51 protein-coding genes (2 of these 51 cut by a window edge) are annotated in these 57,671 nt (G+C 45.5%); 12 read left to right on the top strand and 39 right to left on the bottom strand.

What is annotated here, in order from left to right:
- From dusB to AC3CH4_RS14385, 8 genes are all read right to left on the bottom strand, one after another.
- Positions 1-495, bottom strand: the 5' portion of a protein-coding gene (gene dusB, locus AC3CH4_RS14420) for a tRNA dihydrouridine synthase DusB (RefSeq protein WP_488543638.1). The gene continues 474 nt to the left of window position 1, outside the view; only the first 495 of its 969 coding nucleotides appear in the window; its start codon is at positions 493-495; its stop codon lies off the left edge, out of view.
- Positions 496-635: 140 nt separating this feature from the next.
- On the bottom strand, positions 636-1,523 hold the full coding sequence (gene prmA / locus AC3CH4_RS14415; protein ID WP_488543075.1) for a 50S ribosomal protein L11 methyltransferase: 888 nt from the start codon (positions 1,521-1,523) through the stop codon (positions 636-638).
- 187 nt (positions 1,524-1,710) lie between these two features.
- Positions 1,711-3,054 (bottom strand): acetyl-CoA carboxylase biotin carboxylase subunit, encoded by a 1,344-nt coding sequence (gene accC, locus AC3CH4_RS14410; RefSeq protein ID WP_065207430.1) that lies wholly within the window; start codon positions 3,052-3,054, stop codon positions 1,711-1,713.
- Positions 3,055-3,069: 15 nt separating this feature from the next.
- Positions 3,070-3,519 (bottom strand): acetyl-CoA carboxylase biotin carboxyl carrier protein, encoded by a 450-nt coding sequence (accB, locus tag AC3CH4_RS14405; protein WP_017083823.1) that lies wholly within the window; start codon positions 3,517-3,519, stop codon positions 3,070-3,072.
- 74 nt (positions 3,520-3,593) lie between these two features.
- The gene (aroQ, locus tag AC3CH4_RS14400) at positions 3,594-4,043 is read right to left on the bottom strand and encodes a type II 3-dehydroquinate dehydratase (protein ID WP_004729735.1); all 450 of its coding nucleotides are present in this window, start codon (positions 4,041-4,043) and stop codon (positions 3,594-3,596) included.
- A 323-nt stretch (positions 4,044-4,366) separates the two neighbouring features.
- Positions 4,367-6,316, bottom strand: coding sequence for an acetate--CoA ligase (gene acs / locus AC3CH4_RS14395; protein ID WP_004729734.1), 1,950 nt, complete (start codon positions 6,314-6,316; stop codon positions 4,367-4,369).
- 218 nt (positions 6,317-6,534) lie between these two features.
- Positions 6,535-7,167, bottom strand: coding sequence for a 3'-5' exonuclease (locus AC3CH4_RS14390; RefSeq protein WP_004729733.1), 633 nt, complete (start codon positions 7,165-7,167; stop codon positions 6,535-6,537).
- Positions 7,168-7,178: 11 nt separating this feature from the next.
- On the bottom strand, positions 7,179-9,011 hold the full coding sequence (locus AC3CH4_RS14385) for a DUF294 nucleotidyltransferase-like domain-containing protein (protein WP_171316702.1): 1,833 nt from the start codon (positions 9,009-9,011) through the stop codon (positions 7,179-7,181).
- Between the two features lie 232 nt (positions 9,012-9,243).
- Between AC3CH4_RS14385 and AC3CH4_RS14380 the strand changes: the two genes are divergently transcribed.
- Both AC3CH4_RS14380 and AC3CH4_RS14375 read left to right on the top strand, forming a co-directional pair.
- Entirely contained in the window at positions 9,244-10,434 is a 1,191-nt protein-coding gene (locus AC3CH4_RS14380) for a 3-phenylpropionate MFS transporter (protein WP_488543074.1), read from the top strand.
- Between the two features lie 110 nt (positions 10,435-10,544).
- Complete coding sequence (locus tag AC3CH4_RS14375; RefSeq protein WP_162838729.1) at positions 10,545-13,976, top strand: hybrid sensor histidine kinase/response regulator; 3,432 nt, start codon at positions 10,545-10,547, stop codon at positions 13,974-13,976.
- Between the two features lie 101 nt (positions 13,977-14,077).
- Here AC3CH4_RS14375 and AC3CH4_RS14370 read toward each other — a convergent pair whose 3' ends face one another.
- From AC3CH4_RS14370 to AC3CH4_RS14355, 4 genes are all read right to left on the bottom strand, one after another.
- The gene (locus AC3CH4_RS14370) at positions 14,078-15,463 is read right to left on the bottom strand and encodes a class II fumarate hydratase (RefSeq protein WP_171316688.1); all 1,386 of its coding nucleotides are present in this window, start codon (positions 15,461-15,463) and stop codon (positions 14,078-14,080) included.
- A 12-nt stretch (positions 15,464-15,475) separates the two neighbouring features.
- Complete coding sequence (locus tag AC3CH4_RS14365; protein ID WP_171316664.1) at positions 15,476-15,859, bottom strand: hypothetical protein; 384 nt, start codon at positions 15,857-15,859, stop codon at positions 15,476-15,478.
- A 214-nt stretch (positions 15,860-16,073) separates the two neighbouring features.
- Positions 16,074-17,777: a sodium:solute symporter family protein gene (locus AC3CH4_RS14360; protein ID WP_054548240.1), complete on the bottom strand. Its 1,704-nt coding sequence runs from the start codon at positions 17,775-17,777 to the stop codon at positions 16,074-16,076.
- A 10-nt stretch (positions 17,778-17,787) separates the two neighbouring features.
- The gene (locus AC3CH4_RS14355) at positions 17,788-18,054 is read right to left on the bottom strand and encodes a DUF4212 domain-containing protein (RefSeq protein WP_004729726.1); all 267 of its coding nucleotides are present in this window, start codon (positions 18,052-18,054) and stop codon (positions 17,788-17,790) included.
- A gap of 426 nt (positions 18,055-18,480) precedes the next feature.
- On the opposite strand from AC3CH4_RS14355, the gene AC3CH4_RS14350 reads away from it, so the two are divergent.
- Positions 18,481-20,232, top strand: coding sequence for a potassium/proton antiporter (locus AC3CH4_RS14350; RefSeq protein ID WP_488543073.1), 1,752 nt, complete (start codon positions 18,481-18,483; stop codon positions 20,230-20,232).
- On the opposite strand, the gene AC3CH4_RS14345 is transcribed toward AC3CH4_RS14350, so the two are convergent.
- From AC3CH4_RS14345 to aspA, 11 genes are all read right to left on the bottom strand, one after another.
- On the bottom strand, positions 20,229-20,858 hold the full coding sequence (locus tag AC3CH4_RS14345) for a response regulator transcription factor (protein ID WP_004729724.1): 630 nt from the start codon (positions 20,856-20,858) through the stop codon (positions 20,229-20,231). The two genes, AC3CH4_RS14350 and AC3CH4_RS14345, sit on opposite strands and share 4 nt — an antisense overlap.
- Positions 20,859-21,070: 212 nt before the next feature.
- Positions 21,071-22,936 carry a protein-disulfide reductase DsbD gene (locus AC3CH4_RS14340; RefSeq protein ID WP_488543072.1) on the bottom strand — a complete coding sequence of 622 codons (1,866 nt, stop codon included), beginning with the start codon at positions 22,934-22,936 and terminating at the stop codon, positions 21,071-21,073.
- Positions 22,937-23,111: 175 nt separating this feature from the next.
- Positions 23,112-23,600, bottom strand: coding sequence for an arginine repressor (locus AC3CH4_RS14335; protein WP_004729722.1), 489 nt, complete (start codon positions 23,598-23,600; stop codon positions 23,112-23,114).
- A gap of 326 nt (positions 23,601-23,926) precedes the next feature.
- Entirely contained in the window at positions 23,927-24,391 is a 465-nt protein-coding gene (pyrI, locus tag AC3CH4_RS14330) for an aspartate carbamoyltransferase regulatory subunit (RefSeq protein WP_004729721.1), read from the bottom strand.
- Positions 24,392-24,406: 15 nt separating this feature from the next.
- Positions 24,407-25,336, bottom strand: coding sequence for an aspartate carbamoyltransferase (gene pyrB / locus AC3CH4_RS14325; protein WP_004729720.1), 930 nt, complete (start codon positions 25,334-25,336; stop codon positions 24,407-24,409).
- Between the two features lie 499 nt (positions 25,337-25,835).
- Complete coding sequence (locus AC3CH4_RS14320; RefSeq protein ID WP_004729719.1) at positions 25,836-26,846, bottom strand: ornithine carbamoyltransferase; 1,011 nt, start codon at positions 26,844-26,846, stop codon at positions 25,836-25,838.
- A 178-nt stretch (positions 26,847-27,024) separates the two neighbouring features.
- Positions 27,025-27,936: a carbamate kinase gene (gene arcC / locus AC3CH4_RS14315; RefSeq protein ID WP_017108588.1), complete on the bottom strand. Its 912-nt coding sequence runs from the start codon at positions 27,934-27,936 to the stop codon at positions 27,025-27,027.
- 72 nt (positions 27,937-28,008) lie between these two features.
- Positions 28,009-29,232, bottom strand: coding sequence for an arginine deiminase (gene arcA, locus AC3CH4_RS14310; protein WP_017077581.1), 1,224 nt, complete (start codon positions 29,230-29,232; stop codon positions 28,009-28,011).
- 812 nt (positions 29,233-30,044) lie between these two features.
- Positions 30,045-31,493 carry a YfcC family protein gene (locus tag AC3CH4_RS14305; RefSeq protein WP_488543071.1) on the bottom strand — a complete coding sequence of 483 codons (1,449 nt, stop codon included), beginning with the start codon at positions 31,491-31,493 and terminating at the stop codon, positions 30,045-30,047.
- A 542-nt stretch (positions 31,494-32,035) separates the two neighbouring features.
- Positions 32,036-33,343, bottom strand: a complete 1,308-nt coding sequence (locus AC3CH4_RS14300; RefSeq protein ID WP_004729714.1) for an anaerobic C4-dicarboxylate transporter — start codon at positions 33,341-33,343, stop codon at positions 32,036-32,038.
- Between the two features lie 181 nt (positions 33,344-33,524).
- A complete protein-coding gene (gene aspA, locus AC3CH4_RS14295) occupies positions 33,525-34,976 on the bottom strand; it encodes an aspartate ammonia-lyase (protein ID WP_004729713.1) in 1,452 nt (483 codons plus the stop codon).
- A 284-nt stretch (positions 34,977-35,260) separates the two neighbouring features.
- Here aspA and AC3CH4_RS14290 point away from each other — a divergent pair, with 284 nt between their 5' ends.
- Positions 35,261-35,785 carry an FxsA family protein gene (locus AC3CH4_RS14290; RefSeq protein ID WP_004729712.1) on the top strand — a complete coding sequence of 175 codons (525 nt, stop codon included), beginning with the start codon at positions 35,261-35,263 and terminating at the stop codon, positions 35,783-35,785.
- 181 nt (positions 35,786-35,966) lie between these two features.
- On the opposite strand, the gene AC3CH4_RS14285 is transcribed toward AC3CH4_RS14290, so the two are convergent.
- The 4 genes from AC3CH4_RS14285 to AC3CH4_RS14270 all read right to left on the bottom strand — a co-directional run bounded on the left by AC3CH4_RS14285 (position 35,967) and on the right by AC3CH4_RS14270 (position 39,286).
- On the bottom strand, positions 35,967-36,446 hold the full coding sequence (locus AC3CH4_RS14285; RefSeq protein ID WP_065207422.1) for a tRNA (cytidine(34)-2'-O)-methyltransferase: 480 nt from the start codon (positions 36,444-36,446) through the stop codon (positions 35,967-35,969).
- Positions 36,447-36,523: 77 nt separating this feature from the next.
- The gene (locus AC3CH4_RS14280; RefSeq protein ID WP_054548233.1) at positions 36,524-37,141 is read right to left on the bottom strand and encodes a superoxide dismutase; all 618 of its coding nucleotides are present in this window, start codon (positions 37,139-37,141) and stop codon (positions 36,524-36,526) included.
- Positions 37,142-37,217: 76 nt separating this feature from the next.
- Positions 37,218-38,597: an envelope stress sensor histidine kinase CpxA gene (cpxA, locus tag AC3CH4_RS14275; protein ID WP_237291028.1), complete on the bottom strand. Its 1,380-nt coding sequence runs from the start codon at positions 38,595-38,597 to the stop codon at positions 37,218-37,220.
- Positions 38,597-39,286 carry a response regulator gene (locus tag AC3CH4_RS14270; protein WP_171308887.1) on the bottom strand — a complete coding sequence of 230 codons (690 nt, stop codon included), beginning with the start codon at positions 39,284-39,286 and terminating at the stop codon, positions 38,597-38,599. The genes cpxA and AC3CH4_RS14270 overlap by 1 nt, the downstream gene beginning before the upstream one ends.
- 187 nt (positions 39,287-39,473) lie before the next feature.
- Between AC3CH4_RS14270 and AC3CH4_RS14265 the strand changes: the two genes are divergently transcribed.
- The 3 genes from AC3CH4_RS14265 to pfkA all read left to right on the top strand — a co-directional run bounded on the left by AC3CH4_RS14265 (position 39,474) and on the right by pfkA (position 42,334).
- Complete coding sequence (locus AC3CH4_RS14265) at positions 39,474-39,983, top strand: CpxP family protein (protein ID WP_474356083.1); 510 nt, start codon at positions 39,474-39,476, stop codon at positions 39,981-39,983.
- 163 nt (positions 39,984-40,146) lie between these two features.
- Complete coding sequence (gene fieF / locus AC3CH4_RS14260; RefSeq protein WP_026012358.1) at positions 40,147-41,055, top strand: CDF family cation-efflux transporter FieF; 909 nt, start codon at positions 40,147-40,149, stop codon at positions 41,053-41,055.
- Positions 41,056-41,371: 316 nt separating this feature from the next.
- The gene (gene pfkA / locus AC3CH4_RS14255) at positions 41,372-42,334 is read left to right on the top strand and encodes a 6-phosphofructokinase (RefSeq protein ID WP_004729705.1); all 963 of its coding nucleotides are present in this window, start codon (positions 41,372-41,374) and stop codon (positions 42,332-42,334) included.
- Positions 42,335-42,703: 369 nt separating this feature from the next.
- Here pfkA and AC3CH4_RS14250 read toward each other — a convergent pair whose 3' ends face one another.
- Complete coding sequence (locus tag AC3CH4_RS14250; RefSeq protein WP_017077591.1) at positions 42,704-43,057, bottom strand: endonuclease domain-containing protein; 354 nt, start codon at positions 43,055-43,057, stop codon at positions 42,704-42,706.
- A 142-nt stretch (positions 43,058-43,199) separates the two neighbouring features.
- On the bottom strand, positions 43,200-43,970 hold the full coding sequence (gene tpiA, locus AC3CH4_RS14245) for a triose-phosphate isomerase (RefSeq protein ID WP_004729704.1): 771 nt from the start codon (positions 43,968-43,970) through the stop codon (positions 43,200-43,202).
- A 249-nt stretch (positions 43,971-44,219) separates the two neighbouring features.
- On the opposite strand from tpiA, the gene AC3CH4_RS14240 reads away from it, so the two are divergent.
- Both AC3CH4_RS14240 and AC3CH4_RS14235 read left to right on the top strand, forming a co-directional pair.
- Complete coding sequence (locus AC3CH4_RS14240) at positions 44,220-44,567, top strand: 5-carboxymethyl-2-hydroxymuconate Delta-isomerase (protein ID WP_017077592.1); 348 nt, start codon at positions 44,220-44,222, stop codon at positions 44,565-44,567.
- Between the two features lie 86 nt (positions 44,568-44,653).
- Positions 44,654-45,076 carry a DUF805 domain-containing protein gene (locus tag AC3CH4_RS14235; RefSeq protein WP_010435371.1) on the top strand — a complete coding sequence of 141 codons (423 nt, stop codon included), beginning with the start codon at positions 44,654-44,656 and terminating at the stop codon, positions 45,074-45,076.
- Positions 45,077-45,190: 114 nt separating this feature from the next.
- Here AC3CH4_RS14235 and AC3CH4_RS14230 read toward each other — a convergent pair whose 3' ends face one another.
- The 3 genes from AC3CH4_RS14230 to glpX all read right to left on the bottom strand — a co-directional run bounded on the left by AC3CH4_RS14230 (position 45,191) and on the right by glpX (position 47,431).
- Positions 45,191-45,538 carry a DUF3135 domain-containing protein gene (locus AC3CH4_RS14230; protein WP_017077594.1) on the bottom strand — a complete coding sequence of 116 codons (348 nt, stop codon included), beginning with the start codon at positions 45,536-45,538 and terminating at the stop codon, positions 45,191-45,193.
- A 102-nt stretch (positions 45,539-45,640) separates the two neighbouring features.
- Positions 45,641-46,261 (bottom strand): helix-turn-helix transcriptional regulator, encoded by a 621-nt coding sequence (locus AC3CH4_RS14225; protein ID WP_054548230.1) that lies wholly within the window; start codon positions 46,259-46,261, stop codon positions 45,641-45,643.
- Positions 46,262-46,423: 162 nt separating this feature from the next.
- Positions 46,424-47,431: a class II fructose-bisphosphatase gene (gene glpX / locus AC3CH4_RS14220; protein WP_488543070.1), complete on the bottom strand. Its 1,008-nt coding sequence runs from the start codon at positions 47,429-47,431 to the stop codon at positions 46,424-46,426.
- A gap of 324 nt (positions 47,432-47,755) precedes the next feature.
- On the opposite strand from glpX, the gene zapB reads away from it, so the two are divergent.
- Entirely contained in the window at positions 47,756-47,998 is a 243-nt protein-coding gene (gene zapB / locus AC3CH4_RS14215; protein ID WP_004729696.1) for a cell division protein ZapB, read from the top strand.
- A gap of 112 nt (positions 47,999-48,110) precedes the next feature.
- Here zapB and rraA read toward each other — a convergent pair whose 3' ends face one another.
- The 7 genes from rraA to priA form a co-directional block, all read right to left on the bottom strand.
- Positions 48,111-48,629 carry a ribonuclease E activity regulator RraA gene (rraA, locus tag AC3CH4_RS14210; RefSeq protein WP_004729695.1) on the bottom strand — a complete coding sequence of 173 codons (519 nt, stop codon included), beginning with the start codon at positions 48,627-48,629 and terminating at the stop codon, positions 48,111-48,113.
- A 73-nt stretch (positions 48,630-48,702) separates the two neighbouring features.
- The gene (locus AC3CH4_RS14205; RefSeq protein ID WP_017080187.1) at positions 48,703-49,620 is read right to left on the bottom strand and encodes a 1,4-dihydroxy-2-naphthoate polyprenyltransferase; all 918 of its coding nucleotides are present in this window, start codon (positions 49,618-49,620) and stop codon (positions 48,703-48,705) included.
- Between the two features lie 155 nt (positions 49,621-49,775).
- Positions 49,776-51,116 (bottom strand): ATP-dependent protease ATPase subunit HslU, encoded by a 1,341-nt coding sequence (gene hslU, locus AC3CH4_RS14200; protein WP_017077598.1) that lies wholly within the window; start codon positions 51,114-51,116, stop codon positions 49,776-49,778.
- A 58-nt stretch (positions 51,117-51,174) separates the two neighbouring features.
- Positions 51,175-51,723, bottom strand: coding sequence for an ATP-dependent protease subunit HslV (gene hslV / locus AC3CH4_RS14195; protein WP_004729692.1), 549 nt, complete (start codon positions 51,721-51,723; stop codon positions 51,175-51,177).
- Between the two features lie 222 nt (positions 51,724-51,945).
- Positions 51,946-52,479 (bottom strand): cell division protein FtsN, encoded by a 534-nt coding sequence (ftsN, locus tag AC3CH4_RS14190; protein WP_065207417.1) that lies wholly within the window; start codon positions 52,477-52,479, stop codon positions 51,946-51,948.
- 122 nt (positions 52,480-52,601) lie between these two features.
- Positions 52,602-53,606 carry a DNA-binding transcriptional regulator CytR gene (cytR, locus tag AC3CH4_RS14185; protein ID WP_004729690.1) on the bottom strand — a complete coding sequence of 335 codons (1,005 nt, stop codon included), beginning with the start codon at positions 53,604-53,606 and terminating at the stop codon, positions 52,602-52,604.
- 240 nt (positions 53,607-53,846) lie between these two features.
- On the bottom strand, positions 53,847-56,048 hold the full coding sequence (gene priA / locus AC3CH4_RS14180) for a primosomal protein N' (protein WP_017083806.1): 2,202 nt from the start codon (positions 56,046-56,048) through the stop codon (positions 53,847-53,849).
- Positions 56,049-56,380: 332 nt separating this feature from the next.
- Here priA and rpmE point away from each other — a divergent pair, with 332 nt between their 5' ends.
- Both rpmE and AC3CH4_RS14170 read left to right on the top strand, forming a co-directional pair.
- Positions 56,381-56,599 carry a 50S ribosomal protein L31 gene (rpmE, locus tag AC3CH4_RS14175; RefSeq protein WP_004729688.1) on the top strand — a complete coding sequence of 73 codons (219 nt, stop codon included), beginning with the start codon at positions 56,381-56,383 and terminating at the stop codon, positions 56,597-56,599.
- Positions 56,600-56,930: 331 nt separating this feature from the next.
- On the top strand, positions 56,931-57,671 hold the 5' portion of the coding sequence (locus AC3CH4_RS14170) for a malic enzyme-like NAD(P)-binding protein (RefSeq protein ID WP_488543069.1). 549 nt of this gene lie beyond the right edge of the window; 741 of the gene's 1,290 nt are visible here — the first part of the coding sequence; it begins with the start codon at positions 56,931-56,933; its stop codon lies off the right edge, out of view.

Below are 57,671 nucleotides of genomic sequence, written 5' to 3'. Positions count from 1 at the left end.
TGCTTGTATGCCGCAATCTTCGGCTATTTTAGCGATTTGGACACAGTTTCTGTTATCTGTATCCCAGCCTGTACGAGTCTTTAACGTTACTGGAACGTCGACAGCGTTTACTACGGCCTTCAAGATCTCTTCTATGAGTTCTGGATGCTGCAGTAGGGCAGAGCCCGCAAGCTTCTTATTCACTTTTTTTGCTGGACAACCCATATTAATATCGATGATTTGCGCACCGTTGTTAACATTAAATTGAGCAGCTTCGGCCATAAGCTGTGGATCTGCACCAGCGATTTGTACTGAACGAATGCCCGATTCGCCTTCATGTACCATACGCTGCTGAGACTTTGACGTTTTCCAAACTTTAGGATTGGAGGACATCATTTCACTGACTGCCATCCCCGCACCGTAACGAAGACACAACTCACGGAATGGTCTATCCGTTACGCCAGCCATAGGAGCGACGATTAGATTGTTCTTAAGTTGATAATTTCCGATTTTCAAAAATGTCATCACAGTTCTGTACCAGCAAGGGCGCGCATTTTACGCATTTTTTCGCTGCGTGAAAAGACTAATATTTGAGCATTTACAATTTGTTTTTGTAATTTGTTTAAATTTCAGTCAATTAGCGCTCAAAGTCTTACCTAGCCTTGCTTCTGACCTGAGATTCGACACCATTCTTGTTGTTCAATGATCGGATCAATGTGAAGCTCATCACGATAATAAGTCGCAACATCTTCCGCTTGTGTATCTAAAACACCCGACATCGCAAGTACACCATTTGGCTTAATTAGGCCTTTGATGATGCCTGAAAGGTCGCGTAATGGACCTGCAAGGATGTTGGCAACAACAACGTCAGCAAGCAAACCTTCCGGTTGATCTTGTGGTAGGAACACCTCTAGCTGCTCAGCAACACCATTGCGTTGTGCGTTGTCTTTTGAAGCAAGCAGAGCTTGAGGATCAATGTCGATCCCGATAACTTTTGCAGCGCCCAGTTTGATCGCTGCGATCGCTAGGATGCCTGAACCACAACCGAAATCGATCACGGTTTTTCCTGTCAGGTCTAGGCCTTCAAGCCACTCAAGACACAATGCCGTTGTCGGGTGCGTACCTGTACCAAATGCAAGACCGGGATCCAGCATTACGTTTACAGCGTCAGGTTCAGGGATATCGCGCCAGCTAGGGCAGATCCATAAACGCTCACCAAACTTCATTGGGTGGAAGTTGTCCATCCATTCACGTTCCCAATCCTTGTCTTCAATTTGCTCTACTTTATGAGCAAAGTCTGCAGGGAACATGTTGCTTGCTTTAATCTGCGCTAGAACGACATCAGTATCAGTCTCAGCGTCGTAAAGCGCGAGAATGTCAGTATCACCCCAAAGGCGAGTTTCACCCGGCAGAGGCTCAAATACAGGGGTATCTTGTGCATCCAGGAAAGTTACGGAAAGAGCACCAGTCTCTTCCATTAACATGTCGCCGATTTGTTCGGCATTTTCATTGGTCGCATTAAGCTTGATTTGAATCCAAGGCATGGCTGCATCTTCTATATGAGAAAAATTGGATGGGGAGTCTAGCAGAAAATATGAGCAAATTCATCAAAACCCCACGCATTATCATGGGGATTTTAGCTTGCCTTTTCCGGAGCACTAAAAACAAAAATGCTCACCGAAGTGAGCATTTTTTAGGTTCTATAGAGAACTCATTACGGAAGGATAGCTTCTATTGTAGACCAAGCTTCTTCTCAAGATAGTGGATGTTTGCACCACCGTGTTGGAAGTTCTCGTCGTTCATAATAGCCAATTGAAGTTCAGTATTAACGTTAATACCTTCAACAATCATCTCACCCAATGCGTTCTTCATACGAGCGATAGCGACATCACGGTTCTCACCGTAAGTGATCAGCTTACCAATCATTGAATCGTAGTGTGGTGGTACTGTGTAGCCAGTATAGATGTGAGATTCCCAACGAACACCCATGCCACCTGGAGCATGGAAGCGCGTGATCTTACCTGGAGATGGTAGGAAACGAACTGGGTCTTCCGCGTTGATACGACATTCGATTGAGTGGCCGCGCAGCTTAATATCATCCTGTGTGAATGATAGAGGCTGACCAGCAGCAATGCGAAGTTGCTCTTTCACTAGGTCGATACCCGTTACCATTTCAGTAATCGTGTGCTCAACCTGGATACGAGTGTTCATTTCGATGAAGTAGAACTCACCGTTCTCGTATAGGAACTCAAATGTACCTGCGCCGCGGTAACCAATCTCAAGACATGCGCGAGTACAACGGTCACCGATGTACTTACGCATCTCTTCAGTGATACCTGGTGCTGGTGCTTCTTCCACAACTTTCTGGTGACGACGCTGCATTGAACAGTCACGCTCACCTAGGTGGATAGCATTGCCTTGGCCATCTGCAAGCACTTGTACTTCAATGTGACGTGGGTTTTCTAGGAATTTTTCCATGTAAACCATGTCGTTATTGAAACATGCTTTTGCTTCAGCACGAGTCATTGCGATAGCTTCTGTTAGTTCTTTTTCAGTACGAACAACACGCATACCACGACCGCCGCCGCCGCCAGATGCCTTGATGATTACAGGGAAACCAATGCGCTTAGCGTGCGCTTTGTTTTTCACTTCATCATCATCAAGAGGGCCGTCAGAACCCGGTACACAAGGTACGCCAGCTTTCTTCATTGACGTGATAGCTGACACTTTGTCACCCATCATGCGAATGGTTTCAGCTTTAGGGCCAACGAAGATAAAACCACTGCGCTCTACCTGTTCTGCAAAATCTGCATTTTCAGATAGGAAGCCGTAGCCAGGGTGGATAGCGACCGCACCCGTTACTTCAGCAGCGCTGATGATACGAGGGATGTTTAGGTAGCTATCGATACCACGAGCTGGACCGATACAAATGGTTTCGTCTGCAAGCAGTACGTGCTTAAGATCGCGATCAGCTGTTGAGTGAACAGCTACTGTTTTGATGCCAAGCTCTTTACATGCTCGCAGAATACGCAGTGCAATTTCACCACGGTTCGCGATTACTAATTTATCTAACATAATGAGTGCTCTCTATTATTCGATAATTACTAGAGCTTGGTCGAATTCTACTGGTTGACCGTCTTCAACTAGGATAGCCGTTACAACACCAGATTTATCAGCTTCGATTTGGTTCATCATTTTCATTGCTTCAACGATACATAGCGTTTCGCCAGCAGTTACAGATTGACCAACCTTAACGAATGGTTTTGCATCTGGGCTTGGAGCGCCGTAGAAAGTACCAACCATTGGAGAAAGAACTTGGTGACCAGCTGGAACTGCAGGAGCTGCTGCTTCTGCTGCTACAGGTGCCGCCGCAGGTGCTGCCGCTACAGGAGCTGGAGCCGCTGCATATTGAATAGGTGCTGCAGATACAGGGCTGTTACGACTGATTCGTACTGACTCTTCACCTTCAGAGATTTCTAGCTCAGAAATACCAGACTCTTCAACCAATTCGATTAGCTTTTTGATTTTGCGAATATCCATTGTTTCTTTCTCTTTATCTGTTGATTGAACTTACTCTTTGACTGAGTAGGTTAGTAATAGTTCGTTGTTTTTATTTACTTTGCGTTGAGCTTGTTGAGCGCAGCTGTCAAAGCAAATTGATAACCTTGGGCACCTAAGCCACAAATCACACCTTCTGCTTTATCAGATAGGTAAGAGTGGTGACGGAATGGTTCACGTGCGTGAACATTCGATAGGTGAACCTCAATAAATGGGATAGCAACGCCAAGTAGTGCATCACGCAACGCCACACTGGTGTGTGTAAAGGCCGCTGGGTTGATAATAATGAAATCAACATTTTGATAAGCACTATGGATAGCTTCAATCAGTTCATACTCACGATTTGACTGTAAGTGAGACAGCTCAACATCTTGTGTTTTCGCTTGCTCGGTCAATGAGCTAATAATCTGGTCAAGTGTTTGAGAACCGTAGTGTGCAGGCTCTCTAAGGCCTAACAGGTTAAGGTTTGGGCCATTTAAAACTAGAATGCGAAACTTTGTAGACATTGTGGGGCTATCTTCCTTTATCGTGTTTACGAATGTGAATGTTGCCATTTTATTGAAAATTTGGGGTTAATTTCCAGTAAGAAAAACCCAAATTTAAAAATTAGAACCAGATTATAGCTAATTCAGCGCAAATCGCAGCAATTTACTGGTCTAATCTCCTATAAGTACAGCATGGAATTGTTATCAACTTAACAAAAAACCACGATTGCTTTAATTTTATCGAAGATATTTGAGATCAAGATCGGCCATAAAAAAACCGCCACATAGGTGACGGTTTCATTATGGTCTGTTTTAAACAGTGATTAGCTAATGTGATGGGTTGCTTATGCCAGTTCAGCTTTCTCTGCAATCAGTTTATCAACCACACTTGGGTCGGCCAGCGTCGAGGTATCACCTAGGTTTCCAGTATCGCCGGTGGCAATTTTACGCAGGATACGACGCATGATCTTACCCGAACGAGTTTTTGGCAGAGAGTCTGTCCAATGCAGGACATCTGGCGTTGCGATAGGACCAATCTCTTTACGTACCCAGTCTTTCACTTCTTTATGAAGCTCTGCTGTTGGGAACTCACCATCATTCAACGTGATGTAAGCGTAAATGGCTTGGCCTTTAATATCATGAGGAATACCGACAATAGCGGCCTCAGCAATCTTATCAAACGCCACTAGAGCGGATTCAATCTCAGCGGTACCCATACGGTGACCTGATACGTTAAGCACGTCATCCACACGGCCCGTAATCCAGTAATAACCGTCTTCATCACGACGAGCACCATCACTCGTAAAGTACATGCCTTTAAAGGTTGAGAAGTAAGTCTGTTCAAAACGGTCATGATCGCCATGTACGGTACGCATTTGGCCTGGCCAAGAGTCAAGAATCACAAGGTTGCCGTCTGTTGCACCCTCAATGATGTTACCCATGTTATCAACCAGCGCGGGCTGTACACCGAAGAATGGGCGAGTCGCTGACCCCGGTTTTAGGTCTGTTGCGCCCGGCAGTGGTGAGATTAAGATACCGCCCGTTTCTGTTTGCCACCATGTATCGACAATCGGAGACTGCTCATTACCAATTGTTTTGTAATACCACTCCCACGCTTCAGGGTTGATAGGTTCACCTACCGAACCCATGACTCTTAGGCTGTCACGAGAAGTACCTTCAACCGCTTCATTGCCTTTCGCCATCAAAGCACGAATCGCTGTTGGTGCAGTATAAAGAATATTAACTTGATGCTTATCGACCACTTCACTCATACGGCTGGTGTTCGGGTAATTAGGCACGCCTTCGAATAGGATTGTTTTTGCGCCATTGGCAAGCGGTCCGTAAACAAGGTAAGTGTGACCAGTAATCCAGCCCACATCTGCTGTACACCAGAAGGTTTCGCCTTCTTGGTAGTCGAATACGTATTTGAAGGTCATGGCTGCATAAACAAGGTAGCCACCGGTGGTGTGCATAACACCTTTCGGTTTACCTGTAGAGCCTGACGTATAAAGGATGAATAGTGGGTCTTCTGCGTTCATCTCTTCTGGTGGGCAATCTGCAGATACATTTGCGATAGCATCATGCCACCACACATCGCGGTGTTCGTGCCAAGCAACATCACCGCCGGTGCGTTTGAATACGACAACTTTCTCGATGTTTTTCACTTCAGGGTTCGTTAGCGCTTCATCCACATTCTTCTTCAGTGGAACTGCACGGCCGCCACGCACGCCTTCATCGGCAGTGATCACGACTTTAGAATTTGAATCGATAATACGACCAGACAGTGCTTCTGGCGAGAAACCACCAAATACGACTGTGTGAACCGCACCGATACGGGTACATGCCAGCATCGCAACTGCAGCTTCTGGAACCATTGGCATGTATAAACAAACCACATCACCTTTGCGTACGCCTTGCTCTTTTAGAGCATTTGAAAACAGGCACACTTCTTTGTGTAGTTCATTAAAAGTTAGTGTTTTGTCATCAGCCGGGTCATCGCCTTCCCAGATGATAGCGACTTCGTCACCGCGCTCAGCAAGGTGGCGGTCGATACAGTTAGCCGAAACGTTAAGCGTGCCATCTTCAAACCAGCGAATATCAATGTGGCCAGGGTCGAAAGAGGTGTTTTTTACCTGTGTGAAAGGCTTAATCCAATCAACGATTTTTCCGTGTTCACCCCAAAAGCCTTCAGGGTCAGAAACAGATTGCTGGTACATGGCTAGGTAAGTGTCATTATCCGCGTGTGTGGTTGATTTAATATTTTCTTTTACCGGATAAACGTGGGCTTCACTCATTGCATCTCTCCTTGTGCCTACATTCCTAATGAACTGGCAACTTCCTTTGTGTTCAGTTTCTAGGTCTATTACAGAACCGTCGTTGTGCTATCACTCTCGGCTAGGACGGCGATTTCCACAATTAGACTTTAGGATGAGACGCCGCTTTTCACTTAAAAAATAGCGAGTTAAGTTCATTTTTGAGAGATTGCTCTCTATGTGGAAAGGCAGTAGTTGAATTAGGTATACGAAGAGTTGAAGCGCGGTAAGTCGCCGTGTTTTAGGCGAACAAAAATCAGCGCAGCGGAGATAGCATCTTGTAATGCATCATGTTTATTGACCGGGATAGGTAAATCGAGCTGACGACAGATGGCATCGATACTGAGGTCAAAATAGGCATTCGGCAGCTGCCTTTCGAGTTTATCTTGGTAGAGCTGGCTCACTTCGACTAATCGGTTAGGCAGTGGAAATCCAAGCTGTTTTAAACAGGCACGGTCGAGAATCTTTTTATCATAGCGGATGTGATAGCCGACTAAAGGACGATTTCCGATGAAGTTCAGTAGCTCAATTAAGGCTTGTTTCTCTTCTATACCGTGCTTTAGATCTTGATGGCGAATGCGGTGGATTTTGATGGAATTGCAATCGAGTGACTGAGGTGCTCTGAGTCGAACTTCAAAAGGTTGGCTGGTAATGATTCGGTTACCGATGATCTTTGTCGCGGCAATAGTGACTAATTCCGCCTGATTAGGGTCGAGGCTGGTGGTTTCACAATCGAGCGATACATATTCATTATGTGTAGGCGTAGCAAACAGAGGCTGATAAGGAGAGCCTTTGAGCTTGTGATGCCAGTAATAACGAACCAATCTATTCATCGTTCAGCCGCCTAATCTCTTATCTGATAGTGGTAACCTAGCCATTGCTTGAATTTCTTCACCACATGTAAGCTATGACGAAGCAGATCTCTGTCTGCTCGCTCCATCAGTTTGACGTTGATCTTGTTGCTGCTGTGCTGCTGAGAAAGCCTTTGGGCTAAGCGCCACTTAAAGAATTGTTTGAGAGCTTCACTGAGATTGTCTGCGGTGCTTTGCTCTAATACCTTCTTGCTGACCAGTTGCTCAATGCGTTCGAAGGTGTTGTTGACCGTGACGCCATGCTCAAGACAAAGTGCTCTCACACCATGCACGATAGGGAAAATGCCGCCTTGTTTGATATCGAGCCCTGATTTGGATTTTTTTACATTACCAAACAGGGTGAGGGGAACCGAGAAGTTCAGAGCAGGGCGGCAGAATTCAGTCAGAATCAATTCTTGTCCTAGCATCAAATCACTGAGGTGTTGTTTTACTGGTTTTAATAACTCTCTGTTACCCGCAACGGCGTGTGCATCCGCCATGATAGCAATATCCATCACGGTGTCTGGCGTGGCTTTTCTTACCCAACGGGTGAGCGTTTGTTTCCACTCTTTTTCTGAATGTACCCATTTCGGGTTGTTGACCATCACATTGCCCGGGCACAGTGGATAGCCCAATTGCTGCAGTGTGTGGGTGAGATCGTTCATGGCACTTTGGCATTGATGCCACTCCAAGCCATCTTGAATTATTAGCGCGTTGTCTTGATCGGTTTTGAGAATTTGTTCTCCACGGCCTTCGGAACCCAACACGATTAGGCAGCAATGATTATGCAGTGCAGGTGGGATCACCAACTCAAAAGCCTTCTCTATGATCTGTTCATTAACAGCAGAAATCAGCTCCATGATAAAGCGTGTGCGAATCCCGTTACTGAGCAAGCTCTCGACCAGTTGACGCTGTTTGTTAGAGGCCATTGACAACTCTTCAATGCTGGTGGCTCGCGCAATACGCAAAGTAAGAACGTGAGAGTGAGTGGAGAATGCACTGAGGATCTGTGTCATGTCCACCATGCCAACCGCATTTAGACCATCACAAACCATCAACCTTTTTACCCGATTTCTGGTCATGGTAATCATGGCGTTAAACAAGAAGTCGCCTTGATTTACGTGCATCACCGGAAACGTCGCGATCTTGCCGACGGGCGCATCCAGTGGGAAATTATCGAGCATCACAGCATGCAATAAATTGGTTCGAGTGACGATTCCATACGGTAAGGAACATGATGATCCAAAAGCTTTTGGATCATCATGTTCCAAATGAACGAGAGCTGAGTCCAACCCTCGTTCTTTAAGGGTTTGAGTAACTTGGTTGATAGGTTGGTTCGGTTCAAGTATCAGTGGTGGGTGATAGATAGAGTCATCCACTTTGGTCAATATGAACTCGGCTAGATTCTGCTGTTGTTGGGCGGCTTCGATCAGCGCTTTACGTGTTGATAGGTTACTATCAAAGTAGGCAGCGAATTGGCCATTGGCGTGGTAAAGCTCGAGAAAAATATCAGTGGGTAGCAGATAACTTAATGTATCTTCGAGCGCGATATATTGGTGTTTGGTGTGAGGTTCAAATTGGCTGCGCACATCAAAAATATCGTCATTGGCATAGTGTGCGTAAATCTCGCCATCACTGCTCGCACGCTCTTCAACCGCTCCTTTGATCAAAATGTGCAGGTGTCGGCTCGGCCTATCGGCTTCCAGTATTACTTCTTGAGAGCGGTAATACACCACGTCTAATGAAGAGCGCAGCTTCAACTGTTCGGTGTCGGACAGGCTATCGAAGGGTGGGTGCTGCATATTAAATTTGTCAGGCATAAGCATCACAAGAAGAAATGGGAGTCTTTAATCAGTCTGACAAAATACCAGCGAAGCTCCAGACGACTTTAGTCTAAATGAGAGTATGGGTATCGATGAGCCTGAGATATCTCGTTGAAATGCGATATCCAAGTAAATTGAATATAGGAATAGCATCCCAGTAATAATTCCCTTTTTCATCGTATGCGAGATAGGCATAATTGGTGCTGCCTTTTTCCGCACACTTTATAGGTTATTTATGTTTAGCCCTTCACCCTATGGCTGGATCTCTCAGTATTTTCTTGGTTTCTTTTTTGCGTATGGCGTGTACTTGCCATTTTGGGCGCTGTGGTTTGAAGACCAAGGCGTGTCTGCTGGTGATATTGGTGTATTAATTGGTATCGGTTTTGCGACGCGTTGTGTGGCCAACCTAGTGATTACGCCACGTATCCATAAAGTTGAACACTTGATGCCAGCTTTACGCTGTTTGAGTTTCGCCGCGCTGTTGTTTGTAGGCTTCCACTTTTTCACCGGTGGCAGTTTTATACTGATGTTGCTGGCAACGGTACTGTTTAACCTGTGTTGTGGGCCGATCATTCCTCTTTCTGACGCAATGGCTAACCATTACAGTCGTCTTAAGATGCTCGACTACGGCCGAACTCGCCTTTGGGGTTCGGTTGCTTTTATCGCGGGTTCAACCGTGGTTGGTTATCTAGTGGCTGAATTCGGCACTGACATGATTTTGTATACTGCGCTTGCTGGTGTGTTGTTGTCGTTGATTCTTGCGATGAGAAACCCCAATGTGATGCCAGTAACACAATCTGAGCAACAAGCGGTGCGACCAAAACTAGGTGAGTTACTGCGCGAGTCGTCAGTGGTGAAATTTCTTGCATTGATGGCACTATTGCAAGGTAGCCATGCGGCTTACTACAGCTTTAGTGCAATTTATTGGAAAGAAGCCGGTCACTCAGAAGCGATCATCGGTTATTTGTGGAGCCTTGGTGTTGTCGCTGAGGTGGCCGTATTTGCGTTAAGTAAGCGCTTATTCTCTGGTTGGTCACTGCGTACTCTGTTCGTGGTAGCGGCAATTGGGGTGATGGCTCGTTGGGGTATTACCGCTTCTACCACAGCGATTTTCGCACTGGTTATGGTGCAACTGCTGCATGGTGTGACGTTTGCTATGGCACACATCGCAGCGATTCAATACATCCAATCTGAAGAACAGAACAAGATGGTTGCGCTACAAGCTCTCTATAATGCGATTCCATTGGGTGCATTTATTGCACTGATGACCACCTTAAGTGGTTGGGGATATGAGCTTTGGGGTGCCAATATCTTCTGGGGTATGGCCGCAATGGGAGCACTTGCCTTGTTTATTAAGGTCGATGAAAGAAGCTCAGTGGTTGAGGTTAATCAAGCAGCCTCAGCTCAATCTGATGCTCAGAATTAAAGCCTAAAGCACAGAATTTAAGCGATGCGATTGAGTTAAACGCACTTCCCTAGTTAAATGAAACCTCTCCCTTATGGAGAGGTTTTTTTATGGATGAAAAAGGGTTTTTAATGCAAGGATGGATAGTAATTCCAGTCTCTTTAGCCTATTTGGGCGTGTTGTTTTTGATCGCTTGGTATGGAGACAGGCAAGTTCGTTGGCTATCACGCTGGCGTCCATGGATATATAGCCTTTCTATTGCGGTGTATTGTACTTCTTGGACCTTCTATGGCACGGTCGGGCAGGCCAGTAACAATCCTTGGTCATTCTTACCCATCTACCTCGCCCCTATTTTAGTTTTCACGTTGGGGTGGCGGATCTTAGCTCGGCTGATCCTCATCGCCAAGCGTGAACACATCACCTCTATTGCCGACTTTATCGCGGCTCGTTATGGAAAATCTCAAGGCTTAGCGGTGGCGGTGACCATTATCGCTGTGGTTGGCATTCTTCCTTATATCGCCCTGCAATTGCGCGGTATTACCATGGGCTTAGATATTGTTGCGCCAAACCTAGCCACTGATTTTGGTTATCAGGACTATCACGTCTCTTGGTTTGTGGTAGGTGCATTGGCCATTTTTACCATGTTGTTTGGCACGCGACACATCGATAACACTGAACACCACCGTGGCATGATGATGGCTGTAGCGTTTGAATCCATCGTTAAGCTCGCGGCATTTTTGATTGTTGGCTTGTTCATCATGTACCTTGCGGTGAGCAGTGACAAAATTGACTTACTTGATGTGGCGGCTTCCACCTACGAATCGCCGAATATTCCGACCTTAATTATTCATACCGTTTTAACCATGTTGGCGATTGTCTGTCTGCCGCGCCAATTCCACACCATGGTGGTTGAGAACGAACGTCCTCAAGATCTGCATACTGCTCGCTGGCTGTTTCCGCTTTACCTGATTTTGATGGGACTGTTCGTGCTGCCAATTGCTTGGGCAGGACAAGGGTTGCTCACTGACATGCCGGCTGATACTTACGTTATCAGTGTGCCAATGGCAGAAGGTGCTAATCACATTGCTTTGTTAGCATTCCTCGGAGGTACTTCGGCGGCGAGTGGCATGGTGATTGTATCGACCATCGCATTAGCGATCATGGTTTCGAATGATTTAGTGATGCCATTGCTGCTGCGCCGTATGCGTCTAACCCAAAGAACACATCGACATTTTTCTGGCCTGTTACTGGTGATTCGACGCGGGTTAATTTTGCTGCTGTTACTTGGTGCTTGGTTGTTTTATCAGGCCCTCGATACTATCCATTCATTGTCGGCTATTGGCTTTCTTTCTTTTGCTGCGATTGCTCAGTTCGCTCCTGCATTAATTGGTGGATTGTACTGGCGTCCCGGAAACCGTAAGGGTGTTTATGTCGGTTTGCTTGTCGGTTCGGTGATCTGGCTGATTACCCTGATGAGTCAAACCAGCATGCTAGCGGGCGATAGCGAAAGTAACTTACTGCTGTGGATTATCACGCCGCCAGAACTGCTGAGAAGTTGGGATGTTAGCAGCTCAAATTGGGGCATAGTGCTGAGTATTTTACTCAATACCTTGTGCTATGCCGTGGTCTCGATGACGACCAGACCAAGCCTAAGTGAGCGCTTACAATCGGCAGCATTTGTTGGTACACCACTGCCTGAAAATGAGAACATCAGCCTCTATCAGAACCGTGTGACAGTCGCAGAATTAGAGATGTTGGCATCGCGTTTTGTGGGTCGCAAGCGAGCGAAAAGCGCCTTACACAGCTATTGGCAGCAACACGGTCAGCCGTTACTTCCCAATCAACAAGCACCTGCGAGTCTGATTCGACACGCAGAGCGCGTGCTTGCTGGGGTGTTTGGTGCTTCGTCTGCTAAGTTAGTACTCACTTCTGCTTTACAAGGCAGAAACATGCAGCTTGAAGAGGTTGCGACTATCGTTGATGAAGCCTCTGAGCTGTACGACTTCAGTCGTGGTTTACTGCAAGGTGCGATTGAACATATTGGCCAAGGTATTGCAGTAATCGACAAACAAATGAGGCTGGTGGCGTGGAATCAACGTTACTTAGAACTGTTTGAGTTCCCTGCTGGCTTGATTCAGGTTGGTCGACCCATTTCAGATGTGATTCGTCATAATGCTGAGCAAGGTTTGTGTGGTCCTGGCGACCCGGAAGATCACGTTCGCCGCCGTGTTTATCACCTTGAACAAGGCACCCGACATACTTCTTCTCGTATTCGTCCTGATGGTCGAGTCATTGAAGTGCAAGGTAACCCGATGCCAAGTGGTGGCTTTGTGATGAGCTTTACCGACATCACGGTATTCCGACAAGCTGAGCAAGCGCTAAAAGATGCTAACGAAAGCTTGGAATCGAGAGTGCATGAACGAACTCAAGAACTCGAGAAGCTTAACCATCGCTTGGTAAAAGCAACTCAGATTTCGGATCAAGAATCACAATCCAAGAGTCGTTTTCTTGCGGCTGTGAGTCACGATTTGATGCAGCCATTAAATGCTGCTCGTTTGTTTGCTTCTTCGCTATCTGAGGTCGCCAAAGAACAAGAGGTCAAACAGCTTTCATCTCACATCGAGAGTGCCCTTGGTGCGGCTGAAGATCTGATTGGTGATTTGTTGGATATCTCGCGCTTGGAATCCGGCAAGTTAGAAACCAACATTCATGCGATTGCCGTGCATGATGTACTAACCAATTTGAATGCGGAATTTAGCGCTTTAGCGATACAACAAAAAATCCAGTTTCAAATGATCCCATCGTCATTGTTCATTCATTCTGACCCTAAATTATTAAGACGAGTGATTCAGAACTTTTTGACTAATGCGTTCCGCTATAACCCTGAGGGCAAAGTGGTCCTCGGTGTGAGACGAGTGAATGGTCAGGTGCGAATCGATGTGTGGGATAATGGAACCGGTATCGATGAAGACAAGCAACAAGAGATCTTCGAAGAATTTACTCGTGGTAGCCAAGTGCGTGCTGATCAGGGGTTAGGGCTAGGATTAGCCATCTCCAAAGGTATTGCCCATGTGCTTGGTCATCAAATATCGATGCGTTCATGGCCGGGTCAAGGCAGTGTCTTTTCCATCACCTTAGCGAGAGCTGAAAAGGTGGCTCCGGTTGTACAAGCTTCGACGCCAATGGCGACCAGTGATATCGAGCACTTGAAAATATTGTGTGTCGATAATGAACGAGAGATTTTAGTCGGAATGGAGAACTTGATTGGTCGTTGGGGTTGTGAGGTTAAGACAGCCGTTGATCTAGTTGAAAGCTTGAAGTGCCTAGATGATGGTTGGCAGCCTGATGTGATTTTCTCTGATTATCGTTTGGATAATGGTCGAACCGGACTCGAAGTCCTGCAGCAGTGTCGTTTACGTCTTGGGGATTCTTTTGAAGGGGTCATCATCAGTGCTGATAGAACCGATGACATGCTGGCAGCGATAAAAGCCAATAGCTTCAGCTTTATCGCTAAACCCGTCAAGCCGCTAAAACTCAGAGCGGTCTTAAATCGGGTGAGCTAATTAATGAACGGATGTAGAAAAGGCCTCGGATGAGGCCTTTTTTGTTTCAGTAAGGATTGTTAATGCCTATTCGCTTTTTAACTAGATAAATAGATAAATAGCTAACCAGCAATACCACCCTGTGTCAGTGTGGTTGGATCAAGCAGCTTGCTGAGTTCTTCTCGACTAAGGTCGGTTTCTCTTTCTGCCACATCAAGAATCGGTAAGCCTTCTTTGTAGGCCTTCTTGGCAATATCCGCCGCTTTGAGGTAACCAATTACAGGGTTTAGGGCTGTCACGAGAATTGGGTTCTTTGACAGCGCCAAGTCGAGATTGTCTTGGCGCACCGTGAAGGTAGCTATTGCTTTATCAGCCAGTGCGACTGAGCTGTTTGCTAACAACTCTATGCTTTCTAGAACGTTATGAGCAATAACCGGCAGCATCACATTCAATTGGAAGTTACCCGATTGGCCAGCAATCGTGATCGTGGTGTCATTACCAATCACTTGCGCCGCCGCCATGGCTGCAGCCTCTGGAATCACAGGGTTGACCTTTCCTGGCATGATAGACGAGCCCGGTTGCAGCGCTTGTAACTCAATTTCCCCTAAGCCAGCCAGCGGACCTGAGTTCATCCAGCGAAGATCGTTTGAGATCTTGAGGATCGCAACTGCTGCAGTTTTAAGCTGACCAGAAAACGCAACGATCGCGTCTTGACTGCTGAGGTTAAAAAAGAAGTTTTCACTCGAGGTAAAACTGATCTTTGTCGATTGAGACAGGTTACTCGCAAACTTATCGGCAAAGCGTGGGTCGGCATTGATGCCCGTACCTACCGCTGTGCCACCTTGAGCAAGCGCCTTGATTGCTGGCAAACTGCTTTCAATGGCTTGCTTGGCGTGTTCAATCTGGAACTTCCAACCACCAAGCTCTTGAGCAAAGGTAATCGGCATCGCATCCATTAGGTGAGTACGACCTGTTTTTACTACCTCAGCAAGCTCTTGCTGTTTAACGGTAAGTGCTGCAGAAAGGTGAGCTAATGCAGGCAACAATTTGTTTTCTGTCATCAAAGCAACGCTTATTTGGATCGCCGTTGGCACGACATCGTTACTGCTTTGACCCATGTTGACGTGATCATTGGGGTTCACGTCGCCTTGCAGGCTTCTTGAAGCGAGTGTAGCAATCACTTCGTTAGCATTCATGTTGGAGCTAGTGCCAGAGCCCGTCTGATAGACATCAATAGGGAATTGCTCGAGGTGTTTACCCTCAATGATCTCTTGGCTTGCTTCGGCAATTGCGTTGGCAATATCACCTTCTAATAAGCCTAATTGAGCGTTGGTATCGGCGGCGGCTTGCTTAATTAACGCCAGTGCTTGAATAAAGCTGGTTGGCATCTTATGCGAACTAAACGCGAAGTTGTCCGCGGCACGTTGAGTTTGTGCCTGGTATAGCGCATCGGCAGGAACTTTAACTTCGCCCATGCTGTCTTTCTCAATCCGAAATTCTTGGGTCATGTTCTATCCTTGTTAGCCAAGTGGGGCTTGGACTTGTTGTAGTGTCTGGCTGATATTCAAAAAACGCGCTTGGCCGTGCGGTTGCTGGCGGTAGTGGCGTTTTAAATAAAATAGTGGAGAGTGAATAGAGTCTAGGCAGATATGACGAAAGGCGAAACTGTGGTCAGGAGACTCAATCGCTTCAATTAAATGAAAGAAAACTTGGCGCAGGTACAGTTCACACAACAAGATATTTTCTTGAGCGGCATGCTTTTCATAGTAAGCCGACAGCGTGAGTGCGCATTCGATATAGTCTCGAATCACAAACGGTTCGTTACCTTGAACTTGCTCTAATGAAGCAAAGCGATCTTGTGCTTTGTAAAATCTTGAATAGAGACCCTGCTGTTCTTTCATCATTATTTGCATCTCTTTAATGGATGTTAATAATAATTATTATCAAATGAGAATTTAAAAACAACCCTTTCTTTAGTCTTTTTATAAAATGGCAGGGAAAAAGAAAAAGCCGATACATAAAGTATCGGCTTTCTTGAGTCAGTACCTAATCCCTACAATGTAAGTACTGATTCATTTTCTAAGTGCTTATTATCCTAGTCACTAAGTCGCGAGCTTCTTAGTGGTCGTGAGCTTCACCAGCACCTTTAGGATAACGGATAGACTCAACCATCTCTTGTACATCTTCAGGAACTTCAGCGGTCACTTTGTTCACTGCAATTGATACTACAAAGTTTAGACACATACCTAGCGTACCGATGCCTTCTGGGCTGATACCAAACCACCAATTTTCCGGTGTGCTTGCTGCTGGGTTAATGAACTTGAAGTAGATGATGTAGCTTGCTGTGAAGGCAATACCTGACAACATACCTGCAATAGCGCCTTCCTTGTTCATCTTCTTGTAGAAGATACCTAGGATGATGGCAGGGAAGAAGGATGCTGCGGCTAAGCCGAAGGCAAACGCTACTACCTGAGCTACGAAACCTGGTGGATTAATACCTAAGTAACCAGCACCGACAATCGCGACCATCGCTGCCAAACGAGCGGCTAATAGCTCCTGCTTGTCGGTCATGTTTGGTCTAAAGCCTTTCTTCAACAAGTCATGTGAAATCGACGTTGAGATTACCAATAGTAGACCTGCGGCTGTTGATAGTGCGGCTGCTAGGCCACCGGCTGCAAGTAGTGCTACAACCCAGTTTGGTAGTTTTGCTAGCTCTGGAGAAGCCAGTACGATGATGTCACGGTTAATCTTCATCTCGTTGCGTTCATCGCCCGAGTAGAACATTTTGCCATCGCCGTTCTTATCTTCCCAACCTACTAGGCCAGTGCTTTCCCAGTTTTTATACCAGCTTGGTGCGTCTGCTGCTGCGACACCTTGCATGTCTGGGCCGTTGATTGTTTCAATCATGTTTACACGAGCGAACGCTGCAACGCCGGGTGCTGTTGTGTATAGCAATGAGATGAACAGTAGTGCCCAACCTGCTGAGATACGAGCATCACGTACTTTTGGTACTGTGAAGAAACGAATGATTACGTGTGGAAGACCTGCAGTACCGACCATTAGAGCTGCACAGATGAAGAATACATCTACCATGCTCTTGTTACCTTCGGTATAGGCGGTAAATCCGAGTTCTTCTGTTAGTCCATCCAATTTATCAAGTAGGTATACATCTGTACCTGATAGCGTTGAACCCATACCAACTTGTGGAAGTGGGTTACCCGTCATCATGATTGAGGTAAAGATTGCTGGAACAAGGAAGGCGAAAATGAGGACACAGAATTGAGCTACCTGCGTATAAGTGATGCCTTTCATGCCACCAAGCACTGCGTAGAAGAACACAATACCCATACCAATGATGATGCCTAGGTTAATATCAACTTCTAGGAAACGAGAGAATACAACGCCAACACCACGCATCTGGCCTGCAACGTACGTAAATGATACGAAGATTGCACAGAATACCGCTACCATACGTGCTGTTTTCGAGTAGTAACGCTCACCGATGAAATCAGGAACCGTAAACTGACCGAACTTACGTAGGTAAGGTGCTAAACATAGCGCAAGTAGTACATAACCACCTGTCCAACCCATTAGGTAAACCGCACCGTCGTAACCAACGAATGAGATGATACCTGCCATTGAGATGAATGATGCTGCCGACATCCAGTCAGCGGCGGTTGCCATGCCGTTTGCTACTGGGTGTACGCCGCCGCCAGCAACGTAGAATTCACTCGTTGTTCCAGCGCGAGCCCAGATTGCGATGCCGATATAGACTGCGAAAGTAATACCGACGAGAATAAACGTCCAAGTTTGAATATCCATGTTCTAGCCTCTAGTCTTCCTGTACGTTGTATTTTTTGTCCAGCTTATTCATGCGAACAACGTAAATAAATATCAACGCCACGAAGGTATAAATTGAACCTTGTTGAGCGAACCAAAAACCTAGCTTAAATCCGCCAAATTGAATGGTATTGAGGACATCCACAAATAAGATGCCAGCGCCGTAAGACACCACAAACCATATTGCGAGTAGTGTTCCCATTATTCCCAAGTTTTCCTTCCAGTAGGCTTGAGCATGTTCCGTAGATTCGAACGCCATTGCCTTCTCCTTTATTCCGTTTTCGTAGAAACCGTTTTTGTGAAACCGTTTTGTAAAATAGCGTGTTAACGTAATGTTACGATTTAGAATGTAGCAAGGATAAGTCAAGGGATCTGTGCAACTTTAGTCGGGATGGTATTAGCGCTAATGTACTGAAATATGGGAGCTAGGAGACATAACCATAGAAAAATGTGATGTTACAGTATTGTTAAATTAGCCAAAGGTCTAACAAAAAGGGATGAATTAGACTGCGAGTCATAAAATTTAACAACTAAATGACCGAGAAACGGTATTTAGCTCTGCTTATGACACGAAGCGAAACATAAGTTTGTTATAGTAACTAAGGCACTTTCACCGACCGTGCCTTGCTAAACGGCAGAAGATCAACAGGCTTAAAGCTCGGATTTTATTCTTTGGGGGAACGAATTGGACGCAATAACCATTAACCACTTATTCTTGACTGGTGCCGTACTCATCGCCATCAGCGTGCTTTTCTCACAAGTGTCCTCTCGATTGGGCGTTCCTATTCTTTTGATCTTTTTGTTCGTTGGTATGTTAGCGGGTGAAGATGGACCCGGTAATATTCATTTCGATGATTACTCACTGACTTACTTGGTGAGTAACCTTGCGCTTGCTGTGATTCTGTTGGATGGCGGTATGCGAACCAAGGTGGCGAGCTTCAAGGTCGCTTTCTGGCCTTCGCTCTCGCTGGCGACGATAGGTGTCGCATGTACAGCAACCTTAACCGGATTAATGGCGGCTTGGCTGTTTGACTTGTCATTAATGCAGGGCATCTTGGTCGGGGCGATTGTTGGTTCAACCGATGCAGCAGCGGTATTCTCTTTGCTGAAAGGGCAGAGTCTCAATGAGCGTGTGGGTTCAACTCTAGAGATCGAATCAGGCACTAACGACCCAATGGCAGTCTTCCTGACGGTGACCTTAATTGCGCTGTTAGGTAACCCTGACGCAGAGATGGGAATGAACTTCCTACTGCAAAGTTTTGCGATGCAGTTTGGTATCGGTACTCTTGTTGGTATCGGCGGCGGCTGGGTTCTATGGAGCTTAATCAATCGAGTACAGCTGGCTGATGGCCTTTATTCCATTCTGGTACTCAGTGGGGGCGTGGCTCTGTTTGCGTTCTCTAACATGCTTGGTGGTAGTGGCATCTTATCGATTTACCTAGTCGGTCTATTCATTGGTAATCGTCCAACTCGCTCTCGACACTCTATTCTTAATGTTCTTGATGGCATGACGTGGCTAAGCCAGATCGTGATGTTCTTGGTGTTGGGGCTATTGGTTACGCCATCGACCTTAATGGATATTGCACTTCCTGCGTTAGCACTGGCTTTCGGTATGATTTTGTTTGCTCGTCCAGTGTCGGTTTGGTTGGGTTTGCTGCCGTTCAGAAGCTTTACCACCAAGGAGCGCTGGTTTGTCTCTTGGGTCGGTTTACGTGGTGCAGTTCCGATCATTTTGGCGGTTTTCCCGATGATGGCTGGCCTGCCAAATGCTCAGCTGTATTTCAATATCGCCTTCTTCGTGGTTATGGTTTCGCTGATTGTTCAGGGCGGCAGTTTAATGAAAGTCGCGAGACTCGCTAAAGTGACCTTACCACCAACACCGACACCGATTTCTCGTACCGGCATTGAGATTTACCCGACCAGTGAGTGGGAGATGTTTGTCTACAAGCTGAAAGAGGAAAAGTGGTGTGTCGGTGAACCGCTCAAGCGTTTATCGATGCCTGAAGGGACGCGCATCACCGCACTGTTTCGACAAGATGCCTTGCTTCACCCATCGGGCAGTACCATATTAGAGGCGAACGATATTCTCTGTGTACTTGGTCAAGATAAAGATCTAAATAGCCTAAGTGAGCTGTTCAGTGAGGCGCCTTTGGCAGAAGAAGCCGCTCGATTCTTTGGTGACTTCTTCTTAGAAGTTGGGTTATCGGTCGCTGCGGTAAGCGATTGTTATGGTATTGAACTTGGCTCGGAAGAGGAGCGAGAAATGACGCTAAAACAATTGGTTGATCAAGAGCTTGGGGCACACCCGGTATTAGGCGATAGCTTTGAGTGGCATGACATCACTTGGGTGGTGGCAGATATAGATGATCATAAAGTCGTCAAGCTGGGTTTATGTTTGCCTAAGACGACTTTAGAAGAGGATGTAAACGAAGCTTAATTGTGGATTTCTTGTAGCAAGATAACTGCTTGAGTTCGGTTTTTCACATCCAGTTTACGGAAGATGGCTGTCATATGTGCCTTGATGGTCGCTTCCGAAACATTCAATTCATACGCGATTTGCTTGTTCAGCAGACCGTCCGATAGCATTCCTAACACCTTGTATTGTTGAGGCGTCAATGTGGAAAGTTTTTCCGCAAGGTCGCTACAGGCTGCATTGTTGGTGATCAGCCCTTCAGGGAAGAACGGGTCGCCATTCAGCACTTGATTGAGTGCGCTGACCAATTCACGCATATCACTCGACTTAGGAATAAAGCCAAAGGCACCGTGGCTCTTTACTTGAGTTACGACGCTGGCATCCTCACTGGCAGAGATCACTACAATCGGTAAATCTGGATATTCAGCACGCAGTTGAATTAAGCCAGACATCCCATTAGCACCCGGCATTTTAAGGTCGAGAAGCAACAGGTCTGGTTCATCTTCTTTCTTTAGCAGAGTCAGTAAGGCATCGAGGGAATCAGCCTCAAGCAGGTTCGCACCGCTGATCGCCATATGAACTGACTGAAACAGGGCGTTGCGAAAGAGAGGGTGGTCATCAGCAATGATGATGGTATAGGTCGAGTCCATGACGTTCATACTTTTAACAATTTAGTTAATATTTATTATCATCCTGATTGAGTATGTGGACAATATCTATGCATTAAAAGTCTGAACCATATCGACTTTTATCCCCGGAATAAGAAAGCGTTACTCTGAATAGCAAAAAAGCCGCACTGCCATCTCGTTACGGAGGGGCAGTGCGGCTTTCGTTTAGGCGGATATTCCGGTGAATATTGCCCTTATAGCTGGTGGTCTTGCATGTGTTTTAAGAATACATCTGCAGCCATAAAACCAGTGACACGAGCATTTGGAACATGGTTACCCTCGCCATCCCAGAACTCTATGGTTGGTAAGCCAAGTACCTGTAATTGTTTAAGCAGTTCAATGTCTTGAGGCATGTTTCTCGTTACATCAGCCTGAAGCAGGACGAAATCAGAAAGCTTGTTCTCAACATCAGCTTGGTGGAAGGTGTACTTCTCAAACTCTTTACATGCCACACACCAATCGGCGTAGAAATCGAGCATCACTGGCTTGCCGAGTTTCTTGGCTTCGATGAGCTGGATTTCTAATTCTTCAACCGTGTTGACGCGTGCAAATTGGATTTGTTGCTCAACCACAACGCTCTTTTCTGCGAACCAGTAATTCAATGCAGGTTGCGCTGAAGCGAACAGGCCTAACATCGCGATGATACCCACTGCGCTTTGCTTCCAGCCGCCAAATGGCAGTGCATTCTTGCTGTGGTAAAGCCAACCAAAGGCGATGAATCCCAATCCAGACCAAAGCACCGTTGCCCACAATTCAGGAATAATTCGCTCTAGCAGGAAGATAGGCGCTGCCAGCAAGATAAAGCCGAATACGATCTTCACTTTGTCCATCCAGCTGCCCGCTTTCGGCAGTAGTTTGTTGCCAAATACCGCAACTAAGATCAGCGGAATACCCATACCCATCGCTAACGCATACAGAGCAATTGCACCCGTTAATAGGTCACCACTTTGAGCCACATACAGCAGCGCACCGGACAATGGAGCAGTAGTACAAGGTGAGCACACCAAGCCCGAGATAGCACCCATCGCAAACACGCCCAAGGTATTGCCACCTTGTTGCTTGTTGCTTTGGTTGTTGAGCCAAGTTTGAATGCTGCTTGGTAGTTGTAGGTTATAGACGCCGAACATCGACATCGCCAACGTCACGAACAGAACACTCAGTGCGATTAGTACGTAAGGGTGTTGCATCGCAGCTTGGAACTGCATGCCTGCTGAAGCAACCACTAAGCCTAATAAGGTGTAAGTTAACGCCATGCCTTGCACGTAGATGAAAGACAGCATCAGCGCACGACCTTGGCTGAGCTTGCCGCCACCCAAGACGATACCCGTCAGAATTGGGTACATAGGCAGAACACACGGCGTAAAGGCTAAGCCAACACCGAGTGCTAAGAATAATAATGGAGTCCACCAACTGTCACCCAGCTTATCGGCTAAGCCTGCTTCTTTTGAAACGGGAGTATTGGTTTGTTGAGTGATATTGCTTGCTGCGTCAGCTGTAGGAGAAGAGGGTTGAACTGAATTGTCCGCTTCACCTGCTGCATCAGAAGAACCTTGTGGGGCACCACTGTTTTGCACATCACTGCTTTTTATATCGCCAGAACTCGTCGCAGTAAACGGTTCAATATCGATTACTCGAGTTTCTGGTGGGTAGCAGAAACCAGCATCTGCACAGCCTTGATACTTAACGACCAGCTGTGAGCCGTCTTGGTAACTCTGTAGAGGAACTTGCACGAATAACGGCTGAGTATAAATGCTTACCTCACCGAAGAATTCATCTTGGTGTGGTTGGCCATCTTCCATTTCAACGTTGCCGATAGCGAGGTTTTGGCCTGTGAACGAGAGGCTATGTTGATAGAGGTAGTAGCCCTCTTTTACTTGCCAGTCGAGAAGGACCTTGCCGTCTTGCTGGTAGTAATTGAAAGGGAAAGCTTGGTCTACAGGGACAAAACCGTTGTTATTGCCTCCGAAGCTTGGCTCGGCGTTGTCGTTTCCAAAAAGCGCCCACGCAGGCTGGGTGAACAGGGAAACACAAACAAAAAGTAATGTGGCAAGTCGTCGCATACTATTTAGTCATCAAAATGGAGTTGAAGGTATCTTAACTCAATCAGACCGTAATAGTTTGTGATTAGTTTCATCGACCAGCAAATATCCGCTAGGGCGGGTGAGCCACTTTCTTAGGCAGTCGAGAGAGGGTTAGCTGCGCAATTGCAGTGAACAGCCCTTGCCAATAAGACATTTAGGCAACACCTAAGCGTGCTCTGACTACTTGTTCACAAGCATCGATATTCATCGTGTCTTTCGGGATAATTAGCACGGTGTCATTGCCGCCAACCGTACCGATAATCTCGGTATGTGGGTCGATATCGACTAATCTTGCGACCAACTGTGCGCAACCAGGGTTTGTTTTTACGATCACCATCGCTTGGTTGTGAGTAATTAATTCGATTTGTGATGAGATTGAGGCATCGACACGCACAGGCGCGCTTTCAACCGTGATGCAGTAAACCTTTTTACCACAGGCATTCTGAATTTTGACAACGCCAAGCTGTGACAAAATGCGAGAGACGGTCGATTGACTGATACCTGTATAGCCAATGTCGACGAGTTTCTCGCGCAGTTGGTTCTGGGTCGAGAAGCTTTGCTGTTGTAGTAAGCGTTTGCACGCGGCAGTCAGTGTTTTATCTTCAGCTGAATACAAGCAACCGTGCTCAGTGATTTGGTTCATGAACAACTCCTTAAGGTCAACGTGTTGATATCGCTTGTCCATAGCGCAGAACGCACTCCCAAAGCCGTAGAGTACGATTGTTAATTAGGGCTTACCGATGAACCCCGAAATAAGAGGGAGGGTATGCGAGATGTATGATCATCTATGCATTGAGTCTACCACTAAAGGATAGTTATCTTTTTGAAGGCGATCACCAAACAAAATTCTGGTTAATTGCTTTTATTGTGGAGTTTTATTCTTTGGTTGAATGGATATTTATTCCGCGTTGGGAATAAATATCCATAAGTTATAAAGGGTTTTTGTTGCGGAGGTAATAGCGCTAAGGGTTAGCGAATTTCACTCATGATCTCGCGAGAGAATACTTTTTCACAGTAGTGACATTTTAGCTGTACGTTTTCGTGTTTTAGCTGCACTTTAAAGCTACTTTCGACAGGTTCACCGTGTGAAATACAGTTGCTATTTGGGCAGGCGAACACACTGTTGATTTGTTCTGGCAGCACAAGTGTGAGCTTGTTGACCACTTTGTACTCTTCAATCTGATTCACTGTCGCTTGTGGAGCGTACAGAGCCAATTGATTAGCTTGTTCCTTGGTCAGAAAGATGTTCTCAATCTTGATTAGGTCTTTATTGCCGAGCGCTGATGATGGCAGGTTTAACCCCATCGTGATGCGTTGCTCTGTTTTATGCAGCTTGAACAGTTTGAGAATTTTAATCCCAAGATGAGCAGGGATGTGGTCAATGACGCTGCCGTTACGGATCGCTTCTACTTGTAGCTGAGTTTGTTTAACCATGACTGTATCTCCTGCTTATAAAGTGTCGTTTAGAACTAGGGCTAATAAAGCTTCACGTGCATACACACCGTTTTCGGCTTGTTCGAAGTAGTAAGCGTGTGGCGTTTTATCGACGTCAGTTGTGATTTCGTCGACGCGTGGCAGTGGGTGAAGTACCTTCATGTTTTGACGAGCGTCTTTCAGCGTATCGGCCGTCAGAATGTAAGCCGATTTCATGTGTGCGTATTCCGACGCATCAAAGCGCTCTTTCTGTACGCGAGTCATGTACAGCACATCCAGTTCAGGCACCACTTCTTCAATGCTGCTGTGGGTGCTGTATTGGATACCCATCTCTTCTAGTTCTTCACAGATGTAATCTGGCATCGCTAACACTTCTGGCGCGATAAAGAAGAAACGCACGTTATTGAATTTTGATAGTGCTTGCGTCAATGAGTGCACGGTGCGGCCATATTTTAGGTCACCAACGAATGCCACATTGAGGTTATCGAGCGTGCCTTGCGTTTCGTAAATCGAGAACAGATCCAACAAGGTCTGCGTTGGGTGTTGGTTCGCACCGTCGCCACCATTCACAATTGGCACACCGTTAGAGAATTCAGAGGCTAAACGTGCTGCGCCTTCTTGTGGGTGACGCATCACAAAGGCATCAACGTAAGAAGAAATGACCTGCACCGAATCGGCAAGTGTTTCGCCTTTCTTAGCCAGTGATGTGTTTCCGCCATTATCAAAGCCGATGACGGTGCCGCCAAGGCGTTGAACTGCGGTTTCAAAGGAAAGGCGAGTTCGAGTTGAAGGTTCAAAGAAGCAACTCGCGACAACCTTATTTTTCAGCAGCTCTGGATTTGGCTCTGCTTTGAGTCTTGCGGCAGTATCGACGATAAGCTCCAGTTCATCACGAGAGAGCTCTGGAATGGAGATGATGTGCTTGTTAAATAACGAATGCGCCATAACGGGTCTTCCTTTTTCTATGCATACAGTCAAATTGCGGACAAAAAAAAGCCCCCTAAAAATAGGAGGCTTCGAAACGATCAATAGAGCAAAATAAAAATGACACCAACGCCATTCTAAGGCGTATTGGTTGACAATCATGTGCGACAAAATTGCGGTTCATTTTTTGCTCTCTTAAGACAAATTGCGGAGGATTATACTCAGATAAAAAGTCCATGCAATACTTTCTGTAAAGTATTCATTTAATGGATTTTTATGCGAAATAACGACCGTTTTAAGCTTCCGTTTAAGCCTTTATTGGAACTGAGAATCTCAGGCTTTTTTAGGTAATAATCTATTCAACTACATGAAAAAAAATGCGAGCTTTATCCAAGGTCAAAATCCCAAGAACGCCACCCGCATTTCCCTGTCATTGCACCTAACTTATTAACGTCTTGCGAACAAGTGAGTGCTTAACTTCTTAATTTTTTACTTCTTAACTGCTTAATTTCTTAATTGCTTAGCTGCCTAATGTCGCAACCATTACTGCTTTGATGGTATGCATGCGGTTTTCTGCTTCATCGAACACTATAGAGTATTCAGACTCGACCACTTCATCTGTCACTTCTACGCCATCTTTAAGCTGCGGATATTCAGCAGCAAGCTGTTTGCCTACTGTGGTATCTTCGCCGTGGAAAGCCGGTAGGCAGTGCATGAATTTCACATGTGGGTTGCCTGTCGCTTTGATCATGTCCATGTTGACTTGGTAAGGCATCATTAGGTTAATGCGCTCAGCCCATGCTTCTTTTGCTTCACCCATGGATACCCAAACGTCGGTGTATAGGAAGTCACAACCTTGCACGCCTTCTTGAACATCTTCAGTCAGTGTGATTTTGCCGCCAGTGTGCTCTGCAATTTCACGACATTGAGCCAATAGCTCTTCTTGTGGCCAGAATTGTTTTGGAGCAACAAGGCGAATGTCCATGCCCATTTTCGCCGCGCCAACCATCAGAGAGTTGCCCATGTTGTTGCGAGCATCACCTAGGTAAGCAAAGCTGATTTCATGCAGTTGTTTACCACGGCCGTATTCCGTCATAGTTAGGAAGTCAGCCAGGATTTGTGTTGGGTGGAATTCGTCAGTCAGGCCATTCCATACTGGCACGCCAGCGTAAGCGCCTAGCTCTTCAACGATCTCTTGACCGAAGCCGCGGTATTCAATGCCATCGTACATACGGCCAAGAACGCGAGCCGTATCTTTCATTGATTCTTTGTGGCCAATTTGAGAGCCAGATGGGCCTAAGTAAGAAACTCGAGCACCTTGGTCGAATGCAGCAACTTCAAATGCACAGCGAGTACGAGTTGAGGTTTTCTCAAAGATAAGTGCAATGTTTTTGCCAGTCAGTGTTGGCTGTTCGTAACCGTTGTACTTCGCTTTTTTTAGCTCCATAGAAAGATCTAACAAGTGTTGAATTTCGCGTGGAGTGAAATCTAGTAGTTTTAGGAAGTTACGATTGCGTAGGTTAAAAGCCATGATGTATTCCTTCTTAGATTTAGGCGCTTTCCTGTTACAGGGAAAGAAAATTCAAGAAAGCGCGATTCAATTTTTAGTTAAATTTGTTCGGTTCTGTTTGTTTCGTTTAATCTGTTTTCGCAAGCTTTAAGAGCTCTTAAGGTTTAAGATTCTCAAGATGATAAAGCTCGCTAGTACGTTAACCCTTGGTGATATTAGTGCCCGCTTGGCCTTGCAGAATTTGCAAGCCATCTTCGAGTGCACCGATACCCACTACTTTGCCGCCTTGCTGAATGAATTCGCACGATGCTTCAATTTTTGGCCCCATTGAGCCGGCATCAAATGTGAACTTCGCCAATTCGCTTGGTGTGGTGCTGCGCAGTGCGTGTTGAGTTGGTTTGCCCCAGTCAAGGTATACAGCGTCAGCATCAGTCAGAATAAGCAGTGCATCAGCATCCAATTGTTTCGCCAAGAAAGCCGCTGACATGTCTTTGTCGATAACCGCTTCAACACCCACTAATTTGCCATTTTCTTTTTTCACTGGGATGCCACCACCACCAGTACAAATCACGAGATGGCCCGCATCGATAAGTTGGGTGATCGCGTCGTGTTCAACAATCCCGGTAGGGCGTGGACTTGGTACTACGCGACGGAAATGTTGGCCGTCGGGTTTTACGATCCAGTGGAACTTCTCTGCCAATTCACGCGCTTCTGCTTCTTCGTAGATCGGGCCAATCGGTTTGGTTGGATCCGCGAATGCAGGATCGTTTGGATCGACGGTCATTTGCGTCAACATGCATGAGATGTTGCGGTTAGGAAGATAGTTCTTGAATTCTTGCATCAGCATGTAGCCGATCATGCCTTGAGTCTCACTGCCCAGCACATCTAGCGGGTACGGATTTACTTTTTTGTATTCCAAACCTTGCAGAGCAAGTAAACCAACTTGTGGGCCATTACCGTGCACTAGAACCACGTTGTACACTTTCGCGATTTCAGAGATGGTTTTAACCGCTGTTTCAATATTACGGCGTTGAACATCGGCTTCTAACGGCTCACCGCGACGAAGTAGGGCATTACCGCCGAGTGCAACAACAACAGTTTGCTTAGTCATAATTGTGTTCTCTCATTTTGGCCAAGTTGAGATTATTTAAGATCGTTCAACTTGGCCGTTTCGTCTTAGTGATTAGATACCATCACGCTCAATTGGGCAGCTCATGCAGCGTGCACCACCGCGACCGCGACCAAGTTCGTCTCCTGGAATCGGAAGAACCGTGATGCCTGCTTTGTCGTATTTTTCGTTGGTGTAGGTGTTGCCCTCGTAGCCAATAACGACGCCAGGTTTAACCGTTAGAACGTTGTTTGCATCGTTCCACTGTTCACGTTCTGCATGGAAGTTGTCGCCACCGGTTGTGATTAGGTTTAGCTTGTCTACGCCAAGAGCTTTTTCGATAGCTGTTACGAAGTAGCCTTCTTCTTTCACTTTTACAGCGCCAGACTCATCGCCAGTTAGGTTCCAGCACTGCACGTCTTTACTTACCACTTCAGGGTAAACAGAGAACGTATCTTCGTTCATGTGAGTCATTACGGTGTCTAAGTGCATGCAAGAGCGGTGTTTTGGTAGCTGCATTGCGATAACTTGTGTCGCTTGACCGTGTTTGAATAGGCTAGATGCTAAGTGTTCAACACCTTGTGCTGTTGTACGTTCAGACATACCGATAAGAACCGCGCCACGACCAAGTACAAGAACGTCACCACCTTCAATCGTAGAGTTGTCGTAATTGATTTTTTCTTCATCGCCGAAGTATTTAATGAAGTCTTGGCCTGCGAATGTTGGGTGCCAGCGGTAAATAGCACGAACGTGGTTTGTTTCACGTTGACGAGCTGGTTTCGCCATTGGGTTGATAGATACACCGCCATATACCCAGCAAGATGTGTCGCGAGTAAATAGGTGGTTTGGTAGTGGCTCGATAATGAAGTCGGTTGGTGCGTGCATACCTTGCATCATTGAAGATGATTTCATTGGCATCTCAGCGTAAGACAGACCGCCCGTTAGGATTTTTGCTAACTCTAGGTTTGGTAAATCGCCCAAGTAGCAGCGCACATCATTGGCGAATGTTTTACCCAAACGGTAATCAGATACTTGGCAGGTTAGTAGCCAATCTTTCGCTTCTGACACGGCTAGTGTGTCGGCTAGCAAGTCAGTAAGAAGAAGAACCTCAACACCTTGATCACGTAGCGTTTGAGTAAATGCGTCATGCTCTTTACCTGCACGTTCAACAGCCAGTACGTCATCAAACAGCAAATCGTGACAGTTAGAGGGTGTTAGGTGAGTCAGTGCGCGTCTTGGGCGGTGAACTAGAACGCGGCGTAATTGACCTATTTCAGATCCTACATAGAACTTACTCATGATCGTCTCTCTTATATATTTGAATTACTTTTATTGCTAAGAGTAATTATTTATTTTCAGTTGAGAAGAATGAATTATTTTATTCATATCTCTTGTCTGGAATTAATATTACGCCTGCTAGTCAGGTATTCTTAGAGATCTATCACAAATCGTTTTTTATCCCGCAGCCCTTTAAAATCAAGGGTTTTAACAAACTTTATGCACTTTCAACTATTGTCAGTCTTTTCTAAATAGTTAACTCCTTGGGAATATTATGCATGCTTTTTTCATTCACCTAGCTAGAATCCAATTTGTGAGGGATTATATGCAAAATGGTTTTATTGATAAGAATGAGCTTAGATTGGAAGTATGCAATGTTTTTATTTAGATATTTAATTTTGGATGTGGAATTAATTAGTTGTTAACAAAATAAATGCGAATAAAGCTATTGTGGTCACACTTTATAATTGGGTTTTTAAAGTCAGTTTTCTATAAAAATCACTACTATTTCCTCTTTGGTTATTACTACGTAAATTACTTTAAATATAATTAGCGCTAATAAATGACTAAGTATTTGTATAAATATAAGAGCGAAGAATAGTTGGCGATTTATTAGCTTTAACCTTGATGTTTAAACGTTGGTTTACTCTTTGTCGCAAGTGGTTTTTGCTTGTTTAAGCTTTGCTACTGAGATAGGTCATAGAGAGGCGTCAAATGAAGCGTGTGCAGCTCGGCAGGTTGTTTTGGTGATTGGGTTGGAGTTGGATTAGATAGCAATAAAAAAAGCCGCTATGGAAGCGGCTTTGGATGAGAACGGAGTGAAGTGCTTTACGTTAGATAAGCGCACCAATACTCAGTACAACGATGCAGAACACCATTAAGATACCGACTAATGGCATTACCCATTTAACCCAGCGAACATAAGGGACGCGGGCAATCGCCAAGCCACCCATCACAACCGCAGAGGTCGGGGTGATTAGGTTCACTAAGCCAGATGCTGATTGGTAAGCGGTGATCACAAGGTCACGACCTACGCCAGCAAAGTCGGCCAGTGGTGCCATGATTGGCATGGTGAGTACGGCTAAACCAGACGTTGACGGCACTAAGAAGGACAACAAAATCTCTAAGAAGAACATTACGTTAATAAAGATAACTGAAGAAAGCCCCGTCACCATTTGTTCTGCAGAGAAGAGAATCGTATCGGTGATCATACCTCTGTCCATCACGACCACGATACCACGCGCGATACCGATGATAAGCGCTACACCAAGTAGGTCGCGGGCACCATCAATAAAGCTAGTCGTAAACTCTTCTTCGCTCATGCGAGCCACAATACCGACAATGATTGTCGCGGCTAAGAACATCGCTGAGATCTCTGCCATCCACCAGCCAGCAACCGATACACCGTAAATCATCACAGCGAAAGAGCCACCGAAAATAGTGAGGATTAATTTACGCGTTGTGGTGAAATCAAGTTTTTCGTCGCTCGCGTTACCAAGGAAGTGCGCTTTGTTCTCTTCGTATTTGTCGTAGACAATCGATGTTGTTGGGTCAGCTTGAACCATTCTTGCGTAACGCATGACGTAGGCAACACAAATTATCCAACCAATAACGAGCATGGCAATACGCAGCACGATACCGTCAGTAAATGGGATACCAGAGGCGTTGGCAGCGATCACGGTTGCGAATGGGTTAATCGTTGACCCTAGCACACCAATCCCTGCGCCAAGCAGTACGGTCGCAGCAGCAACAAGAGGATCAAAGCGTGCAGCCATCATTACTGGTACTAGCAGCGTATAGAATGGCAGTGATTCTTCCGCCATGCCGTAGACGGTACCGCCAGCAGCAAACAATGCCATCAGTATCGGTATCATCAACTCTTCTCGCCCTTCTAGGCGGGCGGTGACGCGTTCGATACCGGCATCGATGGCGCCAGTTTTGGTTACTAGCCCTAAGAAGCCACCAATGATTAAGATGAACAGCGAAACATCGATTGCTGCAGCTTCATAGCTATTGTGGTCGTAGAAACCGTCAATAGGCGCGAGTAGTACGTCAATCACATCTTGAGGGTTACCTTCTACTGCTTGATAGGTTCCGGTAACCGGTACTTCTCGACCTAACTCTTCATTCATTGCTCGGTCGTATTGGCCTGCTGGAACAACCCAGGTCAGCAGGGCTACGAATGCAATTAGAATAAATAGAATGGTGTAGGCAGAAGGGAATTTAAAGTTGGCAAAGAAGCCGCCCTTTTTTTTCTCGCTTGGTATCGTCTGAGTCGTCATGGCTATCTCCTTACATCATCCTAAATAGAATTGACGTGAATTAGCGACTAATGTTTATAGATTGTAAATACAGTGATATTTATAAAGCATTCAACGATATAAAGTTCTTGCCCTTATAGAGCGAGCATCTATATGACGTTACCGACTTTAAATATAAGCATCTTTATATTTATATATCCAAATGAATTTAGATTTAATTTAACTGCGGTTATTTTATTCCTTACGTCGGAATTTAAGTTTGGTATTGTTCACAAAAATAGTGACCAATGAATAGGCTGAAAAACGTTAGAAAAAGAGCAAGGTTTTTTGGTTAGTTAGCTTGGATTAATATTCGATGTGAATTATAGAAAAACAAGGGGTGGTTGCGTTGGCAGGCATTGTTAATGAATGGCGTGAATATTATTGGAATTTTATTCAAACTTTATTTTTGTTCGGATTTTTAGGTTTATAATGTTTATTTGATACGTATCAAATAAACACATTGTGCAGAAAAGAAAAAAGGAAGCCGAAGCTTCCTTTTAGGTTTGGTTTTTCAGCGAGTGTTAGATAAACAGACCGCCGAATGCGAAGCCGAGTGCTACCGCTGTACTGATTGTTGCCACACCAGGAATGAAGAATGGGTGGTTAAATACGTACTTACCAATACGCGTTGAACCTGTGTCATCCATCTCAACCGCTGCCAGTAGCGTAGGGTAAGTTGGAAGTACGAACAGTGCACTTACCGCAGCAAAAGAAGCCACGGCTGTTAGTGGTGCTACGCCAATCGCTAGAGCTGCAGGCATCAGTGCAACCGTTGTCGCGCCTTGAGAGTAAAGCAGCATAGAAGCGAAGAACAGAACAAGAGCCAGCATCCAAGGGTAGTCAGCAAGTAGAGCACCAGCAACGTCTTTGATTTCAGCAACGTGTGCATTCACAAACGTTGAACCTAACCAAGCCACACCCAGTACACATACACACGCAGTCATACCAGAGCGGAATGTTGGAGCCGAAGAAATCTTCGCTGCATCAATCTTAGTGAACATCACGATTGCCGCTGCTGCTGCCAGCATCACAGACATGATTGCTTCGTTACGGCCCAGTGCTGGGTTTTCAATTAGGCCAACAGAGCTAGAGATAGCGGCTGCGTAGCAAACAACAAAACCAATCGCCGCAAGGAAGATGTAAGTCGCTTTCTTCGCTGTTGGTAGAATTTCGCGTTTCTCTTCTGTTGCTAGCTTGATTAGACCTTTCTCTAGACGTTCTTGGTAAATAGGATCGTCTTTCAGTTCGCTGCCCATGTAGTTCGCGACAACCGCACCAACCATACAAGCGATGAAGGTTGTTGGAATACAAACCATCAATAGCGTTAGGTAATCGACACCAAAGGGTGCAAGCATCGCTGCGAAAGCTACAACTGCTGCCGAAATAGGCGAAGCTGTGATCGCAATTTGAGAGGCTACAACTGCGATAGACAGTGGACGAGAAGGACGAACACCTTGGCCTTTTGCTACTTCTGCAATAACAGGCAGCGTAGAGAATGCTGTGTGACCAGTACCCGCCATTAGTGTCATTACAAAGGTCACAATCGGCGCGTAAAAGGTGATGCGTTCAGGGTGTTTACGCAAGAAGTTTTCTGCAATTTGTACCAACCAGTCCATACCGCCAGCAACCTGCATTGCTGCAATTGCGGTGATAACCGACATGATGATCAAAATTACATCGACCGGGATAAAAGATTGGCTTGTTGGAACACCAAGAATTAATGAAAGGGCAATAACACCAGCACCACCGGCAAAACCAATACCGATACCGCCAATTCTGGCCCCCAAAAAGATAAAGAGCAGGACGACAAATAGTTCTACTGCAATCATAAGTAACACCTCATTTTAGATTTTATTATGTGAACATTCGCCACTGGAATGTTCACATAATAGTTCTATGGTTTAGGTTTAATTAAGCAAAAATGCAACTAACGGAAATCCACAAGATCAGCAGGGTTAACCGTATTGGAGCCTAAAAAAGGGCTCCGTTTGGAGCCCTTTCTCGCTACCGTTATTCGTAGCGTTTAGCTTTATACTGAGGATGCATCAGATTTTCAACAGAGAAAATGTCATCAAGTTCTTCTTCGCTTAATAAACCGCGCTCTAGAACTACATCACGAACACTCTTACCTGTTTCAGCACAAATCTTACCTACAATGTCACCCTCGTGGTGGCCAATGTATGGGTTTAGATAAGTAACGATACCGATAGAGTTAAATACGTGAGATTCACATACTTCTTTGTTTACAGTAATGCCGTCTACACACTTGTCGCGTAGGTTCACACATGCATTTGTTAGGATGTCTAAAGACTCAAACATGCTTTGTGCGATAACGGGTTCCATCACGTTCAGTTGAAGCTGACCGCCTTCTGCTGCGAAAGAAACCGTGTTGTCGTTACCTAGAACTTTAAAGCAAACTTGGTTTACTACTTCAGGTACAACTGGGTTTACTTTAGCAGGCATGATTGAAGAACCTGCTTGCAGTTCCGGCAGGTTTAGCTCGTTGAAGCCAGTGCGTGGACCTGAAGAAAGAAGACGTAAGTCGTTACAGATCTTAGACAGTTTAACGGCTAGACGTTTAAGTGCGCCGTGCGTCATTACGTATGCGCCACAGTCAGACGTTGCTTCGATTAAATCTTCAGCCGCTACACACTCTAAGCCAGTTACTTCTGCTAGGTGCTTAACTGCTAGGCCTTGGTAACCCGGTGCTGCGTTCAGACCAGTACCTATAGCTGTTGCGCCTAGGTTAACTTCAAGCAGAAGCTTTGAAGTGTATTCTAGGTTTTTGATTTCTTCATTGATGGTTACAGCCCAAGCGTGGAACTCTTGGCCAACCGTCATAGGCACAGCATCTTGAAGTTGAGTACGACCCATCTTCAAAATTGTGTTGAATTCTTGGCTCTTAAGCTCAAATGCACCTTTTAGGTATTCGATAGCATCGATCAGTTTACGAACGCTGTTGTAAACAGAGATACGGAAGCCAGTTGGGTAAGCACAGTTTGTAGATTGGCTGCGGTTTACATGGTCATTTGGGTTGATGAACTCGTATTGGCCTTTTTCTTTGCCCATAAGCTCAAGTGCCACGTTCGCAACGACTTCGTTCGCGTTCATGTTTACAGAAGTACCAGCGCCACCTTGGAATACATCCGATGGGAACTGATCCATGCACTTGCCAGTGTCTAGAATGAGGTCACAAGCTTCGATTATGTATTTAGCCACTTCGCTTGGAATTACACCTAACTCTTTGTTTGCTAAAGCCGCTGCTTTCTTTGTCATCACCATACCGCGAACGAATTCAGGTACATCTGAGATCGTTACATTTGAGATGTTGAAGTTTTCAACTGCGCGTAGAGTGTGGATGCCGTAGTAAGCATCAGCCGGAACATGACGTTGACCTAATAGATCTTCTTCGAGACGAGTAGCTTGAGGAGCTTCAACTTGAGCTTCTGATTGAGTAGCCATAACAGGATCCTTAGAGAATTATTCTGATTATATAGTTAGTTATTAGCCTATTCTGTGTGCAAATACTCCGTTCGCTAGAATATTGGGCTGATAAATCCGTCCTGACTTATGTGGCACATGATACTGTACTTAGCGCATAAAAATATTAAGTTGATCACCTTTTTCGTTTTTGTTTCGTCAATATTTAGCAAACTTATTCCGGGTCAATAAACACGCTTATTTACAGGATAAATTTGAGATTGGTAGGGCTTTCAGCGTAAACTGGACGTAACAAAGGAGGGCGTGTGTTTCCTATCTTATTATTACTCTTTATCTTCGTACCCATCATTGAGATTGGGCTATTTATTCAAGTTGGTGGCTTCTTAGGATTGTGGCCAACTATCGCGTTGGTTTTGATCACTGCATTTGTTGGCGCATCGCTGGTTCGTAGCCAAGGCATTCAGACACTTATGTCTGTTCAAGGTCGGTTGCAACAAGGCGAAATGCCAGCACAACAGATTCTTGAAGGCGTGATGCTTGCTGTTGCAGGCGTATTGCTGCTGACTCCGGGCTTTATGACGGACGCACTCGGTATGTTGGTATTGTTACCAGCACCAAGAGCGATGATTGCCAAGAAAATGATGGAAAAAATGGTGGTGACCAATATGTCTGGTGGTTTTCATGCGGGTGGACAAGCTGGTTTTGGCCAGAGCCCATTTGGACAAGACCCATTCAATTCAGGTCCATCTGACCAATCAAAAGACGGCAACACCTTTGAGGGTGAGTTTGAGAAGAAAGACGACGACAACGATCGTAACCGCTTAAATTAATGGTTTGTCTCTTTATATAGAGAGACAAACAGAAAAGGCTCTTACCGTTATCCTTCGCAAGAAAGTGATAATGGTAAGAGCCTTTTTTATTGCATGTTACCTGCTATTTACGATTGCTAGCAGGAACAGATAACAGGTCGTGTGAACAGTTATTTACTGAGATTAATTTACTGAGATTGGGTTATATCGCGCCTTCAAAACCCATTTGTCGCCAAGCTTCGAACGCAATAATGGCCACTGCGTTAGACAGGTTCAAGCTACGTGCTTCTGGCATCATTGGAATACGAATGCGTTGCTCCATTGGCATGCTTTCGATGAACTCAGCAGGCAGACCGCGAGACTCAGGGCCAAACATCAGTACATCACCTTGTTGGAATTTCGCATCAACGTGGTGGCCAGTGGTCTTGGTCGTACAAGCAAAGATACGGTAGTCACCCTCACGTTCATTCTCTAGATACTCAAGGAAGGCTTCTAGATTCTTGTGACGCTTTACTCGTGCGAGGTCGTGATAATCTAAACCCGCACGACGAACTTTCTTCTCTTCGAAATCAAAACCAAGCGGCTCGATAAGGTGCAGGTTTGCGCCGCAGTTAGCTGATAGGCGGATGATGTTACCCGTATTGGGCGCGATTTCTGGTTCATATAGAGCGATATCAAACATGTTGGTTCACAAGAATAATCAAAGATAGCCAGAGTATACGGTGGCAAGCTGAGTGAGTACAGTTCGCCACCCTCAGCTTAGGCCTGGTTCGCTAGTGCCTGCGCGTAGTTTTCAGATACCGCATTCCAATTCACTACGTTCCACCATGCATTGATGTAATCAGGACGACGGTTTTGGTAGCTGATGTAGTAGGCGTGTTCCCAAACATCGAGTGCAAGGATGGGCTCGCCATTACTGGCAACCGTATCCATCCACGGATTGTCTTGGTTCGAAGTCGAGATGATCTTCAGTTGTCCTTCTTCAACCACTAGCCAAGCGAAGCCTGAACCAAAGGTATTGATTGCCGCTTGAGCGAACTGATCTTGGAATGTCTCGAAATCTCCGAAAGTACTTTTGATAGCCTCGCCAAGCTCGCCCGTGGGTTCACCACCACCGTCTTGCGACATGCAGTTCCAATACAAGATGTGGTTGTAGTAACCGCCACCATTGTTACGAACCGCTGGGCTGTGCTGAGAAATGTTAGCGAAGATCTCGGTCAGAGACTGTTGCTCTAGCTCGCTGCCAGAAATAGCCGCAACAAACTTATCGTAGTAGGTTCTATGGTGCTTGCTGTAATGCACTTCCATCGTCTTAGCATCAATGTAAGGTTCTAGGGCGTCGTAAGCGTAGGGTAAAGTAGGGAAAGTGTGTGACATGGTAAATCCTCCTTAATTAGAGGATTTACCATAATGATAATGACAATCATTATCAACTGTGATCTTTGTGGGGGTATTATACCGGCAAGATTGGTAGGGTGATTTCGAGTTGTAATCCACCGAGCTGGCTACGGCTTGCAGTGATGGTTCCGCTGTGTTGGCGAATCGCACTTTCTGTAATGGTGAGGCCAAGCCCAGTGCCACCTGAATTACGATCGCGTGCCGTTGAAACTCGGTAGAAAGGTCTGAAGATAGAATCCAGTTCATCCTCCGGTACACCATCACCGTTGTCATTGACGCAAATCGTCAGTTGATCTTGGACAACATGGAATTGCACATCGACTTGGTCTTTACCGTAGTAGATAGCATTGCGCGTAATATTGTCTAAGGCACTCATCAGTAGCTTAGGATTACCTGAAATAGAACGTTCTGGGATCTCTGAAAACGTCAGTAATTTACCCATCTGTTCAGCTTCAAACTCTGCATCTTTTAAGATCTCTTCCCATAAGCTCGAGATAGGTTGAACCTCGCGAGTTATGTGGCTGTCGACCTGCATACGAGATAGCGTCAGTAGCTCACTGATCATTTGTTCCAAACGCTGCGCTTCGGTATCAATACGTTCTAATTCTTGGCTCTCACCTTGCTTACGAATTGCCAGTGCATTGGCCATGCGTAGACGAGTCAATGGCGAGCGCAGTTCGTGTGAGATATCAGAAAGTAGTCGCTGTTGCCCTGAAATCATCTGGTTTACCGCTTCCACCATTTGGTTAAAGCTTTCACCCGCTTGTCTGAATTCTGAGGTGCCTTTTTCAAGTGTTGGATCAACCTCAAATTGCCCTTTTGCTACACGCTGCGCTGCGCGTTCAAGCCTACGTGCGGGTTGACTCAATGCCCAAGCTAACCAAAGCAAGAGCGGGGTGCTTGCTAGCATTACCGCGAGCAACAGCTGTAAAGGTCTATCAAACAGTCGTAGCAAAAATGGCGGTGGTTGGTTCCACTTTACTCCGGCATACATCAGTAATTCTTCACCAGCGAGTGTGATAGGTACTGGCCCTGCCACCATGTAGTGTCCGTACAGTTTCTGTTTTGGTACTTCAGGGTTATCAATCGAGGTAACAAAGTTGCGAATCGCCTTAAGTTTATAGTCCGAATGTCTTTTCGACGTAAGGACAGCACCTTCAAGGTCGGTTAAATAGATGCGAGCTCGAGAATCCTTGCGGCTACGTGGTGCCTCAAGTTGGAAAACAATTTTGCCTAGATTAGGTTCTTTGGCGTAGCGTTTCTCTGTGATTTTAGCGATACGCTCCAATTTATTTAGATGATCGGTAGGCACATCACGCGCCACTCTAGGGTCTAAATGAGGAAGTGACAGCACCGATAAAAGCACCAGTAACATGGTGAACCAAAAGATGGCAAAGATACGTCCATATAAGCTGGTGATTTTAGGGATGCGCATTAATCTTCCTCTACCAATAAGTAGCCACGGCCTCGTAAGGTTTTGATGCGAGACTTACCATCGCTGCGTTCTGGAATCTTCTTGCGCAAATTGGAGATGTGCATGTCTATCGCGCGGTCAAACGCCGCCAGCCTTTTTCCTAAAACATCCAAGCTCAGTGCTTCTTTGGTGATCACTTGTCCCGGGTTCTGGATGAGATGGCTCAGCAAAGCGAACTCGGTTGTGGTGAGGTCGATGAGCTGACCATTGCAGTAGGCTTCTTGTTTACCAGGGAAGACTTCGATGTCTTGATATTGAATGGTGTCGCTGGCTGATTTAGGCGCGGTGTTAGTCTGTGTTCGGCGTAAGATGGCACGAATACGAGCGAGCAGTTCTCGGTCACTGAACGGCTTTGGCAAATAATCATCTGCGCCAAGTTCAAGGCCAATAACACGGTCGATCTCTTCGCCTTTGGCAGTCAGCATCAATACTGGTGTTTCCCAGTTTTCTCTCAGCTTCTTTAGCGTTTCCATACCGTTAAGGCGCGGCATCATCACATCCAAAAGAATCAGATCAATCTCATCATTGATAGCGTCAAGCCCCGCATAGCCATCATTGGCTTCGGAAACAGTGAAGCCCTCAAAGCTCAGGATGTCTTTCAGTAAGCTGGTTAGTTCTGTGTCGTCATCAATAAGAAGAATGTTCGCCATTGGGAAGCCTTAATCGGTTATCTACTATTTACAGGTTAATAATACTGCTAATTATTCGTCAACTTTCACTCTTTACGATTCTTTACGCTTTCTAAACGTCACTTTACGAGGGAAAGACTAATCTATATCTAAGCGCTGAGAAACAGACGCAATACATGACTTATTATACCGAATCGAGGCAACAATTATGAAAATGACTAAGAAACTTGTACTAGTAGCTGCGGCACTTCCACTTATGTTAGGTACAGCGAGTGCGTTTGCATACGGCGGCGGTGATAAAGGTGATCACAAAGGTATGCACGGTAAGTGTGGTAGCTTCGATAAGAAAGTGATGCGCCAACTAGACCTGACGGACGCTCAAAAAACAGAATTGAAAGAGATGCGCGAAGCGAATCGTGCTGAGATGAAAGCAAAACACTCAGGCAACAAAGCAGATAAAATGGCGCAAATGAAAGCGCATCACGAGAAAGTTCAAGATCTAGTTCTAGCTGATACTTTTGATGAAGCTGCAGCAAACGACCTAGCAAGCCAAATGGTTGAGAAGCAAACAGAGCGTCGTGTTGCTATGCTTAAGAAGCAACACCAAATGATGAGCGTACTAACGCCTGAGCAAAAGACTCAGCTGAAAGAAATCCAACAAGAGCGCATGGCGAAGTGTGCTGACAAAATGGAAAAACGCATGAACAAAGACAAGTAATTCATGGCTTGAGAAAGCCGGACTGAATGACAGTGTTGAGAAAGAAGCGGCCGAGTGTCGCTTTTTTGATCTTTAAAAATGAATGTATTACATCATGGCTGTCATATTCAATCGGTTGTTTGCGGGTTATACTTTGTGCTATCAGTCACTTTATAGCCAATTTATGAAACAAGAATACGCACGTTTAGTTACGCTCGCCGCTTGGGCTGCCACCATCATTGCCTCCATATTATTGGTTGTGAAGGTTGCTGCGTGGTGGGTGACAGGTTCAGTCAGTTTATTAGCTTCTGTGGTCGATTCGCTGTTGGATATCGCCGCTTCTGTCGTCAATCTGGTGGTGGTTCGCTACTCTCTTCAGCCTGCCGATAAAGAACATACCTTTGGCCATGGTAAGGCAGAATCTCTTGCTGCATTAGCGCAGGCAATGTTTATTTCCGGTTCCGCTTGTTTCCTTATTCTTAATGGTATTGAGCGTTTCTTCCGACCGCATGAGCTGAACTCTCCTGAAATTGGTATTTATGTCAGCTTGTTCGCGATCGTAATGACCTTTGGTTTGGTTCGATTCCAAAAACATGTTGTCAGCAAAACGGGCAGCCAAGCGATAGCCGCCGATTCACTGCATTATCAATCCGACCTTTATATGAATGCAGCGATCATGCTCGCGCTAGCACTGAGCTGGTTTGGCATTGGTCAAGCGGACTCGGTATTCGCGATTGGTATCGGTATCTACATTCTTTACAGTGCCTACCAAATGGCAACAGAAGCCATTCAATCTTTGCTTGATAGAAAGCTGCCAGATGAAGAATTAAAACAGATAAAAGAGACATCGCTGAGTGTGGAAGGTGTGCTTGGCGTACATCAACTAAGAACGCGTCGTTCAGGGCCTGTTCGGTTCATTCAATTGCATTTAGAACTCGAAGATAATATCCCACTTATTGAAGCGCACCGCATTTCTGACGAAGTTGAAGACAAGCTTATCTCCGTTTTCCCTGATGCTGATGTATTAATTCATCAAGACCCGTATTCGGTCGTATTTGGACCCGAGAAGCAGCAGAAATTTCACTCATGGTAAGCGGGCTAAAAAAGGGTTGGCAAATGGTAAGTAGGTGGCTTTTGAACTAAAGTGAGTAAAAATTACTAATTCTTCGGTGATTCAAAAACCACCTTAGTAACAATTAATGTTGATTCTGATGTGAATCAACAAAGTTACTGAGTAAAACTGTAATACTCTTACAGAAGTAGAAATGTTACATAATTTTACGCGATTTAAGTGCTATTCCTGTTGAGGAAATGTAACATAACGCACAAATATAGATTTAAAATCTTGTTGATATACAATCAGCAAGAATAAGAATTGAATAATAGATTCCCAAAAATCGAGGGTGAGCATGATTAAGAAGATCGGTGTTTTGACCAGTGGTGGTGACGCTCCAGGCATGAACGCAGCAGTTCGTGGTGTAGTTCGTACTGCGCTATCAGTTGGCATTGAAGTTTACGGTATTTACGATGGCTACCAAGGCCTTGTTGAAGACCGTATCGAAAAGCTTGACCGTTCAAGCGTATCTGACGTGATCAACCGTGGTGGTACTTTCTTAGGTTCTGCACGTTTCCCTGAGTTCAAAGACGTTGCTGTTCGTGAGAAAGGCATCGAGAACCTTAAGAAGCACGGTATCGAAGCACTAGTTGTTATCGGTGGTGACGGTTCTTACATGGGTGCTAAGAAATTGACTGAGATGGGTTACCCATGTATCGGTCTTCCAGGCACAATCGATAACGATATCGCGGGTACTGACTACACAATCGGCTACCTAACAGCGCTTAACACTGTTATCGATTCAATCGACCGTCTACGTGACACGTCTTCTTCTCACCAACGTATTTCTATTGTTGAAATCATGGGCCGTCACTGTGGTGACCTTACGCTTATGTCAGCAATTGCGGGTGGCTGTGAGTACATCATCACACCTGAGACTGGCCTAGATAAAGATCAGCTTATCAGTAATATCCAAGATGGTATTGCGAAAGGTAAGAAGCACGCAATCATCGCTCTAACTGAGTTAATGATGGATGCGAATGAACTAGCGAAAGAGATCGAAGCTTCAACAGGTCGTGAAACTCGTGCAACGGTTCTTGGTCACATCCAACGTGGTGGTCGCCCGACTGCATTTGACCGTGTACTGGCTTCTCGCATGGGTAACTACGCTGTTCACCTTCTTCAAGAAGGCCACGGTGGTCGTTGTGTTGGTATCGAGAAAGAAGCGCTTGTTCACCACGACATCATCGACTGTATCGAGAACATGCAGAACCCAGACCGTTCTGAGCTGTTCCGCGTTGCAGAAGAGTTGTTCTAAGACACGCTTAGCGTTCGCTTAAAATATTAAAAACCGCTGATTTATCAGCGGTTTTTTTGTGCCTGCCGTTCTTTTGATTCATTGTAAAATCCCCTCCTAGCCTCCCCTTAAGTCAGGTTCACAGATACCTTTAGCTTTCTTTGGAAAGGGGAGGAACAGTTCCGTATTTGTTGGAACATATACCGACTACAACAAATTTTAGCTATTAATATAAGTTTTCCAAATAGCGATTCATTGAACACTTTGTGGTTTCAGTTAGCCTAGAAATCTAAGTACACAAAGAAAGTTCTCCCCCTTTATCTTAGATCGGCAGGGTAATCGAGAATGTTGAAATAAGGGGGAGTTAGAGGGGGATATTTACATAGAAGTTTATTTGGGAATTGAATTCATGATCTTTACCAAAACTTCTTCAAGATTCTGATTAACCTCATTATTGGTAAAGCGAAGCACCTTGATTCCAATTTTGTTTAAGTCTCGTGTGCGCTGGTGATCGTAAGCCTGAGCTTGTTCTGTAAAGTGGCTATTACCATCGATCTCAATAGCCAGTTTTAGTTCACAGCAGAAGAAATCCACGACGTACTTTCCGATGCTATGTTGTCTGCGAAACTTAATACCAAGCTGCTTGTTCCGTATATAAAACCATAGCTTGCGTTCTGGTTGAGGCATGTTGTTTCTGAGATGTTTTCGAAATGTGTTTAGATGAGCTTGTGTATAAATTTTCATAACGCAGTCCAATAAACCGGAATGTTATTAAGTTACAAAGAGCTCAGTACAAAAAAGAGGTTGGGGGTGGTGGTTTTCGAGCGAGATCAAAAAAGGCCAACCTAAGTTGACCTTTCATTTAATCTAAACGGTGAAGTTTAAATTAAGCTTTTGCTTCAGCTGCTGCTTTAGCGATAGCTGCGAAGCTTTTCGCGTCTAGAGCTGCGCCGCCAACTAGAGCACCGTCGATGTCTGGTTGTGCGAAGTAAGCTGCTGCGTTTTCTGGCTTAACAGAACCGCCGTATTGGATAACAACTTTCTTAGCAACGTCTTCAGATTTCTCTGCGATGTGTGCACGGATTTGAGCGTGGATGCGTTGTGCATCTTCAGCTGTAGCTGCTTTACCAGTACCGATAGCCCAGATTGGTTCGTAAGCGATGATAGCGCCTTCAAGAGCTTCAACACCTTGAGTGTTGATAACAGCGTCAAGTTGACGAGCACATACAGCAACAGTTTCGCCTGCTTCGTTTTGTGCATCAGACTCACCGATACAAAGAACTGGAGTTAGGCCGTTCTCTTTTAGGAATGCGAATTTCTTAGCAACGAATTCGTCAGACTCAGCGTGGTATTCACGACGCTCAGAGTGACCGATGATGATGTGAGATGCGCCGAACTCTTTAAGCATTGCTGGAGACATGTCGCCAGTGAATGCACCGCTGTTGTTTAGGTCAGAGTTTTGAGCACCTAGGATGATCGCGCTGCCCGCTTCAGTAAGCGTACGCTCAGCAAGATCAACGAAAAGTGCTGGTGGAGCAACTGCTACGTCTACGCCTGTTACGCCTTCAAGTTCAGCGTTAAGACCGTTTAGTAGATCAACAACCATTTCTTTGCTGCCGTTTAGTTTCCAGTTACCCATAACTACAGGATGACGCATAGGAATATCTCCAAAGTATTTAAATAAATCGAATGTAAAAAAGTAAACTTTATTACGAAATAATATAACAGAATAATATCAACAGATCATGACTGTGGTCATGACTTTCTTGGATCTTACTCAATGGTCAGAGTAGATTTTGAGCATATATCAGTGATCCGGCAGACAGAATAATAGCTAACTTCTCGGATTTTTCATCGTTAGTTGCTATTAAGGGACAAACGATTGCGTTAACAATAGGAAGTAATAATGCCGAATCTAGTTCTAGAGTACTCAAATTCAGTGGATGAGCGAGTGAATATCCAAGGTTTACTGGAAGACCTTCATCAAGTTACATTAAACTGTGGTTTGTTTGATGTACCTTCTGTGAAGTCTCGTTCACTGCGCTGTCATAACTGGTTGGTCGGTGATGAAGAGGACAATGTGGATTTTGTTCATATTAGCTTTGAGTTACTTTCAGGACGTACCGAAGAACAGAAAAGAGAATTGTCGCGTTTGTTGATGCAAACCCTACAAGAACAGGCAAGCCATATCCGTAGCCTAACGGTCAACATACGAGATATGGATAAAAGTTGCTTTCAGAAAGTGATGAACTAGCTAAAAAGAATCAACTAACTAAAAGTGATTAACTGACTATTTGCTGCTAACTTTTTGGTAGCGCATTAATTTTTTGAGTATTTAAGATGTCGATGAAAGATTTACTGCTCTCTTTCAAGGGGAGAATTGGTCGTAAGACTTACTGGATTTGGAATGTTTTCTACTATGTAGCGATTACTGGTTTTGCTTCCGGTATTTCTGTTCTGTTCCCTGCATATTCCTATATCCTGCTACCAATCTTCCTACTGTTGCTGGTTATCCCAGATCTTGCAATTACCGCTAAACGCTGGCACGACCGCAATAAGTCGAACTACTGGTTGCTGTTGAACGTGCCACTGGTGCTTGGGCGTTTGGCTTCGCCAATGGTCGCAACGACAACAGAGTCGGTATCGCCAGTTCACATGGCAGCAACGGTTGCAGCATTAGTATGTGGTTTATGGATTTTGATTGAATGTGGATTGCTCAAGGGAACTGAAGGCCGTAATGATTACGGTGACGACCCAGTGTAAAGATTGAATGATTGAGAAATAAGAAGGGAGCATTGTGCTCCCTTTTTTTAAAGCGTTTTTCTTTGAATGGGTTTTTGTCGCTAGTCCATTTCAACGGTTAGTACATTTAAACAGCTAGTACATTTTTGGCTCTGTATTTGGCCTGAAAGGCACGACATTTTCAGGCAGAGATTCTTCAAAATCGCAGCGGCCTTTGAGTGCATCTTGGAATTTACAGACCTGACAGCGCAGCTCTTGCATCAGAACAACATTAGCGTGATGTGGATTCTTGCAGCGGCTGACGACTAAATCGATATGACTTTGTTGAGCGCGAAGCCTGTTTTGCATGGTCTCTGAGGCTGAGCAAATCATCTGTTCGCACATCTCGTGTTTGAATTGATCGAATGCTTTCGGATCGCTTTTCGCGAGTTGGACCAGTTCATCAAAAGGGGGCAGTTTTTGATTGGGCTGTGGATGTGCCATGATTCCTTCCTTAGCATTAAGCATGTTTCATATGCTTTAAGCTTAAGAAAGAAATTTGTACAAATTTTAATCTATTGGTGTTTTCTCAATATTGAGACAGGATCAGTAACTTGGCGTTAGGGTATAAGTACAACGACGCTCGCCAGTAATGATGTGTTCAGTGCGGCTCACATGACATTCATCTTTGAGTAATTCTTTGAAAACATTGAGCTCAGATTGGCACAGGCTAGGGCAGCGAGTTGCAGCTTTGCAGATAGGGCAGTGGTTCTCGATCAAGATGTAGTGATCGTCATGCTCTTGAAGTTCAGCCATGTAGCCTTCGTCTTCACGCAGCTGGGTGAGTTTTTTAAGCTTGCTGCTCAGCGATTCACAATCAGACAGCGCGGTTTGATATTGCTTAAGGGTGTGTTGTTCGCGCTCGGCCGCAACCTTAGCTAACCCCTCTTTACCAAACAGGTTCTCGACAGCATCGATCACTTGAATGGTGAGTTCACCGTGTCGATCTGAAAATTGACCATGGCCTTGTTGAGTCAGGGACCAGTGGCGAGTCGGGCGACCCACTTTTACTTTAACATCATGAAACGCAAGAATACCGTCATCTTCCAGACTTTGCAGATGTTGCCTTGCACCCATTGTCGTCATGCCAAATTCTTCTGACAACTGTTTCGCGGTTACCGCGCCTTGACGCTTAATGGTCTGTAAGATTTTGTCGCTTGTTTTCATACTATCTCTACCTCATGAACCTTACTATTATGAGGCAAGGTGTTTATAAAGCAAACCATTTACTATGGTGCAGGTGAAATGCACAGATTATTGGTGACCAATAAAACAAAAGGCTGATACTTGGTATCAGCCTTCGAATGTTCTGCTTGAGCGAGTTTAGGTCTATAGGATGTGACCGATTACTTCTGGGTCTTTACGCTCTAGGTAATGGATAGATTTGATGCGGCGAATCGTACGGCAGCGACCACGGATAAGCAGTGTTTCTGTGGTTGCGATATTACCTATACGTGTGATGCCCTCTAGAAGGTCACCCTTAGTAATGCCAGTTGCTGAGAATACAACGTTGTCGCTACGAGCCATGTCTTCCATCTTCAACACGATACCCGCCGTTACGCCCATTTCAGCACAACGCTCTAGTTCAAGCTCACCGTGCTTGCGGTTCTCTTCTGTATCACCTTTTACTTCATGGCGAGGAAGCAGGCGTGCGTGCATGTCGCCGTCGAGTGCGCGAATAACCGCAGCCGAAACCACGCCTTCAGGCGCGCCGCCGATGCAGTACATTACGTCGACTTCGCTGTCTGGCATGCACGTGAGGATAGAAGCAGCAACATCACCGTCTGGCACTGCGAATACACGAACGCCCATCGCCTGCATGTCGGCAATCACTTGATCATGGCGTGGCTTAGCTAGTGTCGTTACTACCAGTGTATCGAGTGTTTTACCTAGTGCTTTCGCAATGTTTTCTAGGTTTTCTGTCAGCGGCAGTTCTAGGTCAATCACGCCTTTTGCACCAGGGCCAACAACCAATTTTTCCATGTACATGTCAGGCGCTTTTAGGAAGCTACCTTTTTCGCCTGCAGCCAATACAGCCAATGCATTTGATTGGCCCATTGCTGTCATGCGAGTCCCCTCAATTGGGTCAACGGCGATATCTACTGCATCACCGCCAATACCGACGTTTTCGCCGATGTATAGCATAGGTGCATCATCGATTTCACCTTCGCCGATAACGATCTCGCCGCTAATTTCTGTTTTGTTCAGTAGGCTACGCATTACTTCTACAGCAGCGCCATCTGCAGCGTTTTTATCGCCGCGGCCAAGCCACTTGTAACCAGCTAGTGCTGCACCTTCAGTGACACGAGAGAATGACATTGCTAAATCGCGTTTCATGCGGACTCCAAAATTTTCAAAAGGGGAATAGAAATTTCGCGGCGAATTTTACCATATCCCAAAGGAAACGTTTGCCTTTTTGTTTTTTTGGGATTGCTCTTGATCAATTTACGGGTGAAAACAGGTATTATTCATCAAAATAATCAGTCTGTTGCCGCGGTAGTAATAATTCACGTCAATATTCGGTAAAAAGCGCTGTTTTTTTCATCGAATGGCGCAAAATATCGAATATATTGAGTGTTTATCCTTGCTCTGCTGAGTAGAATGGGGAAATAAGTGGAGTAGACCTTCACCATCAAACGGATAACTTAAAGGTAGGCCAGAATGTCTTTTGAAGTACTAGAGCAGCTAGAAGCAAAAATTCAAACAGCAGTAGATACAATTGCACTTCTTCAAATGGAAGTGGAAGAGCTTAAAGAAGAGAAACAAGCACTAGCAACGGAAGCTGGTGAGCTTAAAGAAAGCCGTCACGAGCTAGAGCAAAAAACTCAGCAAATGCAGGAAGAGCATTCAGCGTGGCAAGATCGCATCCGTAACCTTCTTGGTAAAATGGATGACGTAGAGTAATTGACTCTTCAGATTTAAAAAAACGCCCGCTACTGAGTAGCGGGCGTTTTTGTTTGTGTTCTTATGCTTCGTGTTCTTATGGTTTATTTTATTATTTGAAGCTGAGTGAGAGTTACTCGATCTCTTCTTCTTCAACATCCAGATCAAGTTCGACATCTAAAGGCTCTGCCGAAAGAATAATGCCGGTGTTGTCAGCGTAGAGGTAATCTTCCGGTAAGAAGGTTACGCTGCCAAAGTTGACCGGTACGTCCAATTCGCCGACACCTTCTTGGCTCGCACCAACAGGGATAGAAGCCAAAGCCTGAATACCAATGTTCATGTCTTCTAGCTCATCGACTTCACGAACACAGCCGTAAACCACAATACCTTCCCACTCATTGTCTTCGGCAAGTAGGGCAATCTCAGCATCGATCAGCGCTTTGCGTAGTGAGCCGCCACCATCGATTAACAACACACGTCCCAGACCATCTTGCTCTAATACGGAGCGAATCAAAGCATTGTCTTCAAAACACTTTAATGTCGTGATCTGTCCTGCGAAGGATGCACGTCCACCGAAGTTGCTGAACATGGGCTCCACGACATCAACTTGATCCAAATATATGTCGCACAGTGCTGAAGTGTTGTATTCCATTAGTATACCTTTTGAACAATGAGCTTACTTTGAGTATATCGGTGCTTGATCCCTTTGCAATGATTAGTCTCATTTAACTCAATAGAGTTTGAGCTACGACAACCCCTGCAAACAATAGGTTAGTGACCAGTGAGCATTTCACAATCACTGGCATCATTGGTGCAATCTGCGCTGGTTTTTCGGTTTCCCAAACGGCCTTGCCATGTTTGTAAACAATAACAATGCTCAATAAAAACGGCAGGCTGATCCAGACCGGTTTTTCTTGAATCAGTAGGTAGATAGCGAAAGAAGCAAGGGCGAGACCAAGCAGTGCAAAATGATAGTGCTTGGCTTTGCGTTGCCCTAGGCGAACCGCCATGGTGCGCTTACCACATTCGCTGTCGTTCTCTATATCACGCATGTTGTTGATGTTGAGTACCGCAACCGCCATTAATCCACAGCCTAGCGCTGGAAGGAATAGGCTTGGTTCTACATGACCTGTATGTAAGAAGTATGTGCCTGAAACGCCTAACAAACCGAAGAAGATAAATACCGATAAATCGCCAAGGCCAATATAACCATAAGGTTTATTGCCCACGGTGTAAGCGATGGCAGCCATTATGGCTAATACGCCTAACGCGATGAAAGATAAGATGCTTTCAATCGAGGTTAAGGCATGAAAAATAAGAATCAGCCCAGCGAGCATGGTAAACACGATGTTGAGGATGATGGCTTGCTTCATGGTTTTCGCGGTCACCGCGCCGGATTGCATTGCGCGTGTTGGCCCCAGACGGTTTTCGTTGTCTGTGCCTTTTACTGCGTCACCATAGTCATTGGCTAGGTTCGATAAAATTTGTAATAAGGTGGCAGTTAAAAAAGCCAGTAGGGCTATTGATAGAGAAAACTGACCGCCGGCGAACGCTAAACTACTTCCTGTAAGAATAGAGACAAGTGCGAGAGGCAGAGTTTTTGGTCGTGCGGCATCAAGCCAAATCAGTAGAGATTGTTTCATCGTAGGTCTAATTCTTTGTAAGTCTTCGTTTCAAACTGTGTTTTGAGTATACGCCCATTTTTCGGGTAATAAAAAGCCCACTCGAAAGTGGGCCTTGAATTCGCTTACTAGCTGCTATTTCTTTGAGATAGAGCAATAAGTTGGAGTTTCCTGTGCTACAGGATGAAGCGACTTAGGTCTTCGTCTTCCACGAGCTCGCCAAGCTTAGATATTACATAAGCTTCATCAATCAGCAATTTACTGCCTGCTCGGTCTGTTGCGTCAAATGAAATTTCATCCATTAGGCGCTCCATGACTGTGTGTAGACGACGCGCACCGATGTTTTCAGTAGTTTCGTTCACACGCCATGCTGCGTCTGCAATTTGGTTGATGCCATCTTCAGTAAACTCAATGCCGACATCTTCTGTTTTCATCAGGGCAATGTACTGTTCTGTCAGTGACGCCTTTGGTTCAGTAAGAATACGTTTGAAGTCATGTGCTGATAGTGCTTCAAGTTCTACACGGATTGGTAGACGACCTTGTAGTTCAGGGATCAGGTCTGATGGCTTAGCCACTTGGAATGCGCCTGAAGTGATAAACAAGATGTGGTCAGTTTTAACCATGCCGTGCTTCGTTGATACTGTGCTGCCTTCGATTAGAGGCAGTAGGTCGCGCTGAACACCTTCACGAGATACGTCTGGGCCTGAGCTGTCGCCACGCTTACAGATTTTGTCGATCTCATCGATGAATACGATGCCGTTGTTTTCAGCGTTGAAGATCGCGCTCTCTTTTAGCTCTTCTTGGTTCACAAGCTTCGCAGCTTCTTCTTCCGTCAGTGCTTTGAATGCGTCTTTGATTTTCATCTTACGTTTTTTCTTGGTGTCGCCCGCTAGGTTTTGGAACATGCCCTGCAGCTGGTTCGTCATCTCTTCCATACCAGGAGGTGACATGATTTCAACGCCCATTTGCGGTGCGGCTACATCGACTTCGATCTCTTTGTCGTCTAGCTTACCTTCGCGCAGTTTCTTGCGGAAAATTTGGCGAGTGTTTGAAGAGGTGGTGTCTTCAGTTGATTGCTCGTTCTGACCCCAAGCATCACGTGCTGGTGGTAGAAGGGCATCAAGAATACGTTCTTCAGCTTGCTCTTCAGCGCGGTATTGTACTTTTTCCATCGCTTGTTGATGCGTCATCTTGATCGCAACGTCCGTTAGATCACGGATGATGGTCTCAACTTCTTTACCAACGTAGCCAACTTCGGTGAACTTAGTCGCTTCTACCTTGATGAACGGCGCATTAGCGAGTTTCGCTAGACGGCGAGCAATTTCAGTTTTACCCACACCCGTTGGGCCAATCATCAGGATGTTCTTTGGTGATACTTCAACACGCAGGCTTTCTTCAAGCTGCATACGACGCCAGCGGTTACGTAGAGCGATAGCCACTGAACGCTTAGCGTTGTCTTGGCCGATAATGTGGCGATTGAGTTCGTGAACAATTTCGCGAGGAGTCATCTCAGACATGGTTTTTCCTTAATTCTTTAATCACTGTTGAATACAACGTTATTGATGGAAGCGGTCGTTACTCTGGCTTTGGCAGCTCAACGGTGCTTTCTAGTTCTTCAATAGTGTGGTGATGGTTGGTGAATACACAGATATCGCCAGCTATGTTCAGCGACTTTTCTGCGATTTCACGCGCATCTAAATCAGTATTTTCTAATAGTGCAGTCGCTGCTGCTTGAGCGAAGTTACCGCCCGAACCGATCGCAATCAGGTCGTTCTCTGGTTGAACGACGTCACCGTTACCAGTAATGATCAGCGAAGCGGTTTCATCCGCGACTGCTAGCAGTGCTTCTAATTTACGTAGAGCACGGTCGCTACGCCAATCCTTCGCCAGCTCAACGGCAGCTTTGGTTAGGTGGCCTTGGTGCATTTGCAGCTTGCTTTCAAATTTTTCGAATAGCGTGAAAGCATCTGCCGTACCGCCAGCAAAACCAGCCAGTACTTTGTTGTTGTATAGGCGACGTACTTTACGGGCATTGCCCTTCATTACAGTATTACCTAGAGATACTTGTCCATCACCCGCGATGACGACTTTATTATTACGACGTACAGATACAATGGTAGTCACGAGTAGGGCCTCTTAATATTTCTTATCTTTGGGTATAAAAAGTATATGAGGATGGTGCTCGGATAATTCAAGGAAGGGCGAGTGATGTCGCGCAACTTATCGGCGGAAGTTGTAAGGAAAACTGACTAAAAGGAGTAAATAAAAGAAAACCTCCACAATGGGAGGCTTTCGGAGTTTGGTTTTCGGCTTTTGTTAAGATTAAGACTGCGACTATCGCTAAATCTAATCGGTGTCTTTCCAAATAGCGCAAGGTTCAATTTTCGCCCGTTGCAGCTTATGGCGATCGCGCTCGGCGTCACGCTTCAACTTGTATGGCCCTAGAACCACACGGTACCAGCTACTGCCGTCTTTTTTACGGATTTCACTCGAGATACCTTGGAACGCAATATCTAACTTGCGCGTTTCTGCCTGTGCTGACGTTTTGTAAGCGCCACACTGCATCACGTAAGGGATCTTAGAGATCTCTTGTTCTTTGGCTTTAACTTCAATCTCGCGGCTTGGCAGCGTTTCAACGTAGTCCCACTTCTCTTCAGGAGGCGGTGGAATCACTTTCGCTGGTTTTGGCTTAGGTTTTGGTTTGGTTACCACTGGAGTTGGCGGCTCAGGATCATTACTCAATAAGTAAAGTCCATAACCAAAACCACCGGCAAGGAGGATCGCCAAAAGACCACTGCGCCAAGGTTTACGGCGAGGGGCTTGTTTCTTGGTCGGTTTTTTCGTGCCACGACCGCGCTTTACATAATCTCTATTAGCCACAAGACAATTCAATAGTTGCTGATTCTGTCCTCATGGTAATCCAGATTGCGCGAGGATAATAGTGCAGAAATGGAAGCGGCACATCAAAATGTGCCGCAGATTTATAAGGGTATTTCTGAGGGTTACATTCGAGGTGGTGCGGTGCTGCCTCTAACGACTAATTTAGCTTCAAGCAGACGCGAACCTGCTTGCACATCGTTGCCCTTCAATAGATCAAGCATCATCAACATCGCTTGGCGTCCAATCTCATAACGAGGCTGAGAAATAGTGGTTAGCGGTGGATCGCAGTATTGAGCGAATTGGATGTCATCGAAGCCAACAATCGATAGGTCTTGAGGAACACGTAAACCTAGCTTCTTCGCTTCTTGAATCGCACCAATCGCCATCGCATCGTTATGACAGAAGATCGCTGTAGGTTGTTCAGGAAGTGCAAGTAATTGACGAACCGCTTGCGCACCCGCTTCAAAGGTGAAATCGCCCACAGTGCTGTAAGCTGGGTTCATTGATACTCCAGCGCGGCGCAATGCTTGTTGGTAGCCTTGTTGACGGAACTTACACAGGGTTGCAGTCGTTGGTCCAGAGATCTGAGCGATGCGCTTATGACCTAACTGAGCGAGGTAATTCACGGCTTCAAATGCAGAGGTTAGGTTGTCGATATGAACCGTTGGCAGTTCAAGCTCAGGTGCGAATTCACACGCCATAACCATTGGCGGTAAATTCTTTTGCTCAGGCTTACTGACATCAAACGGATGATCAGTGCCAAGCAGTAGCATACCGTCTGCTTGTTTGGTGAAGACCAAGTTAACAAACGAAGACTCACGCTTCTTTTGTTGACCACTGTCACCCAGTAGAACGAGGTAATCATTCTCTACAGCGGCATCTTCGATACCACGAATGATTTCGGCGAAGTAAGGGTCACAGATATCAGGAACGATAGTGATGATGGTTTTTGATTCGTTGCGACGTAAATTTCTAGCTAATGTATTGGGTGAGTATCCAGCTTCAAGTACTGCTGTCTCAACTCGTTTACGAGTAGAAACCGAGACTTTTTCAGGGTTCATCAATGCACGTGATACCGTTGCCGTTGAGACGCCTGCTAGCTGGGCAACATCCTTCATTGTCGCCATAAATTAAACCCTCTTTTAAGTTCCTTTGTCGCCTAAGTATTTAAGGCGTGAATAATTAATACAATCGAATAGATATCATGAAAGTGTTGCTAACACTTTTTTTATTGCAATATTTTATTCGTTTCATCCGTGTAAAGTTACGGCTAGATTAACAAAAATCACATGACTAGTGTGAGGTTGCTCACGAGAAATATGAAATATTTGTGAACAAACTTATCATTAGTTTTAACCCAAGTAGGTTTAGCTCAAATCTTGTGGCTCAATATCGAGTGACCAACGGACTTTTTTCGCAGCAGGTAACATATTAATTGCCGGCTTCGCACTCATTAATAACTTCTGCATTAACGAACGAGTCTGAGTTTGTAGAATCAACTGCCAGCGTGATTTACCCGCTCGCTTGGCCAGTGGCGCTGGGGTGGGGCCTAAAACCATGCAATATTGGTCAAACAAGGGGTGCGATTCTAATGTATGACGAACCTGACGCAAGAACTCTTCCACCAAACGTGTGTCATTGGCTTCCGCTCTAAACAGAGTCATAAAGGTGTAAGGTGGCAGCATCGCTTGTTTACGCTCGGCCAATGCAGTTTGGGCAAAGTGGTTATAGTCTTTGTGGAGTAGTGCTTGCAGCAACCCATGCTCTGGATGGTGAGTTTGTAAGATAACCTCACCCGGCTTACTGGCACGGCCTGCTCGACCAGCGACTTGAGTAAACAGTTGCGCCAACCGTTCAGAGGCGCGGAAGTCACTACTATATAAAGAGGCGTCCACATCCAATAACGCCACAAGTGTCACGTCAGGAAAGTGGTGACCTTTAGCAAGCATCTGTGTACCGATAAGAATTTGGTATTCACCTTTACGAATCGACTCTAGCGCGCTTTCTAAGCTGCCTTTGCGGCGGGTGCTGTCTCGGTCAATACGAATGGTTTTGTATTCAGGGAATAGCTGACCAAGTTGAGCCTCTAACTGTTCTGTACCTACACCCACCGTCACTAAGTTCGCTGAACCACAGCCTTGGCAATTGTGCACGATATGCTGCTGAGAACCACAGTGGTGACAGCGCATCTCATTGCTGTATTGGTGATAGGTGTAGTAGGCATCACAACGCTTACATTCCGCTGTCCAACCACAATCGTGACACATCAATGCGGGAGAGAACCCACGGCGGTTGAGAAACAACATCACTTGGTTGCCCGCTTTGAGGTGTCTTTGCATTTCAGCAATCAAAGAAGCAGACAAGCCACTTTCTAGATATTCACCCTTCACATCCAACACTTTATTGGTGGTCGGCAGCGCGACACCCGCACGTGAGGTCAGGGTGAGGTAACTGTATTTACCGATCTGAGCGTTGTGCAGCGTTTCAAAGGCCGGAGTCGCCGAGCCTAACACAACCGGAATCTGTGCTTTATGAGCACGCATGATCGCGACATCACGAGCGTGGTAGCGTAGGCTATCTTGCTGCTTATAAGAGGCGTCGTGCTCTTCATCGACAATGATAATTCCCAGATCAGCGAACGGCGTGAACAGAGCCGAGCGCGTACCAATCACAATGCCCGCTATTTTGTCACGTGCTGATAACCAAGCATTCAATCGTTCAGAATCGTTTAATCCAGAGTGAATCACCTCAACAGGCACATTAAAACGACGCTTAAAGCGATTAATCGTTTGTGGAGTGAGGCCTATTTCCGGTACCAATACTAATGCTTGTTTACCTTGCTCGAGAATCGGCTTGATCATATTGAGGTAGACTTCGGTTTTACCTGAGCCGGTAACCCCCTCTAGCAAGAAGCAACTAAAATCGGTTTGGCTATTTACTGTCGCAATCGCGATCGCTTGTTCAGCATTGAGCTTCGGCTTGTCTTGTTCGTTTTCAAGTTCAACGGGCCACGGCTGGCGCTTTGGCTTTTTCTCTACCGACTCAATCCAACCTTTCTCTTCCAAAGTCTTAAGCACCGCGCTGCCTACTTCCTCGTCAATGAACTCTTGATGAGGAACAGGGCCGTGTTCAAGCATGTGCATCACTTTGGCTTGCTTAACCGCACGACCAAAGCCTTGCATCAGTTGATCTCTGCCTGATGGGGTCAATTGCCACTCGACAAGCGTTGCGAAGTCGGCAGCTTTGCCTTTTCGTAAAGCGCTTGGTAGAGCATTAGCCAAGGTTTCACCCAGTGGATACTGATAGAACTGGCTGCACCATACCAAGAGTGAATAGACCGATTCTGGCCAAACAGGTTGGTTGTCTAATAAGGCTTTAATGGGCTTGAGCTTGTCTAGCTCGAATTCAGATTCGTTAACCAGAGCTGTAACAATACCTGTTAAGGTTTGTCGTCCAAAAGGCACAGATACTCGTCCACCAATAATCGGGAATAGGTGGTTAGGAATCTTGTAATCGAACTGCTTGTCTAGTGGAACAGGCAGTGCCACGCGGGCAATCATTGGACGCATAAAGGGACAGCTTTATCTGAGTTGACGAGAGCGAACAGTCTAATGGATAAGGGCGTTAAATTCGAGGAGCAGTTTGGATGAGAGTATCGAGTTAACGAAGGAAGATAACGAGAGCCCGAAATCTCAGGCCGACAAAGGAAATAAAAGAGGCTATTGGTGAAAAATGTATCAAATCAGTTGATCCTGCCTTATAGATTCATTACTATACTGCGCCTTAAAGGTATGGCTTTATCGCAGTTTAGTGATGCAGCGGTGTCTTTATTTTATTTTTTAACTACGTGTGGTGTGCGGCTTAGAATCGTATAGCGACACGGCCTACTTGAGGTTATCCCATGAAAACTGGTATCCACCCAGAATACAAAGCAGTTTCTGCAACTTGTTCTTGCGGCAACACATTTGAGTTCAACTCAACGCTTGCAAAAGAATCTATCCACCTAGACGTATGTGACAAATGTCACCCATTCTACACTGGTAAGCAACGTATCGTAGATACTGGCGGCCGTGTTGATCGCTTCAACAAGCGTTTCGGTGCTCTTTCTAGCAAGAAGTAATTCTCGCTATTTAGACATAAAAAGGACACTTCGGTGTCCTTTTTTGTTGCCTGAAATTTAAGAAAACGCTGAATCTTATTCAGCCATCAACTTCTCGAAACGACAGGCAACCCGCTTGAGTTTTGTTTCATAACTTACACCCAACACTCCATTCTTGAAATCCGCTCGAAAGTTCAACAAGCGACAGTAATTTCAACTGCTCACTGGTCTTATTAGTAGTGAAATCTCGTTTTTTAATGAGACAGAGGCTTTAACCACCTAGGAACTTTGAAGTACATCTATTAACATGAACAAGATCCCCCAAATAATAATATCCTAGGAACCTACACCTATGTCTGAAGACAGCCGCCAAGATCAATCCTCTCAAGCGTTATCGCCTCAAGAACAATTCCGTCAGCAAGCTCTTGATTACCATGAGTTCCCAATTCCAGGCAAAATTGCCGTAGCACTGACGAAGCCTGCAAACTCTGCAGAAGACCTAGCACTTGCATACAGCCCAGGCGTGGCTGAGCCTGTTCGCGAGATCGCACAGAACGTTGATAACGTTTATAAGTACACAGGTAAAGGCAACATGGTTGCAGTTATCTCTAACGGTACAGCGATTCTTGGCCTAGGTAACCTTGGCCCTATTGCTTCTAAACCTGTTATGGAAGGTAAAGCGCTACTGTTTAAGCGTTTTGCTGGTTTAGATTCTATCGATATTGAAGTAAAACACCGCACAATCGATGAGTTCGTTGATACGGTTGCGAATATCGCAGATACATTCGGCGGTATTAACCTAGAAGACATCAAAGCACCTGACTGTTTTGAGATTGAGCGCCGCCTGATTGAGCGTTGTGATGTCCCTGTTTTCCATGATGACCAACACGGTACAGCGATTGTAACGGCTGCAGGTATGCTGAACGCGATTGAGCTTCAAGGTAAGAAGCTTGAAGAGTGTAAGATCGTTTGTTTAGGTGCTGGCGCAGCAGCTGTTGCTTGTATGGAACTGCTGATTAAGTGTGGCGCTCAGCGTGAGAAGATCTACATGCTTGACCGTAAAGGTGTAATCCACACTCGTCGTGAAGACTTG

The sequence above is a fragment of the Vibrio sp. QJM3NY_26 genome (assembly GCF_057786005.1).
The sequence above is the reverse complement of the archived record's forward strand: the minus strand, read 5'-3'. Positions and strand labels throughout refer to the sequence as shown.

Coding starts and splice junctions, on each gene's coding strand:
- prmA (WP_488543075.1), bottom strand. CDS start 1,523: ATGCCTTGGATTCAAATCAAGCTTAATGCGACCAATGAAAATGCCGAA.
- accC (WP_065207430.1), bottom strand. CDS start 3,054: ATGTTAGATAAATTAGTAATCGCGAACCGTGGTGAAATTGCACTGCGT.
- accB (WP_017083823.1), bottom strand. CDS start 3,519: ATGGATATTCGCAAAATCAAAAAGCTAATCGAATTGGTTGAAGAGTCT.
- aroQ (WP_004729735.1), bottom strand. CDS start 4,043: ATGTCTACAAAGTTTCGCATTCTAGTTTTAAATGGCCCAAACCTTAAC.
- acs (WP_004729734.1), bottom strand. CDS start 6,316: ATGAGTGAAGCCCACGTTTATCCGGTAAAAGAAAATATTAAATCAACC.
- AC3CH4_RS14390 (WP_004729733.1), bottom strand. CDS start 7,167: ATGAATAGATTGGTTCGTTATTACTGGCATCACAAGCTCAAAGGCTCT.
- AC3CH4_RS14385 (WP_171316702.1), bottom strand. CDS start 9,011: ATGCTTATGCCTGACAAATTTAATATGCAGCACCCACCCTTCGATAGC.
- AC3CH4_RS14380 (WP_488543074.1), top strand. CDS start 9,244: ATGTTTAGCCCTTCACCCTATGGCTGGATCTCTCAGTATTTTCTTGGT.
- AC3CH4_RS14375 (WP_162838729.1), top strand. CDS start 10,545: ATGCAAGGATGGATAGTAATTCCAGTCTCTTTAGCCTATTTGGGCGTG.
- AC3CH4_RS14370 (WP_171316688.1), bottom strand. CDS start 15,463: ATGACCCAAGAATTTCGGATTGAGAAAGACAGCATGGGCGAAGTTAAA.
- AC3CH4_RS14365 (WP_171316664.1), bottom strand. CDS start 15,859: ATGATGAAAGAACAGCAGGGTCTCTATTCAAGATTTTACAAAGCACAA.
- AC3CH4_RS14360 (WP_054548240.1), bottom strand. CDS start 17,777: ATGGATATTCAAACTTGGACGTTTATTCTCGTCGGTATTACTTTCGCA.
- AC3CH4_RS14355 (WP_004729726.1), bottom strand. CDS start 18,054: ATGGCGTTCGAATCTACGGAACATGCTCAAGCCTACTGGAAGGAAAAC.
- AC3CH4_RS14345 (WP_004729724.1), bottom strand. CDS start 20,858: ATGGACTCGACCTATACCATCATCATTGCTGATGACCACCCTCTCTTT.
- AC3CH4_RS14340 (WP_488543072.1), bottom strand. CDS start 22,936: ATGCGACGACTTGCCACATTACTTTTTGTTTGTGTTTCCCTGTTCACC.
- AC3CH4_RS14335 (WP_004729722.1), bottom strand. CDS start 23,600: ATGAACCAAATCACTGAGCACGGTTGCTTGTATTCAGCTGAAGATAAA.
- pyrI (WP_004729721.1), bottom strand. CDS start 24,391: ATGGTTAAACAAACTCAGCTACAAGTAGAAGCGATCCGTAACGGCAGC.
- pyrB (WP_004729720.1), bottom strand. CDS start 25,336: ATGGCGCATTCGTTATTTAACAAGCACATCATCTCCATTCCAGAGCTC.
- AC3CH4_RS14320 (WP_004729719.1), bottom strand. CDS start 26,846: ATGGCTTTTAACCTACGCAATCGTAACTTCCTAAAACTACTAGATTTC.
- arcC (WP_017108588.1), bottom strand. CDS start 27,936: ATGACTAAGCAAACTGTTGTTGTTGCACTCGGCGGTAATGCCCTACTT.
- arcA (WP_017077581.1), bottom strand. CDS start 29,232: ATGAGTAAGTTCTATGTAGGATCTGAAATAGGTCAATTACGCCGCGTT.
- AC3CH4_RS14305 (WP_488543071.1), bottom strand. CDS start 31,493: ATGACGACTCAGACGATACCAAGCGAGAAAAAAAAGGGCGGCTTCTTT.
- AC3CH4_RS14300 (WP_004729714.1), bottom strand. CDS start 33,343: ATGATTGCAGTAGAACTATTTGTCGTCCTGCTCTTTATCTTTTTGGGG.
- aspA (WP_004729713.1), bottom strand. CDS start 34,976: ATGGCTACTCAATCAGAAGCTCAAGTTGAAGCTCCTCAAGCTACTCGT.
- AC3CH4_RS14285 (WP_065207422.1), bottom strand. CDS start 36,446: ATGTTTGATATCGCTCTATATGAACCAGAAATCGCGCCCAATACGGGT.
- AC3CH4_RS14280 (WP_054548233.1), bottom strand. CDS start 37,141: ATGTCACACACTTTCCCTACTTTACCCTACGCTTACGACGCCCTAGAA.
- cpxA (WP_237291028.1), bottom strand. CDS start 38,597: ATGCGCATCCCTAAAATCACCAGCTTATATGGACGTATCTTTGCCATC.
- AC3CH4_RS14270 (WP_171308887.1), bottom strand. CDS start 39,286: ATGGCGAACATTCTTCTTATTGATGACGACACAGAACTAACCAGCTTA.
- AC3CH4_RS14265 (WP_474356083.1), top strand. CDS start 39,474: ATGAAAATGACTAAGAAACTTGTACTAGTAGCTGCGGCACTTCCACTT.
- fieF (WP_026012358.1), top strand. CDS start 40,147: ATGAAACAAGAATACGCACGTTTAGTTACGCTCGCCGCTTGGGCTGCC.
- pfkA (WP_004729705.1), top strand. CDS start 41,372: ATGATTAAGAAGATCGGTGTTTTGACCAGTGGTGGTGACGCTCCAGGC.
- AC3CH4_RS14250 (WP_017077591.1), bottom strand. CDS start 43,057: ATGAAAATTTATACACAAGCTCATCTAAACACATTTCGAAAACATCTC.
- tpiA (WP_004729704.1), bottom strand. CDS start 43,970: ATGCGTCATCCTGTAGTTATGGGTAACTGGAAACTAAACGGCAGCAAA.
- AC3CH4_RS14240 (WP_017077592.1), top strand. CDS start 44,220: ATGCCGAATCTAGTTCTAGAGTACTCAAATTCAGTGGATGAGCGAGTG.
- AC3CH4_RS14235 (WP_010435371.1), top strand. CDS start 44,654: ATGTCGATGAAAGATTTACTGCTCTCTTTCAAGGGGAGAATTGGTCGT.
- AC3CH4_RS14230 (WP_017077594.1), bottom strand. CDS start 45,538: ATGGCACATCCACAGCCCAATCAAAAACTGCCCCCTTTTGATGAACTG.
- AC3CH4_RS14225 (WP_054548230.1), bottom strand. CDS start 46,261: ATGAAAACAAGCGACAAAATCTTACAGACCATTAAGCGTCAAGGCGCG.
- glpX (WP_488543070.1), bottom strand. CDS start 47,431: ATGAAACGCGATTTAGCAATGTCATTCTCTCGTGTCACTGAAGGTGCA.
- zapB (WP_004729696.1), top strand. CDS start 47,756: ATGTCTTTTGAAGTACTAGAGCAGCTAGAAGCAAAAATTCAAACAGCA.
- rraA (WP_004729695.1), bottom strand. CDS start 48,629: ATGGAATACAACACTTCAGCACTGTGCGACATATATTTGGATCAAGTT.
- AC3CH4_RS14205 (WP_017080187.1), bottom strand. CDS start 49,620: ATGAAACAATCTCTACTGATTTGGCTTGATGCCGCACGACCAAAAACT.
- hslU (WP_017077598.1), bottom strand. CDS start 51,116: ATGTCTGAGATGACTCCTCGCGAAATTGTTCACGAACTCAATCGCCAC.
- cytR (WP_004729690.1), bottom strand. CDS start 53,606: ATGGCGACAATGAAGGATGTTGCCCAGCTAGCAGGCGTCTCAACGGCA.
- priA (WP_017083806.1), bottom strand. CDS start 56,048: ATGCGTCCAATGATTGCCCGCGTGGCACTGCCTGTTCCACTAGACAAG.
- rpmE (WP_004729688.1), top strand. CDS start 56,381: ATGAAAACTGGTATCCACCCAGAATACAAAGCAGTTTCTGCAACTTGT.